We start from the raw sequence: 54,590 nt of genomic DNA, 5'->3' as shown, positions 1-54,590 counted from the left end.
GTGATGTACTCCGGCTACTCCCTCGGCATCCTGGCCGCGGCGCTCGTGGCGATCGTCCTGCTGCCCACGCTGGGCTGGCGCTGGGTGGTCGGCGTCGGGTTCCTGCCCGTGGTCCTGCTGCCGCTGGTGGCCAGGCTGCTGCCCGAGTCCCTCGAGTACCTCATGGGCAAGGGCCGCCGCGAGGAGGCCGCCCGCCTGGCGGAGCGGCTGCACGTGGCCCCGTTCGTCGAGGGCGACTGGACGCCGGTGCGCTCCGAGGAGGCGAAGGCGCGGTCCGTGGGCTGGAAGCAGTCCTTGGCGGCGATGTTCTCCGGCGGCTACCTGACCGCCACGGTGTTCTTCTGGGTCTCCCTGTTCTGCGGCATGGTCCTGGTCTACGGCCTCAACACGTGGCTGCCCTCGATCATGCGCTCGGCCGGCTACGAGCTCGGCCCGGCCCTGACGTTCCTGGTGGTCTTCAGCCTCGCCTCCGCCGCCGGCGGCATCGCCCTGGGCCGCGCCGCGGACGCCTACGGTAAGAAGCTGATCCTGGTGGTCTTCTACCTGCTGGGCGGGGCGGGGATCCTGCTGCTGATGTTCCCCAACAGCATCGTGGTCAACTACGTGTTCGTGGCCCTGGCGGGCATCGGCTCGATCTCCACCTCGCTGGTGCTCACCGGCTGGGTGGCCGAGTACTACCCCGCCCACTCCCGCGCCACCGCCACCGGATGGGCCCTGTCCTTCGCCCGCATCGGCGCGATCTCGGGCCCGCTCATCGGCGGCTGGATCGGCTCGATGGCCCTGCCGTTCCAGTGGAACTTCATCGTCTTCGCCGCCGTGGCCCTGGTCGCCGCCGGGTCCGTGGCGCTGATCCCGCAGTTCCCGGGCCCGGCCGGTCCGGCCGCGCGGCGCGGGCGGTCGGGGCGCGCCGAGACGGCGCCGGCGGCACCGGGCGCCTGAGCCGAGCGGCCCGCCGCCCGGGCACCCCGGCCCCGGCCCCGGCCGCACCTCACCCGGCCGGGTCGGGTCCGTCCCGGCCGGGTGCCGGGCGGTCGGCCGGCGCCCGCACCCTCCGATCCTCGGCAGGCTCGTCCGCGTGCAGGTGGGCGCGCTCGCCGTCGTGGTCGAGCACGGTGAGGATCTCCACCGGCCCGCCCTGCGCCACGATGGCGTGCGGGACCATCGTGGAGAACTGCGCCGCCTGACCGGCCTCGACCACCACGACCCGCTCGCCCAGGTGCAGGCGGGCGGTCCCGGAGAGCACGGTGAACCAGTCCCGGCCCGGGTGCACCGCCAGCCGGTCCGGTGCGGGGGGCGGGCCCGGCAGGATGCGCATCTTGGCCACGGTCATCCCGTGCAGGGCCCGCTCGGAGGACAGCAGCCACATGGTCAGCCCCGGCGTGCTGCTGGGCTGCGGGCGAATCACCACGTCCTCGTCCTCGGGGGACTCGACGAGCTGGTCGAGCGAGGTGTCGAGGGCCCGGGCGATGGGCACCAGCTGGTCGAGAGCGATTCTGCGGTGCCCGGTCTCGAGCCGGCTCAGCGTGGACGGGCTGAGGTGGCACCGGGCCGCGAGCGCGTCCAGGGACCAGCCGCGCGCCAGCCGGAGACCGCGGATGCGGCGACGGATCACGGCGTCCAGGTCGAGTTCTTGCGTCATGAGCAAGAGTGTATGCCTCAAAGGCATTTTGCGCCTACCGTGGAGGCATGACACCGCACGACTCCCCGCACCCGACGGCGGGGCACCACACCCACCCCGAGCAGCACGACGACGACGGACTGGCCGAGCTGCTCGAGCTGGACGCCGAGATCCTGGACCCGCTGCTGGAGGAGGTGCTCGACTGGGTCGGCCAGCACGTCCGCGGCACGCCGGACACGGTCGCGGACATCGGCGCGGGGACCGGCGCCGGCAGCCGGCTCCTGGCCCGCCGCTTCCCGTCGGCGCAGATCGTCGCGATCGACCGGTCGGCACCGAGGCTCGAGCGGCTCCGCGCCGCGGCCGGCGCACCGGGCCCGTCCGACCGGATCCGCACGGTGCAGGCCGATCTGGACACCGCCTGGCCCGGGGTCGGGGCGGTCGACCTCGCCTGGGCGGCCTCCTCGCTGCACGAGCTCGCCGCGCCGGACCGGCTGCTGCGCGAGCTCCATGCCGGGATGCGCCCCGGCGGTCTCCTGGCGGTCGTGGAGATGGACGCGCTGCCGCGGTTCCTGCCCGAGGACATCGGGATCGGCCGCCCGGGCCTGGAGCGCCGCTGCCACGAGGTCCTCGCCCGGGCGCGCTGGAACGCCGTGCCCGACTGGGGACCCCGCCTGGAGGAGGCCGGCTTCCGGCCGGCGGGGCAGCGCCGGTTCGGCGTCGAGGCGCGGCCGGCCCCGCCCGGCACGGGGCGCTGGGCGGACCACTCGTTCCGCCGCGCCCTCCCGGTCCTCGCCGGCCGGCTGGACGCCGACGACCTGCTCGCCCTCGAGCACCTGCTCACCGAGGACTCCCCCGGCGCGGTCCTGCACCGGGAGGACCTGGTGCTGCGCGCCGGACGCCTCGTCTGGGCGGCGCACCGGCCATGAACCACCAGCACGAGAGGAAGCAGACCATGAACAGCATTTCCGCGTACGACGTCGTCGTCGTCGGAGGCGGTGCGGCCGGCCTGAGCGCCGCCGTCGCCCTGGCGCGATCCCTGCGATCGGTGGTCGTGGTGGACGCGGGCGAACCCCGCAACGCCCCGGCCGGCGGCGCGCACAACCTCCTCGGCCGGGAGGGGATCCCGCCGCTCGAGCTGCTGGCCGCCGGCCGGCGGGAGGCGGAGCAGTACGGGGCGGAGATCCTCCGGGACCGCGCCGTCACCGCCCGGGCGGAGGAGGAGGGGTTCACGGTCGGTCTCGCCGGCGGCGGCGTGCTGCGCGCGCGGCGGCTGCTGCTCGCCACCGGACTGGTCGACGAGCTGCCCGACGTGCCCGGCGTGGCCGAGCTGTGGGGGCGGAGCGTGCTGCACTGCCCCTACTGCCACGGGTGGGAGGTCCGCGGACGGCGCATCGGCGTGCTCGGCGCGGGACCCATGAGCATCCACCAGACGCTGCTGTTCCGGCAGCTCAGCGAGGACGTCACCTTCTTCCCGCACCGGATGCCCGATCCCGGCCCCGAGGCCTGGGAGCAGCTCTCCGCCCTCGGGGTCCGGGTGGTCGAGGGGCCCGTGCAGCGGCTGCGCACCGACGGGGACGCGCTGCGCGCCGTGGTCCTCGACGACGGGCAGGAGGTCCCGGTGGACGCCCTGGTCGTGGCGCCCCGGTTCGCGGCCCGGGCCGAGCTGTACGAGCAGCTCGGCGGCACCCTGACCGACCACCCCGCGGGGGCGCTCATCGCCACGGGCCCGATGGGCAGCACCGAGGTCCCCGGCGTGTGGGCGGCCGGCAACGCCGGCGACCTCTCGGCCATGGTCTCCTCCGCGGCGGGGGCGGGGGTCGGCGCGGCCGCCGCGATCAACGCGGACCTCGTGGCCGAGGAGGCGGCCGCCGCCGTGCGGGCCCGTGCGCAGGGCGCCGCAACCGGGACGCCCCGCCGCGGCTGAGGGTTTCGGGGGCGGTCAGGGCTCCACGGACCCCTGGACGTGCTCGAACACTAGGCTGGTCTGCGTGGCCGCCACCGCCTGGTTGGAGGACAGGTGCTCGCGGACGAACTGGCGGATGTGGTCGGTGTCCCGCGCCGTGACGTGGATCAGGAAGTCGTCCGAGCCCGCCAGGAAGAAGAACTGGGACACCTCCGGCACCGACTTCAGTCCCTCGCCGAACGCGGACATCAGGTGCCGGGCCCCCGGCCGCAGGCGCACGCTGATGAGGGCCTCGATGGTGCTCCCGAGCGCCCGGGGGTCCACCTCGACCGTGAAGCGGCGGATCACGCCCGAGCGCTGCAGACCCTTCATCCGCGCCAGACAGGTGGACGGGGCCACGCCGAGGGCCTCGCTGAGCGCCTGGTTGGTCGCCCGGGAGTTCTCCCGCAGCAGCGCGAGCAGGCGCCGGTCGAGCTCGTCCAGCTCGTCCCGGGGCCGCCGATCCTGCGGAGCGGCCCGCGTGGGCGGGGTCACCTTCTCCATGGTTCGTCCAGTTCTGCACCGATTGCCGAAGGATCGTCGACTTCTGCCCCGGCAACGGTGTCGGATCGTAGTTTTGGGAGACCCATTCTACGTTTTCTGCGGAAGGCCCTCGATGATCATCTCCGTTCCCACCGAAGTGAAGACGAACGAGCATCGGGTGGCCATCACGGTCTCCGGCGTGCACGAGCTGCGTCGCCGCGGCCACCGGGTGCTCGTGCAGGCCGGTGCCGGAGTCGGCTCGGGCTTCGCGGACGAGGACTTCGCCGCCGCGGGCGCGGAGGTCGTGGCGGACCCGGACGAGCTGTGGGCCCGGGCGGACCTGGTGCTGAAGGTCAAGGAGCCGGTCGCCTCCGAGTACCACCGGTTCCGGGAGGGCCTGGTCCTGTTCACCTATCTGCACCTGGCCGCGGAGCCGGAGCTCACCCGCGCCCTGCTGGCCGCCGGGGTCACGGCCGTCGCCTACGAGACCGTGCAGACCGCGGACCGCCGACTGCCGCTGCTGGCGCCGATGAGCGAGGTGGCCGGCCGGCTCTCGGTGCAGGCCGGGGCCTCGGCCCTGACCGCCACCGGCGGCGGCAAGGGCGTCCTGCTCGGCGGCGTGCCCGGGGTCCGCCCCGCGCAGGTGACCGTGATCGGCGCGGGCGTGGCCGGCACCAACGCGGCCGCCATGGCCGTGGGCCTGGGCGCCGAGGTCACGATCCTGGACATCGACGTGGACCGGCTGCGCGCCCTGGACGACCGGTACGCCGGGCGGCTGCGGACCGTCGCCTCCAACGCCTACGAGGTGGAGCGCTCGGTGACCGAGGCGGACCTCGTCGTGGGCTCCGTGCTGATCCCCGGCGCCAAGGCCCCGAAGCTGGTCACCCACGAGATGGTCGGGCGGATGAAGCCGGGCAGCGTCCTGGTGGACATCGCCGTGGACCAGGGCGGGTGCTTCGAGGACAGCCGCCCCACCACCCACCAGGACCCGGTCTTCCCGGTGCACGACACCGTCTTCTACTGCGTGGCGAACATGCCCGGCGCGGTGCCGAACACCTCGACCTACGCGCTGACCAACGTCACGCTGCGCTACGCCGTGGCCCTGGCCGACCAGGGTGTCACCGCGGCGCTGGCGGCCGACCCCGCCCTGGCCGCCGGGCTCAACACGATGGCCGGCCACGTGACGCACCGCTCGGTCGGCGAGGCCCACGGCCTGGACGTCGTCGACCGGGCGGAGCTGCTGCCCGCCGCCTGAGCCGCGCCCCCGCGCGGGGAGCGTGGGCGCGCAGGTCCTAGCATGGGCACAGCGCAGCAGATCAGCATCCCGGCACGAGGAGCCCCATGCACCGCATCCCCGAAGAGGTCGACACCCCGGACGTCCTGATCGACCGGGACGTGCTCGAGCGCAACATCGCGCGGATGGCCGCGGCCGTGCGTGAGCGGGGCCTGCTGCTGCGCCCGCACGCCAAGACGCACAAGGTCCCGGAGATCGCGGCGCTGCAGCTCGCCGCCGGCGCGGCCGGGCTGACCGTGGCCACGCTCGGGGAGGCCGAGGTCTTCGCCGCGCACGGGGCCGAGGACCTCTTCGTCGCGTACCCGCTGTGGGTCGGCCCGCGCCAGGCGGAGCGCCTGCGCCGGCTGAGCGCCGCGGCCCGGATCAGCGTGGGAGTGGACTCCGCCGAGGCCGCCGCCGTCATGGGCGAGCAGCTGGGGGACGCGGCGGGGGACGTGGCCGTGGTCGTGGAGATCGACAGCGGCCACCACCGCAGCGGGGTCCGCCCGGAGGACGCCGCGGACGTCGCCCGGGCGGCGGCCCGGGCGGGGCTGCGCGTGGAGGGCGTCTTCACCTTCCCGGGCCACAGCTACGCCCCGGGCATGCCGGTCGAGGCGGCCGCGCAGGAGCAGCAGGCCCTGGACCGGGCGGCCGGGCAGCTGGCGGCCGCGGGCTTCGAGGTGCGGCGCCGCAGCGGCGGCTCCACGCCCAGCGCGCTGCTGACCGACAGCGCCACGGCCACGGAGGTGCGGCCGGGGGTCTACGTCTTCGGCGACGCCCAGCAGCTGGAGCTCGGCCGGTGCGCCCTCGAGGACATCGCCCTCACCGTGGCTGCGACCGTGGTCAGCCGGCACGAGGGCGGCAACGGGGTGCCGCGGCGGACCGTCCTGGACGCCGGCAGCAAGGTCCTCGGCAGCGACCGGCCCGCCTGGGCCACCGGCTGCGGGCGGCTGATGGACCACCCGGACGCCCGGATCACGGCCCTGTCCGAGCACCACGCCACCGTCGTCTGGCCCGAGGACGCCCCGCTGCCCGCCCTCGGCGAGCGCCTGCGCGTCATCCCCAACCACGTGTGCCTGACCATGAACCTCGTCGACGACGTGGCCGTGGTGCGCGAGGGCGCCCTGCTGGAGCGCTGGACCGTGGCCGCGCGGGGCCGCAACTCCTGACCCCGCAGCCCGCCGGGCGCCCGCCGAACGATCCCGGGCACGGCGGATCGGCGCGAGGCTGCGGCGGAGCCGGCCCGGCGGCTCAGCGCGGGGGCGGCGGCGGAGCGGGCGCGCCCTTCGGCGGCGCGATCTTGGGGAACGAGCGGGCGGCCCCCGGGGTCGCCGCGTCCTCGGTCTCCGGGGCGCCCGCGGTCCCGGGCCAGGCGCGGCCGGCGGCCGGATCCCAGTGGGTGTCGACCACCTTGCGCTGCACCGCGATCGCCAGCACCAGCACCCCGAGCCCGATCAGGGAGATGACCACGATGCCGCCGACGGACCCGATCTTGGCGGCGGAGCCCACGGCGATCCCGAACCAGCCGAAGTCGGCGTCGCCGAAGGTGGTGTTCTCCTCCCCGAAGGCGCCGAGGACGGAGAGCAGGAACGCGGGCAGGAACGTGATGATCAGGCCGTTGACGAAGCCGCCGGCGAGGGCCCCGCGACGCCCTCCGGTCGCGTTGCCGTAGACTCCGGCCGCGCCGCCGGTGAAGAAGTGGGGCACCAGCCCCGGCAGGATCAGGGCGAGGCCGATGGCGGGGTTGAGCCAGACGGAGAGGATGAGCAGCCCGATCAGGCCGCCCACGAAGCTGGAGATGAAGCCGAGCAGCACGGCGTTCTGCGCGTACGGGAAGACGATGGGGGCGTCGAGGGCCGGGATGGCGCCGGGGACGACTTTGGCGGCGATGCCCTGGAAGGCCGGGACGAGCTCGCCCAGGATGGTGCGCACGCCGAAGAGGATGACCGCCACGGCCACGCCGAACTGCAGGCCCTGGGTGATCGACATCATGATGTAGTTGCCCACCCCGGTGGCGCCGCCCTCGAACGCGGTGAAGGCCTCCTCGGTCCCGGCCCGGGCGAGGAAGAGCACGGCGAGGACCACGTACATCAGGGCCATGGACAGGGCAGTGGCCACCATGGAGTCGCGGAGGAAGCGCAGCCCCTCCGGCAGCTTCGTGTCCTCGGTGGACCGGCTCCGCTTCCCCACGACCTGCCCCACGGCGCCGGCGGCGATGTAGCCGGCGGTGCCGAAGTGCCCGATGGCCACGCTGTCGTCGCCGGTGATCCTGCGGGTCCACGGGTGGGCGAGCGCCGGGAGGGAGACCATGAGGATGCCGAGGAGCGCGGCGCCGAGCAGCACGGTCACCCAGCTGCCGTACCCGGCGGTGGCGAGGATGATGGTCAGCATCGTGGCCATGAACAGGACGTGGTGGCCGGTGAGGAAGACGTAGCGCAGCGGGGTGAAGCGGGCGAGCAGCAGGCTCACGGCGAAGCCGAGGATCATCAGCCACGCGACCTGGGCCCCGTACTCGGCCTGGGCGATCCCGGCGATGGCCTCGTTGGTGGGGATCACGCCCTGGGCGCCGGTGGCGCCCAGGATCATGGCCCCCAGGGGTTCCAGGGAGGCGACGACGAGGGTGGCGCCGGCGCCGATCAGCAGGAAGCCGAGGGTCGCCTTGATGGCGCCGCCGATGATCTGGCCGGTGCTCTTGCGCAGGGCGGCCAGGCCCACGGCGGTGATGATGCCGATGAGGAACGCCGGGACGGCGAGGATCTCGCTGACCAGGAACTCGGGGATGCTGACGAGCCAGTTCACGGGAACACCTGCTTCTAGACGTCGTAGAGCTCGCGCAGGGCGGCGTCGAGCTCGGTGGTGCTGGTGAAGTTCTCGATCACCTTCACGGGGACGCCGACGTCCCCGAGGGTGCGGGCGATCTCCCCGGAGGTGAGGATCAGGTCGGCCTCCTTGGCCTTGCCGCGGGCCGAGATGGTGTCGGTCGCCTCGACCGTGAGGTACTTGCCCCACCCCCAGTGGTCGAGCACCTGCTCCAGGGTGTTCTTGAGGAACAGGCTGGTGCCGAGCCCGTTGCCGTAGACGGTGAGGATCTTGTTGCGGCTGTCCGCGGCCGCCTCCGCCGCTCTGGTCGCCGCCGGTTCCGCCGCCGGTTCCGCGGCCGGCGCCTCGTCCGTCGTCGACGGTCGCCGGGACGGCGCCTCCTCCGTCAGCACGGCGAGCACCTCCTCCGGGGTCCTCGCCTCGTCCAGGGCGGTCCGGGTCCTCGGCGAGCCCAGCAGCGTGGCCAGCGTCCGCATGGCCTGGAGGTGCTCCTTCTGGTCCTTCGCGGAGAGGGCGACGACGAGGGTCACGGGGTCGTTCGCCGCGTGCCCGAACTCCACCGGCCGGGCCAGCCGGACCCAGGACATCGCGGTGCGGTGGACCGCCTCCGAGGGCCGGGCGTGGGCGAAGGCGAAGCCCGGCGCCACCACGATGTACGGGCCGTTCTCCTCGACGCTGGTGATCATGGCCTGCGTGTACTCGCTGCTGATGGCGCCCTGGCGCTCGAGCAGCTCACCGGCGAGCGCGATGGCGGCCCGCCAGTCCTCCGCCGGTTCGTCCAGGCAGATCGATCCGAGGTCCAGCAGCCGGCTGAGGTGAGACATACCTGACATGGTATCTCATTTCGGCTCGCTCGTGTGATCCACATCACATTCATTTAGGCCGATCCGGCCGGGAACGGGACGGCCCGTCCCGGGGCCGGGCGCGGATCTGGCAGGCTGGCAGGAGCACCTGCCCCGCCGGCAGGAGATCACTGCACCGTCGGGGAGGACCGAGATGAGCCAGCGTTCCGTGCCCGCGCACGCCCTGCCGTGGGTGGTCGTCGGCATCGTGCTCGTCGCACTGAGCCTGCGCGGGCCGATCATCGCCCCGACGCCGGTGATCACCCAGATCCAGTCCGACCTCGGCCTGTCGGCGGCGACCGCGGGCCTGCTCACCGGTCTGCCGGTGCTGCTCTTCGCACTGGTTACCCCGCTGGCCTCGAAGCTGATCGGACGCTTCGGGCCCGAGGCGGCCGTCCTGGTGTGCCTGAGCGGCGTGCTGGCCGGGACCGTGCTCCGCTCGGCCGGACCCGCCCCGGTGGTCTTGGCCGGCACCGTGGTCATCGGCGCCGCGATCGCCGTCGGCAACATCGTGGTCCCGGTGATCATCCGCCGCGACGTCCCCTGGCGCCGGATCCCCGTGGTGACCGCCGCCTACACCGCCGCCCTCAACCTCGGGTCGATGATCACCGCCCTGGGCACCGCCCCGCTCGCCGCGCTGATCGGCTGGCGGGCAGCACTGACCTCCTGGGGCGCGCTGACACTGGTGGCCCTGGTGTTCTGGCTGGTCGTGGCCCGCCGCCGGGCCGGCACACCGCACACGCCCCCCGCCCCCGCCGAGCCAGACACCGCCACCGGGGCGCTGCGCCAGGCCCGGGGCACCACCCAGATCCGGCGCATCGGCTGGTGGCTGACGCTGGCCTTCTGCGGGCAGGCCATCTCCTACTACTCCGTCACCGCATGGCTGCCCACCCTGCTGGCCGACACCCGCGGACTGAGCCTGGCGGCCTCCGGGGCCGGGGCCTCCCTGTTCCAGGTCGCCGCCATCGCCGGCGCCCTCGGGGTGCCGCTGCTGGCCGCCCGCGCCCCGGCGTGGGTGCCGGTGGCCGTCATCGGGGCACTGTGGATCACCCTCCCGGTCGGGCTGCTGATCGCCCCCGAGGGCTACCTCGTGTGGTCCGCCGTCGGCGGCGTCGCCCAGGGCGGGGGCTTCACCACGATCTTCTCGATCGTCGCGCGCATCGTGCGCACGGACGCCGAGGCCGCGGCGACCTCCGCCCGCATCCAGGGCAGCGGCTACCTCGCCGCGACGGCCGGCCCGCCGCTGATCGGGGCCCTCAACGCCGGCACCGGGGGGTGGACCGTCCCGCTGCTGGTCGTCCTGGGCGCCACCGTGCTGTTCCTGGTCGGGGGACTCCTGGCGGTCGCGGAGACCCGCCGCCGCCGATAGGGGCACCTCCCCCAGGAACAGCCCGCAACTAGGCACCGGGGACCGCGGGACGGCCGCGCCACCGAGCACGCACCCGGGTGGCCGAATTAGGGCAGAGAAGTGTCCGCTAATCCGTGGACGGACTGCTACAGTCGAGCCACGAACCACTGAGGGTACCCTTACCCCGTCCGCTCGACCGAAGGCTCCGCCCATGTTCCGTGGCACGACGCCCCCCGCCGGCACACCCGTTCTCCTGCCCCGGGACGAGGCAGGGATCGGTGCACGGGGCCTCGAGGGCGACTTCGCGTTCGCGAGCCGTCACGGGATCCTCCTCGCCCGCCGGGACCGGGAGCTGCCCGCCGGACGGATCACGGAAGGCGGCGTGGATCCGGTCCTGGCCGGGCTGGACGAGGTCACGCGCTCGGTGGCCGGCACCCAGCCCGGCGGGGGGACCCGGCCGGTGCTGTGCGGCACCATCCCCTTCGACCCGGACGAGCCGGCCGACCTGTTCCTCGCCGAGCGGCCCGTGTGGGCTCCCCGCCCGGCGCCCACGGCCCCGGTGCCCCTGGCGCGGCAGCTCGTGCCCGCCGCCCCGGCCCCGGACCCCGACCACCACGAGGCGCTCGCCGAGGCCCTGGACCGCATCGGCCGCGGCGCCGCCCCGCACCTGGTGCTGGCCCGCGCCCTGGACCTGGAGCTCCCCGCACCCGCGGACCTGGACCGGCTGTGGGACGAGCTGGTGGCCCGCGCCCCCGGAGGCCACGCCTTCCTGGTGCGCCCCCGGGACGGCGGCACGGTCCTCGGTGCGGGCCCGGAGCTGACGGCCGAGGTGCGCCCGACTGGCTTCGCCTCCCACCCCCACACCGGCAGCGCCGCACGCCACCCCACGGTCTCCGGCGACGCCGCCGCCCAGCAGTCCCTGCTGCGTTCCCCCGCCGCCCGGCGGCGGCACCAGCACGTCGTCGAGCACCTGACCCGCCGCCTGGCACCGCTCGCCGCGTCCCTGCACGTGCCCGGGCAGCCCAGCGTGCCGGGCACCGACGCCGCCTGGCACCTGGCGACCCGTCTCACCGGCAGGCTGCACCGGGGCACCAGCGCGCTGCACGCCGCGGTGGCGCTGCACCGTGCGGCCGCCGGCGCCCCGGACCGGGAGACCCTGTCCCTGATCCGTGAGCTGGAGCCGCGGCCCCGCGGGGTCTTCGCGGGCCTGGTGGGCTGGACCGACGCCGCCGGGCACGGCCAGTGGGTGCCGGTCCTGCGCAGCGTCCACCTGTACGGCACGCGCGCCCGGCTGCACGCCGCCGCGGAGCTGGACGCCACCTCCACCGTGGACGGTGCGCTGGCGGAGACGGCGGCGAACTTCGGCACGGTCCGGGCGGTGCTCGAGGCCGCCGGCGCGCCGGCGCGGACCGGCGCGGTCCCGCACGCCGCCTGACCCGTCACGCCCGGGGAGCGGCACTGGCCCCCGTCACCGAGGGGCCGGCGGTCAGTCGAGCTCCACCACGGTGACCGGCAGGGGCAGGGACTCGGCGGTGAAGGTGGTCTGCTCGGAGAAGGGCACCCCCGCCTCGTCCCGGCCGAAGCACAGGGCGAGCACCTCCCCCGGCTCGGTGCCGGCCATGAGGGTCCAGTGCTGGCCGACCGCGTCCACGGCGTGGGCCTGGTGGTCGAGGTCCGCCTCGCCCTCGACGTCGGCGAAGCGGGCCCGGTAGGCCTCCAGCTCCTCGGGGGTCTGGAGCACCCCGGCGGAGACGACCGCCTCCTCGTCGCCGGTGACGGCCGGGGCCACCGGATAGGCGATGCGGAACGGCGGCTCGAGGACCTCCAGCAGCTCCCGGGCGGGCGTGGCGTCGTCGCCGCGCAGCCACAGCCGGCCCGTGCCGTCGACGAAGCCCGTGTACTCCTCGTCGTTGGGGTAGAAGCAGAGGAACCCCGAGCCCGGGATGCGCGCGGCCAGCCCGGTGAGGTCCGCGGCGTGCTCCACGGTCAGGAAGCGGGTGAGGGGCTCCAGCAGCAGGGGTTCCACGGGTGATGTCTCCTAGCGGGGCGGCGGGGCGGTGGGACGACGACGGGGCGGTCGCGCCCGGACGCTCTACGCTACGCCGCCGCCGCCCGGTCGTGGGACGGTCCCGTCCTCCTCACCGGCCCGTGGGCCTGTCGGCGGCGAGTTCCCGGGGCAGGACCCGCCGCAGGACGTCGGAGAGGGTGATCACTCCCACGAAGCGGCCCTCGTGCACGACAGCCGCGAACTGCTCCCCGGCCGCGCGGATCCGGGCCAGGGCCTCGTAGACCGGGGTGTCGGCGTCGAGCACGAACGCGGGGCGGGCCAGGTCCCGGACGGGCCGGTCCGGGGGCTCGAGCAGCGTGTCGCGCACGTGGACCACTCCGGGCGTGCCGGCGCCGGGGTCCTCCACGAGGATCCGCAGGTGCCCCGAGCGGGCGGCGGCCGCCTGCACGTCGGCCGCGGTGGCCCGGACCGGCACGGTGGTCGGCGTCGCGCCCGGTGCGACCAGCGCTTCGACGGTGAGCTGCTCGAGCTCGAGCACGCCGGAGAGCTGGGTGCGGAAGGACGGGTCGAGCGCGCCCACGGAGGCCGAGTGCTCGACGAGGTGCCGGATCGTGTCGACGTCCTGGCCGCCGACGGCCGCCCGGTCCACCGGGGTGACGCCGCTGGCCGCGACCAGCCGGTTGGCGATCGCGTTGACCCACACCAGCAGCGGCCGCACGACCCAGATGAAGCCGCGCGAGGGCACGCCGATGAGCTTGGCCGAGGTCTCCGGGTACGCGATCGCCCACGACTTGGGCGCCATCTCCCCCACCACGAGGTGGAGGAACGTCACGAACAGCAGGGAGAGACCGAAGGCGGCGCCGTCGGCCAGCCCCTCGGGCGCGCCCCAGGAAACGAACACGGGGCTGAGCCACGCGTCGACCGCCGGCTTGGTGACGGCGCCGAGGGCGAACGTGCACGCGGTGATGCCCAGCTGGGCGCCGGCGAGCATGATGGTCAGCTCGTTGATGCCGCGCAGGGCGGCGCGGGCGGCGCGGTTGGTCGCCGCCTCGGCCTCGAGCCGGTGGCGGCGCGCGCCCAGCAGGGCGAACTCGACGATGACGAAGAACGCGCTGAGCACGATGAGCAGCACGGTCACGGCGGTGACGACCAGGGGATCGCTCATCGGTCCTCCTCCTTCTCGGCGCCGGTCCGGGCGGTGGTGTTCTCCGCGGGGTCGGCGCCCTCGGCGGTGGTCTCGACGAGCCGCACGAGCAGCTCGCTGGGCACGTGCCGGGAGAGCTCGAGCACCTCGACGTCGAGCACCCGGTGGACGGGCCGGTCGAGGACGAGATCGCGGGGGTCGTCGGGCAGCTCGACCCGCACCACCTCCCCGGAGACCGGGAGCTCACCGCGCTGGGCGATGAGCAGGCCCGATATGGTCTCGTAGTCGCCCTCGGGCAGCTCGTGGCCGACCGCGCGCTCGACCTCGTCGACGTGGATGTCGCCGGTCATCCGCCAGGTGTCCCCGTGCTCGGGCGTGATGGTGGCGGGCGGCTCGTCGTCGTGCTCGTCGGTGATCTCCCCGACCAGCTCCTCGGCCAGGTCCTCGACGGTCAGGATGCCGGCGAAGCCGCCGTACTCGTCGATCACGCAGGCGAGCTCGTTGCGCGACTCCGTCAGCTGCGCCAGTGCGTCCGGCAGCGACATGAGCGTGGGCAGCACCAGCGGGGGCGCCATCATGGTCGAGACCGCGGCGTCATCGGGCACGCCGCCGCGCAGCAGATCGGCGAGCTGGACGACGCCGAGGGGCTCCTCGGTCGCGGAGATCACCGGGTAGCGGGTGTGCTCCTGCGCCATGAGGACGCGCAGCTCGCCCACGGTGGTGTCCGGGGAGACCGTGCCGACCTGCGACCGCGGGATCATGGCGTGCTCCACGTCCTGGTCGGGGAAGTCGATGATGCGGTCGATGAGCACCGACAGCTCCTCGGGCAGGTCCCCGCTCTCGCGGGAGTCGGCGACGATGCGCTCGAGGTCCTCCACGGTCGCGGTCGTGTCGACGTCGTGCACCGGCTCGATCCGGAACAGCCGGAGCAGCGCGTTGGCGGCGTGGTCGAACACGGTGATCAGCCACCCGAAGAGGCCGAGGTAGATCGTGGTGGAGCGGGCCAGTCCGCGGGCGAGCGGTTCGGCGTTGGCGATCGCCAGGTTCTTCGGGTACAGCTCCCCGAAGATCATCTGCACGACGGCGGCCACGACCAGCGCGCCCACCGTCCCCACCGAGATGCTCAGCGCGGCCGGCACCCCGGCGGCGCCGAGCAGCACGCCCACGGACTCCCCCACCATGGGCTCGGCCACGTAGCCGATGAGCAGACCGGTGACGGTGATGCCCAGCTGGGCGCCCGAGAGCATGAAGGAGGTGCGGCGCGTGACCTTCAGGGCGCGCTGGGCGGCCTTGTCGCCGGCCTCGGCGCGCGCGCCGAGCTTGACGCGGTCGACCGACATGTAGGCGAACTCCTGGGCCACGAAGTACCCGTTGGCGGCGATGATCGCCAGGATCACGACGATGCCGAGGAGCAGGGTGAGAATCGCTCCGATCATCGGGGGCTCACTCCTGGATCGGGAGAGCCGGGCCGGAGCCTGCGGCGGGGGTCAGCTGTTGCGGGAAAAGGACAACTGTCGCCCGGGTCGTCGGACGACCCGGGTCTCGCAGGCGATGGGCCCATCGGGCTGGTTCACGCTCTCCATGATCGGGGGTCTGGAACGCCTCACAGTCTATTTGCCGTCGGACGCCCCCACGTGACGACGCCCCACATTCCGGGCTGACGCACAGGTTCGGCGGTGCACCGGGGCATCGGGCCGGGGCCTACTGGAACACCGGCATCAGCAGTCCCAGGAGCACCAGGCCCGCCCCGCAGACCGCCAGCGCCCAGACCGGGCGGTGCGGGGTGCTCAGTCTCCACTGCTCGGGGTGCCGGGAGTGGAACCAGACGACGACCTCGGCCCCGGAGTCGGGAGCGGGCACCGGCGGGTGGTGCCAGGGCTCCTCGTGGATCTCGTAGCGCGTGGTGTGCCAGCGCAGGCAGTGCGCCCCGTCCCGGAGGACGTGGATCGCCTCGGTCCGGTGCCACCGGACGTGCAGGCAGCGGATGATCACGGCCGCCGCCACCAGGGCCAGACCGGCGTTGGTCGCGGCGGCGCTGAGCACCTCGAGCAGGGCCGCTCCACTGAGTCCGGTCACGGCCCGAGCCTACTGGCGGGCTGCGCCGGTTCTCATCCGCCTTTCATCTTTCTCAGCCTTCTCCCGGCTGGGATTGCTAGATTTCCTGGTTCCTGCGGCCTGATGCTGGGCCGCCCTGTGCACGAGTGAGATACGGAGATCATGAGCGCCCACTGCGACGCGCCCTGTGACAGACCCCGGCCTTCGGGCCGTGCAGATGTGACGAGGTGGTGGGGCTGATGGAAGTCCTGTCGATCCTCCTCGGGGTGGCCCTGATCGCCGCCTGCGGGGCCTTCGTGGCCGCCGAGTTCTCGTTGATCACCGTCAACCGCAACGACGTCGAGGCCGCCGCGGCCACGGGTGACCGCCGTTCGGGCGGGGTGCTGCGGGCGATGAAGACCCTGTCCACGCAGCTCTCCGGGGCGCAGCTGGGCATCACCGTGACGAACCTGGGCATCGGCTTCCTGGCCGAGCCGGCCATCGCCGCCCTGATCGTGGGCCCGCTCACCGACGCCGGGCTGTCCCCGGTGGCGGCCCGCTCCGCCTCCGTCGTGCTGGCGCTGGTGCTGGCGACCGGCCTGACCATGATCTTCGGGGAGCTGGTGCCCAAGAACCTGGCCATCTCCAAGCCGCTGGCCACCGCGCGTGCGGTGAGCGGGTTCCAGCGCGGTTTCACCAGAGCCCTGGCCTGGCCGATCCGGCTGTTCAACGGCAACGCCAACCGCATCGTGCGCGCCCTCGGGGTGGAGCCGCAGGAGGAGCTGGCCTCGACCCGCTCCCCCGAGGAGCTCGCCGGGCTGGTGCGCCACTCCGCCGAGCGGGGGGCGCTGGCCGCGGCCACCGCCGAGCTGGTCGAGCGCTCCTTCGCCTTCGGCGACCGCCGCGCCCACGACGTGATGACCCCCCGGGGTCAGATGACCACCCTGGCCCCGGACGTGTCCGTGCACGAGCTGCTGGCCGCGGCCAAGGCCTCGGGGCACTCCCGCTTCCCCGTCCTCGACGCGGACGAGGGCGCGGTCCTGGGCCAGGTGCACGTGCGCCACGGCCTGGCCGTGCCCTACCGCGAGCGGAACGCCGTCACCGTGGGAGCGGTCATGGACGAGGTGACCTTCGTCCCGGACACGGTGGAGCTGGACGAGCTGATGGACACCCTGCGCGCCGGGGGCCTGCAGATGGCGGTGCTGATCGACGAGTTCGGCGACACCGCCGGGCTGGTCACCCTGGAGGACCTGGTCGAGGAGCTCGTCGGAGAGGTGCGCGACGAGCACGACCCCGAGCCGGAGCCCGTCACGGTGGAGCCGGACGGGTCCTGGGACCTCTCCGCGGCGCTGCGCCCGGACGAGGCGGCCGAACACCTCGGCGCGGCGGTCCCCGAGCACGAGGACTACGAGACCCTCGCCGGGCTCGTGACCCTGCACCTGGGCCGGCTGGCCGAGGTCGGGGACCGGGTCACGGTGGCGGCCGCCCCCGCGCCCGGTGCACCGGAGGCCACGATCACCTTCGAGGTCACCGCGCTGGAGGCGCACCGCATCACCGCGGTGCACGCCCGCGTCCACCGCCCCGGTGACGGGACGGCACCCGAGGACGGCGCGGAGGACCGCGCCGTGGAAGTGCCCGCCCACCAGAAGGAGTCCGTCCGATGAGCGAGGTCACCGGCCTGATCCTGACCGTGGTGCTCCTGGGCGCCAACGCGTTCTTCGTCGGCGCGGAGTTCGCCCTGATCTCCGCCCGCCGCACCATCATCGAGCCCAGGGCGCTGTCCGGGTCCTGGGCCGCGAGGGTGACCCTGGGGGCCATGGAGAACGTCTCGCTGATGATGGCCGGCGCGCAGCTGGGCATCACCATCTGCTCCCTGGCCCTGGGCTACATCAGCGAACCGGCCATCGCCCACCTGCTGGAGGTGCCCTTCGCCGCGATCGGCGTCCCGGAGGCCTTCGTGCACCCGATCGCCTTCGCGATCGCGCTGTCGCTGGTGACCTACCTGCACGTGGTGTTCGGGGAGATGGTGCCCAAGAACATCGCCCTGGCCGGCCCGGAGCGCATGGCCGTGGTCCTGGCCCCCGTCCTGGTGGGCATCGTCACCGCCCTGCGCCCGCTGCTGTGGCTGCTCAACGGCGTCGCCAACGTGATCCTGCGGCTGCTGAAGGTGGAGCCCAAGGACGAGGTCACCTCGGTGTTCACCCGTGACGAGGTCGCGGCCCTAGTCGAGGAGTCCCGCCACGGCGGTCTGCTGGAGGCCAACGACGAGCGGCTGCTGCTGGGGGCCCTGACCTTCGAGCAGCGCAGCGTGACCGGGATCGTGATCCCGCTGGACGGGGTCACCACCCTGCCCGCCGGGGTCACCCCCGCCCAGGCCGAGACGGTGGCCGCCGGAGGGTTCTCCCGGTTCCCCATCTTCGACGTCTTCGGGGAACTCGCCGGGTACGTGCACATCAAGGACCTGATCGAGATCGACGAGGCCGCCCGGGACACCCCGATCGACCCGTCCCTGATCCGCGCGCTGCCCACGATCGACCGGGACATGCCCCTGCGCCGGGCCCTGGCCCTGATGCAGAACTCCGGGGCCCACCTCGGCCTCGTGCTCGACGAGCGCGGCAGGACCGAGGGCATCGTCACCCTGGAGGACATGCTGGAGGAGCTCGTCGGGCAGATCCGCGACGACAGCCGCACGCTCAGGACCGTCTGAGGCTGCGGACGGAGGCACCAGCCCCACGCGCGGTCCCCGAGAGGCCGGCGGCGGACCCGGAGGTCGCCGGCGTCCGGCGGGCTCAGCCGGCGGGGCGACGGCGGGGCAGGTGGATCCGGAAGCTGGCGCCGCGGCCGGGACCGTCACTGGTGGCCTCCAGCGTTCCGCCCTGGGCCTCGACCAGGGCCCTGCTGATCGCCAGGCCCAGCCCCGAGCCTCCGCGGTGGGCCTCCCGGCCGGTGTTCGCGCGGTAGAAGCGCTCGAAGACGTGCGGGAGGCTCTCCGCGCTGATGCCCTCCCCGGTGTCGGTGACGGTGTAGGTGACCGCCTCGGCGGTGTGGTCGGTGCGCAGGGCGATGGCGCCCCCGGCCGGGGTGTGGCGCAGGGCGTTCTCCAGCAGGTTGCTCAGCACCTGGCCCATCCGCTCCGGGTCCAGCGGCACCGGGGCGGTCTCCGGGCCGGTGCTCAGCGCGGTGATGGACACGCCCTTGCCGGCGGCGTCGGGCTCGATGGCCGCGACCGCCTGGCCCGCCAGGTGCTGAGGGTCCTGGAGCGTGAGCTGCGGCCGGGTCATGCCCTCTTCGGCAGCCGTGAGCTGGCGGATGTCGTGGGCCAGGCGCTCCAGGCGGGTGATCTGGGCGTTGAGGATCCCGGTGGTGTGCTCGTCCAGGGCGACCACCCCGTCCTCGACGCCTTCCAGATGGCCCTTGAGGCTGGCCAGCGGGGTGCGCATCTCGTGGGCCAGGTCGGCGAGCATCTGGCGCCGCGTGGTGTCCACCGCACTGAGCTTGGCGGCCATTCCGTTGAAGGAGCCGGCCAGGGCGTCGAACTCCGGCCCCAGCGCGGCGGAGGTCACGCGCACGTCGTAGTTGCCCGCGGCCACCTCTTCGGCCGCGGTGCTGAAGGACGCCAGGGACCGCCCGATGATGCGGTAGAGGTAGAAGCTGAGCAGCCCGGCGATGCAGAGGGCAGTGAGCCCGCCGATGGCCAGGGCCATCAGACTCACCGAGCGGAAGGCGTCCTCCAGGTGATCCAGTCCGTCGGCCTCGTCGTAGTGACCGGCGTCGATGAGCTCTTCGTGGAACATGTCCGGCCCGACCAGGACCGCGGTGATCATCACGATCACCAGCCCGCTGAGCAGCACCGAGGTCTGTGCCAGCATCAACCGCACGGTCAGCGATCTCCATGACCGGGTCCGGGACGGGGCACTGGTGCTCACCGTCCGGCCCCCATCCGGTAACCGACGCCGCGGATGGTCTGAATGAACTTCGGGCCGGCGGCCTCGTCGCCGAGCTTCTTGCGGATCCGCCCGATGTGCACGTCCACCAGGTGTGCGTCACCGGTCCAGGCGGCGTCCCAGACCATCTCCACCAGCTGCCGGCGCGAGAGCACCACCTGCGGGTGGGCCGCCAGGGCGGCCAGCAGGTCGAACTCGATCCGGGTCAGCGCCACCGGCTCCCCGCCCACGCGGACCTCCCGGGCGGCCTCGTCCACCACCAGGTCCCCGACCACGAGCTCCCGGTCCGGCCGCGCCGGGGCGGGTGCGGGGCCGGTGCGGGCCCGGCGCAGCATGGCCTGGACCCGGGCCACGAGCTCGCGCGGGCTGAACGGCTTGGTCACGTAGTCGTCGGCTCCCACCGACAGGCCCACGATCTTGTCGATCTCGTCGTCGCGGGCGGTGAGCATCAGCACGTGGCAGTCGGAGAAGGTCCGCACCTGACGGCATACCTCGACCCCGTCGATTCCCGGCAGCCCCAGATCCAGCACGAGGACCTGTGGCGCGAAGTCCCGCACCGCGGCCACCGCGTCGGTGCCGTCGTGCCGTACTGCGACGTCGAGTCCGGCCTTGCGCAGATAGCCCGCGACCAGCTGCGCGAGGTCGGCCTCGTCGTCGACCACCAGCACACGACCCGCGGGAGGTGAGGACATCGTGGCTCCTTCGTCGGCGGCGCCCGCTCAGGAGCGGGCGGGGCCCGGGTCCACCGCGTCATGGTGCGGAGAGGCTGCGCCCACGGTGGTCCCCGTCGTCCTGTTCACGGTTCCCATTCTCCCCCACCGCGCCCGTGCGCGGTGGGGGACCGCCGGATCCGTCTCGGGACGGTCCGTCACCTCGCGGGCGTCCCCGGGCCCCGTGAAGGCGGCTGTGCAGCCCTAGGCACAGTCCAGCGCGGTGCGCAGCGCCTCGAGGTTGTTGCGCATGACCTGCTGGTAGTCGGCGCTCTCGTCGGACTGGTTCTCCACCGGGTCCAGGACCGCCGTCTCGATCCCGTGCTCGGCCGCCAGGGTCTCGGCGACCTTCGGGTTGACCAGGGACTCCGAGAACACCGTGGTGACGCCCTCGGCCTCGACCACCTTGCCGATCTCGGCCAGCCGGGCCGGGGAGGGCTCGGTGTCGGGGTCGAGCCCGGCGATGGCCACCTGCTCGAGGTCGTACTTGTCCGCCAGGTATCCGTAGGCGTCGTGGGACACCACGATGGTGTCCCGCTCACAGGTGGCCAGCCCCGCGGCGAACTCCTCGTCCAGGGCGGCCAGCTCCGTGGCCAGCTCCTCGGCGTTGGACTCGTAGGTCTCGGCGTTGTCCGGGTCGACCTCGGCCAGCTCGTGGGCGACCTCCGTGGCCACCGCGGCGAGCCGGTCGGGCTCCAGCCAGAAGTGCGGGTCCTCCCCGCCGTGGCCGTGGCCGTCGTCACCGGCGGGCGCCTCCTCGCTGTGCGCCTCTCCGCCGTGGGACTCCTCCGCGGCCCCGTGCTCCTCGGCGGAGTGGGCCTCCTCGCCCTCCACCCCGGCGTGCACCGCGTCGAGGGCGTGCTCGGGGGCGGCCTGGGCCACGGCGTCGTCGACCGCCGGCTGGAACCCGGAGAGGTACACCACGGCGTCCGCGGTGCGCAGTCCGTCGACGGCGGCCGGGGAGAGCTCCAGGTCGTGCGGCTCGGCCCCGGCGGGGGTGAGCGACTCCACCTGCACGAGGTCCCCGCCGACGCGTTCGGTGACGTACTGCAGCGGGTAGAAGGAGGCCTGCACGCTCAGCGTCTCCGCGGCGTCACCGGCGGTGGCGGCCGAGGGATCACCCGAGCCGGCGGCGCAGGAGGACAGGGCGAGAGCGGCGGTCAGGGACAGCGGGACGGCGAGAGCACGCGACAGGGTCATGAGAACAATTCTCAGTCAATCTGAGAATCATTGTCAAAACAGCCGCGGCGGGCCGATCCTCAGGCGTCCTGCCGGCAGGTCTCGCAGGTCCCGTGCAGCTCGATGGCGTGGGAGACCTCGGTGAACCCGTGCCGGCGGGCGGTCTGGGCGGCCCACCGCTCGACGGCGGTCTCGGCCACCTCCACGGTGCGGCCGCAGCGGCGGCACACCAGGTGGTGGTGGTGCTCGGTGCGCCGGCACCGGCGGTACCGGGTCTCCCCGCCGGGGGCGGCGAGGGCGTCGACCTCCCCGGCCTCGGCCAGGGCGCCGAGGTTGCGGTAGACGGTGGCGAGGGAGACCGACTCCCCCTGTTCCCCCAGCATGGCGTGGAGCTGCTGGGCGGAGCGGAACTCCGGGGTCCGTTCGAGCAGCTCGGCCAGGGCGGAGCGCTGCCGGGTGGTCCGGGACACGGTCACGCCCCTCGCAGCTGGAGGTCGTCCTCGACGTCGTGGAGGCGATCCGGCGCGCCGTGGCGCCGGGCGCGCCCCAGGAGGGGGCGGAGGAGCAGCGCCAGCACGTAGCAGGCGATGGCCAGCACCACGATCGTGGCCCCGGGGGACAGCGGGTGGAAGTAGGTGATGGACAGGCCGGTGACGCAGACCCCGACCCCGACGGCCATGGCCGTCCCCATGGTCCCGGCGAAGGAGCGGGTGACCAGCTGGGCCACGGCCACCGGGACGATCATCACGGCGGAGACCAGGAGGACGCCGACCACGCGCATCGACACGGAGACGGTCAGGGCGGCCATGACGGCCACCATGATGTTCAGCGCCCGCACCGGCAGACCGGTGGCGAGGGCGAACTCCTCGTCGTGGCACAGGGAGAACAGCGCCGGGCGCAGTCCGAGCCCGAGGCCGAGGACCACCGCGGCCAGCCCGGCGGTGAGCCAGACGTCCAGTGGGGTGACGGTGGCGATGGACCCGAAGAGGTAGCCGGTGAGGTTCGCCGACGTGCCGCCGGCCAGCCCGATCAGCAGCACGCCGCCGGCGATGCCGCCGTAGAACAGCAGGGCCAGCGCCACGTCGCCGCTGGTGCGCCCCTTGGTGCGCATCACCTCGATGAGCACTGCGCCGATGACCGCGGCGACCACCGCCCCGGGCACGGCGAGGGCGTCGTGCGGGGTGAGTCCGGCCGCCGAGCCGGCCAGCCAGCCCATGGCCACCCCGGTCAGCGCGACGTGGCCGATGCCGTCGCCGAGCAGCGCCAGGCGCCGCTGGACCAGGTAGGTGCCGATGACCGGCGCGGAGACGCCCACGAGGGCGGCGATCAGCAGGCCGCGCTGCATCAGCGGACTGGCCAGCATGGCGGCGAGGGTCTCGATCATGGTCACTGGGGCTTTCCGTGGAGATCGGGGGCGGTCGGGACGGCGGAGTGCTCGTCCCCGTGGGGGTGCAGGTGCTCGTGATCGGGGGCGTCGTGCCCGGGGGCCGGCAGCGGAGGGCTGCCGTCGTGGACGATGCGCCCGTGGCGCAGCACCACGGCGCGGTCCAGCAACGGGGCCAGCTCGCCCAGCTCGTGGAGCACCACCAGGAGCGTGGTGCCGTCGGCCTGCAGCTGCGCCAGGATGCGGGCCATGGCCTCCTTGGAGACCTGGTCCACCCCGGACAGGGGCTCGTCCAGCAGCAGCAGCCGGGGCCGCCGCACCAGCGCCCGGGCGATCAGCACCCGCTGCTGCTGGCCGCCGGAGAAGATCGCCACACTCTCGCGCGCCCGGTCGGCCAGTCCCACCTGCTCCAGGGCGTCGAGGCACGCGCGCCGGGCCCCGGGGCCGGGGCGGAGGCGCCGGTGTCCCGTCAGTCCCGAGGCCACGACCTCGAGCGCGGTGGCCGGCACCCCGGCGCCGACGCCGACGCGCTGGGGGACGTAGCCGATGCGCGACCACGGCACGGCCCGGCGCGCGCCGGTGACGTCGGCGCCGAACAGCCGGGCCTCGCCGGAGTCGACGGGCACGATCCCGAGCAGGGACTTGATGAGGGTCGACTTCCCGGAGCCGTTGCCGCCCATCAGGGCCACGGCCTCGCCCTCGGCCACAGCGAGGTCGACCCCGCGCAGCACCGGAGTGGCGCCGAGGACCACGGTGAGGTCCTCCGTGCGGATCGCCGAGCGGTCCGCGGGGGCCGGAGCCTCCGGCGTGGATCGAAGTTTCATGAGAGCCATTCTCAAGAAAATGAGAACGATGGTCAATTCGGCACGGTTCCGCGGCGGACCGGTGCCGCCTGGATCAGCGCCGCGCCGGCTGCGCGGCGGACCGCACGGCGTCCTCCCCCCGGCGCGGAACGGACCGCGCGGCAGGAGGCGCTGTAGCGGCAGGTCCCGTCTCGGCAGGTCCCGTCTCGGCAGGTCCCGCCTCGGCAGGCCCCCGCCCAGGACGGGCCGTCCGCCTCGCGACGTCGGCGTTGGAGAGTGAGACTGCCAGGACGGAGGCGAGCACCAGGGCACCCGCGGGCCCGAGCACGGTCCAGGGGGCGCGCTCGACGTAGCCGATGCCCTCGGCCAGCAGCAGCCCCCACTCCGGGGCCGGCGGCTGCTGCCCCAGGCCCAGGAAGCCGAGGCCGGCAATGGCCAGGGCGGTGCCGGGCAGGCGCAGGACCGCGTGCCGGGTCACCTCCGGCAGCAGGGTGGGCAGGACGGTCCCGGCCAGGATGCGGGTTCGGCCCACGCCGAGCAGGGGCAGCACCCGGACGTAGGGCCGGGCCGAGACCTCGGCCACGAGGGCGGCGGTGTGGGCGGCCAGCGGTGCCCAGCTCACCAGGGTGACGGCCAGGGCGGCCCCGGCCGGGGAGGGGCCGGCCACCGCCACGACGAGGATGCCGGCGATGATCGGCGGTGCCGCGTTGGTGACCTCGACCGGCCCGGTGGACCACGTCCCGGTCATCCCGACGGCCAGACCGATGACCAGGCAGGCGGCGACCACGACCAGGGCCAGGCCCAGGGTGTCCAGGGCGCCGTGGCCCACACGGGCCAGGACGTCGCGGCCGGACGCGTCGGCCCCGAGCGGGAGCGCCCAGGAGGGCGCTTCGAGCCGGCCGTGGGCGGAGGCGTAGGGGTCCCGGAGCAGCCCGGCGACGACGAGCCCCAGTAGCAGGGCCCCCGAGACGGCCGGCACCGTCCACCACGCCCGGCGCCGCCCCGAGGGTGGCCCGGGGACGGGCAGGTCCCCGGAGCGGGCGGCCGGCCCCAGCAGCGCCCGGCGGGCCAGGGCGGCCAGGGCGCCGCACAGCGCGGCGAGCACGAGCAGGAGCAGGATCCTCGCCTGCAGGGCGGGGATGTCCTGGGCCGCCGCGGCCCCGAGCAGGGTCCGGCCCAGGCCGGGGATCGCGAAGATCTCCTCGACCGGCACCGCCCCGCCGGTGAGTCCGACGACGACGAGGGCGATCTGCCCGATCACCCCGGGCAGGGCCCGGTGCAGCGCCGCGAGCGCGATCCGCGGCCGGGAGTGCCCGGCCACGGCCCAGGTGTGCACCCAGCGCTCGGTGAAGGCGCCGGCCAGGGCGGTCGAGAGCAGCCGGCCGATCAGCCCGCCCCCGGGCAGGCCGAGCGCCAGGGCCGGGAGCACCACGTGCTCGGGTCCCTGCCATCCGTAGGGCGGGAGCCAGCCCGCCCAGACGGCCACGACGATCAGCAGCACCGCCGCCAGCAGGAACTCCGGCAGCGCGGTCAGCGCGGCGGCCGCCGCCCCGGCCCCGCGGGCGGGGCGCCCGGCGAGCCCACTGCGGACGGTGGGCACACAGGTCAGGGCGGCCACGAGCAGGGCGACGAGCAGGGCCGCGCCCATCAGCGTCAGGGACACCCCCATGGCCTCCAGGACGCCGGGCAGGACCGGGCGCCCGCTGATCCAGGACGTGCCGAGGTCCCCGGCGAGGACGCCGGACGCCCAGTCGGCGAAGACGGCCACCGGGCCGCCGTCCAGACCCAGCTCGGTCCGGATCTGGGCCAGCACCTCCGGGGTGGCCGGCCGGTCCGCGTAGCGGGCGCGCAGGACCGTGTACTCCGGGCTGTTGCCCGAGAGCCACGGCAGGGCCCCGATCAGCACGACGACGGCGGCGAAGGTCGCGGCGCGGGAGGTCAGGGCCGCCGCCCCTCCGCGTCCCCTTGCCCGGCCCTTCACTCGGCCCCTCACTCGGAGACGGCGGTCTCGGCCGTGATCAGCTCGCGCTCGCGCGGATCGCGGACCGCGCCCTCCACGCCGTCCTGCTCACCCTGGATGACGCGCTCGTGGAGCATCGGGATCGCCGCGTCCTCGGCCAGGATCGCCGCTTCGGCGGCCATGATCGCCTCCTGGCGCTCCTCGCCGGGAGCGGCCTGCTCCGCGGCGGTCAGGGCGTCGTCGACGGCCCCGGAGCAGAACTGGGAGAGGTTGAACGAACCCTCGCAGCCGAAGTCGCTGACCATGTAGGCCACGGGGTCACCCGAGTCGAGCACCGTGGCGCGGGAGAGGATGAAGGCGTCGAAGTCGCCCTCCAGGGCGTCGGCCTCGATGTACTGGTACTCGCGCACCTCGAGCTCGACCTCGAAGCCGGCGGCCTCGAGCTGCTGCTGGAGCTGGACGGCGACCTCGGGCAGCTCGGCCCGGTCGGTGAAGGTGCCGATGGTGATCTTTCGCCCGGCCGGGTCCCCGGCCTCGGCACGGTCGGCGAGCGCCTCGCGGTAGGCGTCGGCGTCCCGCCCCTCCGCGGCGTAGGGGATCGCCGGGCCCAGCAGTCCGGCGGCCACGTCGGCCCGGCCCTCGTAGACCCCGTCCACGATGCGCTGCGGGTCCAGGGCCTCCCGGGCGGCGGCCCGCAGGGCGGGGTCGGCGAACGGCCCGTCCTCGGTGTTGAGGTAGAGCGTGTTGGTGCGCGGCATCGGCACCTCCTCGAGGAGGTCCTCCTCGACCTGGGCGGCCTGGCCCACGGGCACCGCCTCGACGACGTCGGCCTCGCCGGTGCGCAGCGCTGCGGCCCGGGCGGTGCCGTCGGGCACGAAGGACACGTCGATGCCCGCCGCGGCCGCGGCGCCGGCCCAGTGGTCGTCGTAGCGCTCCAGGGTGGCCCCGGAGGTGCCGTCCACGGCGGTGAGCTCGAACGGGCCCGTGCCGTGGCCCACCGGGGTCACCGCGGGGCCCTCGTAGGCGGCCGGGGCCAGGACCGACAGCTGCGGGCTGGACAGCCGCTGGGGCACGAGCGGGTCGGTCTCGGCGGTGGTGACCCGCACGGTGTCGCCCTCGGCCTCCACGCTCATCTCCACCCCGTCGAGGATGCGCGGGGCCGGCTCCGCCTCCACCGCGTGGGCGAGTGAGGCGGCGGCGTTCTCCGCGGTGAGCTCGGTGCCGTCGTGGAAGGTGACGCCGTCCCGGATCGTGAAGGACCAGGTGGTGTCGTCGAGCTGCTCCCACTCGGTGGCCAGCATCGGCTGGGCGTCCCCGGCCTCGTCCAGCCGGACCAGGGTCTCGGCGGTGGACCAGCGGGAGAGCTTGAAGGCGTCGTCGCTCAGCGGGGACAGCCCCGAGCGCGGCGGCTGCAGCATGGCGAGCTCGATCCGGGCGTCGGCCGAGCCGCCGGCTCCCCCGGCGGAGGAGGTGCCGGAGCCCTCGGCGAAGCAGCCGGTGAGCAGCAACAGACTGACCGCGGCGAGGCCGAGGCCGGTGCGGCGCTGAGCGGGACGGGGAGCGGAGGGGCGGGGTGGCATCAGGAGGCCCTTTCGGTGGGGGTGAGCGGTGGTGGGTGACAGGAGTGGTGCGGCCGACGGCTCAGGGAGCCAGGTGCGGAACCGCATCCACCAGCTCCTGCGTCGTCGGGTGGCGGGGCGTCTCGAGCAGCCGGTCGACGGGGCCCTCCTCCACCACCTGCCCGTGGTCGAGCACCAGAGCGCGGCGGCACAGGAAGCGGACCGCGGTGAGATCGTGGGAGACGAACAGCAGCCCCAGGCCCTCCCGGACGTGCTGCTCCCGGAGCAGGTCCAGCACCTGGTGGCGCAGCGGCAGGTCGAGGCCGCTGACCGCCTCGTCGGCCAGGAGGATCCGCGGCCGGGTCACCAGGGCCCGGGCTATCGCCACGCGCTGGGCCTGACCGCCGGAGAGCTCGTGGGGGCGCCGGCCCAGGTGCTCGGTGCCGAGGCCGACCCGCTCCAGGGCGTCCCGGACCAGCCGGGCGTGGTCGCCCACGATGCGGAAGCGGCGCAGCGGTTCCCGCAGCTGGCGTTCGACGCTGCGCCGCGGGTCCAGGCTGGACGCGGGGTCCTGCGGGACGTACTGCACGGCCTGCCTGACCCTCCGGATCTGCTGCCGGCCGGTCAGGGGGACGCCGTCGAAGCGGATCTCGCCCCGGTCCGGGCGCTCGACGCCCAGCAGCAGGGACAGCAGCGTGGACTTGCCCGATCCGGAGGGGCCGACCAGGCCCAGCGACTCCCCCTCGCGCACCGCGAGGTCGACGCCGCGCACCGCGGCCACGGCGCCGGAGCGCGTGCCGTAGCTCCTGGTGAGCCCGAGACCGTGCAGTGCGGCGGGTTCCGCCGCCCGGCTCACGAGGCCACGCCCAGCGGGGCGGCGGCCGGCGGAGCCGCAGCGGAACGGAGACCGGTGCGGGCGGCCTCGACCAGGGCCGCCGTGAAGGGCGCCTGCGGCGATCCGACCACCTGCTGGATCGGACCGGACTCGACGACCCGTCCCCGGTCCAGGACGACGACGTCGTCGCACAGGTCGGCGGCGACCGCCAGGTCGTGGGTGACGAACAGCAGCCCGCCGCGGCCTGCGCCGGTGCACCGGCGCAGGGCCTCGACCACGTGGCGCTGGCTGATCATGTCCAGCGCCGTGGTCGGCTCGTCGGCCACCAGCAGGTCCGGTGCGGCGGCCATGGCGAGCGCCAGGCACACCCGCTGCCGCTGCCCGCCCGACAGCTGGGAGGGGTGGGCCCGCAGGATCCGCGCCGGGTCCTCGAAGCCGACCTCGCGGAGCAGATCCGCCACGACCCGGCCGGCGGCCGCCGCACCGAGCCGGCGCCGGCGGGCCACGGCGGGCAGCAGCTGCCGGTCCAGGCGCACCACGGGGTTCAGCGCGGCCTGGGAGTCCTGGAAGACCGCGGCCATTCCCGGACGCCGCCCGGGAGCCTGCCGCCACGGCAGCTCACGGCCGGCGGCGCGCAGGGAGCCCTGCACGCCGAAGTGGTGTCCGAGCAGACCCAGCAGGGCCAGGACCGTCAGGGACTTCCCCGAGCCCGAGGCGCCGAGCAGGGCCACCCGCCGACCCGGGGGCACCTGGAAGCCCACACCCTGCAGCAGCGGCCGTCCGGCCAGGGCCACCTCGAGCCCCCGCACGTCCACTCCGGTCGCACCGCGCATGCTTCCCCCTTGCCAAACCGCTCTCAACAGGCTCTCATGGTAATGAGTTTCATTCTCAACAAACAAACCGGCGGCGCCTGGTGCAGGAGCCGCCGGCCGGCGACCTCGTCGATCGACCCAGGAGGCCATTCCATGACCCGCAAGAGCGCTCCGCGCGAGACCACCACCGACGCCAGCGGTCCGCTGGTCGCGGTCTGCCAGGGCCACCGGTGCGCCGGCCTGCGCCGGATGACCGGGACCGCCGAGCAGGCGGAGGACCTCCGGAAGGTGGTCAGGGGCACGGCCGGGGCCGTCCTGATCGCGTCCCCGTGCCTGGGACGGTGCGAGATGGCCGCGCTGGTCGCCGTCGCACGGCGGGACGGGCCCAGCGGGCACGTGGGCCCCACCGTGTGGCTGAGCGGGCTCGAGGACGCGCAGCGGGCGGAGGCGCTGAACCGCTGGGTCGCCTCCGGCGGGCCCCAGCGGATCCACCAGCCCGAGCACGGCGCGCCGCCGCCCCTGCGGGACGCCGTGAGCGGCTTCGGTCCGCCGCCCGCGGTGTCCCGCCGCACTCGCTGACCCGGGAGCCGGCGCGGAGGCGGGGCCCGCGGCTCAGCGAGGCCGGAACGCGGCCGCGGCGCGACCGCCAGTGGCGGCCGACGCCGACCGGTTCGTCCGTCCACCCTCCCTGGCCAGGGTTTCTTCACGGAATCTTCAACGCCCGGGGCTTCACTCCGCCGGATCGGCAGTTTACTGTCGGTTGCACGGCGGCCCGGTTCCGACCGGTCCGCACCGCGGCAGTACGGACGAAGGAGCGAGCCCATGACCCACGTGACCTCGATGCTCGAGACCTACCCGAAGGGCCTGGGGGACGTCGACCGGCAGAAGCTGGCCGAGTGCATCGCGGCGTGCTTCGAGTGCGCCCAGACCTGCACCGCCTGCGCCGACGCCTGCCTGGCCGAGGACATGGTCGCCGAGCTGACCACGTGCATCCGCAAGAACCTCGACTGTGCCGACGTCTGCGTGAGCACCGGCCGCGTGCTCACCCGCCGGACCGGTGACAACGCCCAGGTCGTCCGCGCGGCGCTCGAGGCGTGCCGTACCGCGTGCAAGGCCTGCGGGGACGAATGCGCCGAGCACGCCGAGATGCACGAGCACTGCAAGGTCTGCGCCGAGGCCTGCCGCCGCTGCGAGCAGGCCTGCGCCGACCTCCTCGCCTCGCTGGGCTGAGCCCGGCGGAGGGCCGGGCCCGCTCGGTGCACGGGGCTCCCCTGCTTCCGCCGGCCCTCAGCGGGCCTCGAGGGTGCCCATCATCCCGAGGTCCTCGTGGTCGAGGATGTGGCAGTGGTAGACGGTGCGGCCGGCGAAGTCGTCGAAGGCCACCCGGACCGTCACCTCCCCGAAGGCCGGGACGTTGACCACGTCCTGCCACCGGGGTCCGGAGACCTCGCGGCCCGCCTCGGCCACGACCTGCATCGGCCACACGTGCAGGTGCACCGGGTGGTCCATGGGGCTGGAGTTGGCCAGGGTCCACTCCTCCACGGTGCCCACCCGGACCCGCTGGTCGGTGCGCCCGGCGTCGAACTGCCGGCCGTCGATCGTGAAGGACATCATCTGCCCGGGGCCGCGCATGCCGCCCATCATCCCGCCCATGCCCATGCCCATGCCCATGGCGAAGTCCAGGGTGCGCCGGGCCTCGACCGGCTCCTCGCGCAGGTCCCGCGGCGCCGGCCCCGCGGGCACGGGCCCGGCCTGCTCGACCGGGTCCCCGGCGACCTCCAGGGTGAGCAGCTCGACCGGACCGCCGGAGCCGGGACGGTCCCCGCCCGGGCCCGTCATGCCGTTCATCATTCCGTCCATGCTGCCGCGGTCCACCGGGGTGGCCACCAGGACGGAGGTGCCAGCCCGGGCGTCCACCAGCAGCTCCACCCGGTTGCCCGGCGCCAGCGTCACGTCGGTGACCTCGAGCGCCTCGGGCAGCCGGCCGACGTCACGGCCGGAGAGCCGCAGGTCCTGCCCGTCCAGGCTCAGGCGCAGGAACCGGGCCGGGCAGGCGTTGACGACCCGCCACAGTTCCCGCTCCCCGGGCGCGGCGGTGGCCCCGGGACGGACCTGACCGTTGACCAGCACGCTCTGCCCCTCCCGGCCCATCATCCGCTCGGGCGGGGACACCTCGGCCGGCTCTCCGGAGGCGTCCAGGGTGAGGTCGGAGATCACCAGCACCCGCTCCCGGGCCACCGGGACGGGGTCGGGGTCCTCGACCACGATGGCCCCGTAGAGCCCGGCGGCGAGCTGGTCGGCCACGTGCCCGTGGTGGTGCGGGTGGTACCAGTAGGTGCCTGGCGGGTGGTCGTCCGGAAGGGCGAACTCGTAGTCGAAGGAGTCTCCGGGGGCGATGCTCACGAAGGGGTTGTCCCCGTTGCCCGCCGGGGAGACGTGCAGGCCGTGCACGTGCAGGTTCGTCGGGTCGTCCAGGCCGTTGGTCATCGCCACCCGGAGCGTGTCCCCGGGGCGGACCCGCAGGGTGGGCCCGGGCAGGGAGCCGTTGAACGCCTGCACGTGCGCGGTCCGCGCCCCGATCCGCACCCGGGCGGGGGCCGCCGCCAGGGCCAGGTCCAGGGCCCCGTCCCGGCTGGACAGCACCTCGGGCTGCAGCAGCTCCCGGCCGCCGCCGATGGCCTCACCCCCGCCGCCGGTCCACCACAGCCCGGCCCCGCCCACGGCCGCGGCGCCGGCGCCGGCCGCGCCCAGGGCCAGCAGCTGCCGGCGGGTCAGCGGGCTCACCGGTCGCCCTCCTCCAGGGTCCGCAGCCGCTCCCGGAACTCCTCGGTGCTGATCTCCCCGCGCGCGTAGCGCTCCTCGAGGATCTCCCGGGACCGGCGCGGGCCGGCACCCGTCGGCGGCGCGGAACCGCCCTGCCGGGTCCCGCCGCCCGAGTTCCCGGTGAGCAGCTTCACGAGCACGACGACCAGTACGACCGTGCCCACGACGAGCAGGAGCCAGAAGATCCACATCCAGCCCATGCCCCCTCCCATGCCGTCGCCCCACATCATCGCGGTCCTCCTTCGATCGGTCGGTCGGCTTTTGCCGGCGGCCGCCCGTGGGCGACGACGCCGGTCACCGGGGCGGTCAGGAACCGTCCGGCAGCTCCTGGAGCATCTGCTCCATCTCGGCGATCTCCGCCTCCTGGTCTGCGACCACCTGGCGGGCGAGCTCGACGGCCTGCGGGTTCTGCCCCTGCTCGATCTGCTCCTGGGCCATCTCGACCGCGCCCTCGTGGTGGACGGTCATCTGCTCCAGGTACAGCTGGGCGGCCCCGGTGCCCTGGGCGTCCTCGAGGGCGGACATGTCCTCCTCGCTCATCATCCCGCTCATGCCCGCCCCGGAGCCGTGGTCCATGCCGTCCATGTCCTCGGCGTCGGCCAGGGGCTCGGCCTCCCAGGCGGTGAGCATGTCGTTCATGCGCTCGATCTCCGGGCCCTGGGCGTCGATGACTCTCTGGGCGAACTCGGCGACCTCGGCCGGGACGTCGTCCTTGGCCAGCAACATCTCGCTCATCTCCACGGCCTGCTCGTGGTGCGGGAGCATCATCTGGGCGAACATCACGTCCGCGTCGTTGTGCTCGGCGGCGATCGGCTCGCCGGAGGCCGCACCGGTGCTGGTGGCCGCAGGGGCGGAGGCCGCGGGGGCAGCGGTCTCCGCGTCCGTGCCGGCGCCCTCCTGGGCGCCGCTGGTGCCGCAGCCGGCCAGGGCGAGGGCCGAGGCCAGGGCGAGGGTGGTGAGGGTGGTGGAACGCTTCACGGTGGGTGTCCTTCTCTTCGGTTCGGGGGTTCGGGGGTTCGGTCTCGGGGGGTCGGGGTGGTTCAGCGGGCGGGGACGGTGCCGGCCTGCTCGGGGGCCCGGCGGTCCTCGGTGCCGACGGAGGCCAGATGGGCCGGGGCGAGGTCGAGGCGGCGCAGCAGCTGGGCGTTGAGCGCCACCACGATGGTGGACGCCGACATCAGCACCGCGCCCACGGCCGGGGACAGCACGATCCCGATCGGGGCGAGCACCCCGGCGGCCAGTGGCACGGCGACGACGTTGTAGCCGGCGGCCCAGACCAGGTTCTGGATCATCTTCCGGTAGCTGGCCCGCGACAGCTCGATCATCGACAGCACGGACCGGGGGTCGTTGCCGGCCAGGACCACCCCGGCCGACTCCATGGCCACGTCGGTGCCGGTGCCGATGGCGATGCCGACCTCGGCCCGGGCCAGGGCTGGGGCGTCGTTGACGCCGTCGCCGACCATCGCCACGGTCATCCCCCGGGACTGGAGCTCGACGACCTTGGTGTCCTTGTCCTGCGGGAGGACCTCGGCGAAGACCTCGTCGATGCCGAGCTCGGCGCCCACGGCCTCGGCGACCTGGCGGGCGTCGCCGGTGATCATCGCCACCCGCACCCCCCTGTCCTGCAGAGCGGCCACGGCGGCGCGGGACTCGGGGCGGACCTTGTCCTCCAGGGCCAGGGCGCCGATGACCGCTCCGTCCCGGAGGACGTGGAGCACCCCGGCGCCGCGCGCCACCCACTCACGGGTGGTCCCGGTGATCGTCGCGGGCGTGGACAGGCCGAGCTCGCGCAGCATGTTGGGTCCGCCGACCGTGATCTCGGCGCCGTCGACCGTGGCGCGGACGCCGCGGCCGGTGGCCGACCGGAGGTCGGTGCCGCGCAGGCCCAGCCGCTGCGCCTCGGGGTCCTGGGCGGCCGCCGTGACGATGGCGCGGGCCACGGGGTGCTCGCTGTCGGCCTCGGCCGCCGCCGCGAGCGCCAGGAGCTCTCCCTTCGAGGTGCCGGGGACCGGGACCGCGCCGGTGACCGCGTGCGCGCCCTCGGTGAGGGTGCCGGTCTTGTCGAAGAGCACCACGTCGATGGTGCGCATCCGCTCCAGGGCCAGCCGGTCCTTGATCAGCACCCCGGCCTTCGCCGCGCGCTCGGTGGAGATCGCGATGACCAGCGGGATCGCCAGGCCCAGGGCGTGGGGGCAGGCGATGACCAGCACGGTCACGGTCCGGATCACCGCGTCGTCCGGACTGCCCAGCAGCGTCCAGGCGACGGCGGTGAGGATGCCGGCGGCCAGGGCGAACCAGAACAGCAGCGCGGCGGCGCGGTCGGCCAGGGCCTGGGCCCGGGAGGAGGACTCCTGGGCGGCCGCGACCATCCGCTGGATCCCGGCCAGAGCGGTGTCGGCGCCGACGGCCTCCACCCGCACGCGCACGGTGGTGTCGGTGGCCACGGTCCCGGCGACCACCGTGTCGCCGGGTGCCCGGCTGACGGCCTTGGACTCGCCGGTGATCATGGACTCGTCGAACTCGGCCGTCCCCGCGACGATCTCCCCGTCGGCCGGGACCCGGGCGCCGGGACGGATGAGCACGACGTCGCCCACGGCCAGCTCGGCGACGGGCACGGTGACGGTGTCGCCGTCGACGACCTTCTCGGCCTCGTCGGGCAGCAGCGCGGCCAGGGCGTCCAGGGCGGAGGACGCCGCGCCGAGGGCGCGCATCTCCATCCAGTGGCCCAGCAGCATGATGACCACCAGCAGGGCCAGCTCCCACCAGAAGTCGAGGTCGAACCCGCCGATCCCCAGGGTGGTGACCCAGGAGGCGACGAAGGCGACGGTGATGGCCATGGCGATCAGCAGCATCATCCCCGGCTGCCGGCTCCTCAGCTCGGTGAGTCCGCCCTTCAGGAACGGCGCCCCGCCGTAGACGAAGATGACAGTGCCCAGCACGGGAGGGATCCAGGTGGAGCCCGGGAACCCGGGGACGGAGTAGCCCAGCAGGTGCCCGACCATCGGGCTGAAGACCACCACGGGGACCGCCAGCACGAGACTGAGCCAGAACTTGTTCCTGAACATCGCCGTGGAGTGCCCGGCGTGCTCGCCGTGGGTGTGGACCTGGTGGTCCTCGTCCACCGCCGAGTGGGCGTGCTCGTGCGGCATGGCCTGTCCGTGGGTGCCGGCATCGGCGTGCTGCTCGTGGCCGTGGGCGTCCGCGGGCTGCTCCGGGGCGGCGGGGCGGCCGTGGTCCTGGTGCGGGGAGCGCATGATCTTCCTCCTGCGAGAACTGGTGTCCGCTCGGTGGGGACCGAGGTGGGCCTGCTCCTCCTAGGTATATACCCCTAGGGGGTATAAGGCAAGGTGTGTCATCGGGTGATCCCGGCCGGCTCCGGCCCCGCCCGCTGACGGGAGGGCAGCTCCACGGTGAAGGCCGTCCCGGCCCCGGGCCCGGGGGACGTGACGGTCAGCGTCCCGCCGTGGGCCTCGACCAGGGCCCGGGAGATGGTCAGGCCGATCCCGGAGCCGCCGTGGTCGCGGTCCCGGGCGCTGTCCCCGCGCCAGAAGCGCTCGAACACCCGGGACAGGTGCTCGGCGGCGATGCCGTCGCCGGTGTCGGCAACGGTGACGGCCACCTGCCCCGGACCCCGCCGGACGACGCCGAGGGAGACCTGCCCGCCGGGCGGTGTGTGGCGCAGGGCGTTGGTGAGCAGGTTGCCCAGCACCTGCCCCATCCGCTGCCGGTCCACGTCCACCACCCCGGCGTCGTCGTCGACGTCCAGGACGAGCCGCACGCCCTTGGCGGCGTACGCCTCCCGGTGGGCCTCCGCGGCAGAGCGGGCCAGGTCGCCGGCCGGCTGCGAGGCGCGGTCCAGGTCGATCCGGCCCTCCTCGGCCCGGGAGACGTCGTGGATGTCCTCGACCAGCCGGGTGAGGCGTCCGAGCTGGTCGGTCACGAGCTCGCCGGTGGCCTCGTCCCACTGCGCCACCCCGTCCTGCAGCGCCTCGCAGTAGACGGTGAGCACCGAGATCGGGGTGCGCATCTCGTGGGCGAGGTCCGAGAGCATCCGCCGCCGGAGCTCCTCGGTGCGCTCCAGCCGCTCGGCCATGGTGTTGAACGAGGCCGCCACGGCGTCCACCTCGACGCCGGCGCCGAGGGCCGGGACCCGGGTGTCGTAGCGGCCGCGGGACACGCCCCGCGCCGCCTCGGTGAGCGCGGCGAGGGGCCGCCGGAGGCGGCGGGTGAACAGCCAGGTCACCGCCGCGGCGCAGATCACGGCGGTGCCCAGGGCCACGCCCAGGACGATGAGACCGGCGTCCCGGTAGGCCCGCTCCACGTGGAGCAGCTCGGGGGAGTTCTCGGCGTGCCCGGCCATGATCAGGTGCTCGTGGAAGATCGCGGGTCCGGCCAGGGAGGCGACCGCCACGGCGGCGAGGATGCTGGCGGCCACCACGATGGCCTGGGCCAGGAAGAACCGGGAGGCCAGGCCGCGGGGGTGTCGTCGGCGGGTCATCGCGCCACCATCCGGTAGCCGACCCCGCGCACGGTGTCGACGAAGGCGGCCTGGTCCTCCCCGAGCTTCCGGCGCAGGTGCCCGATGTGCACGTCCACGATCCGCTCGTCACCCACCCATGAGGGCCCCCACACGGTGTCGATGAGCCGGCGGCGGGTCAGCGCCTCGTGCGGCCGGGCCGTCAGGGCGGCCAGCAGCTCGAACTCGGTGCGGGTCAGCGCCACCGCCTCCCCGCCCACGCGTGCCTCGTGGGCCGCGAGGTCGACGGTCAGCTCGCCGAACTCCCGGGCGGGCTCGACCGGGGCCACCGTGGTGCGGGGCCGGCGCAGCACCGCGGCCACCCGGGCGACGAGCTCGCGGACGCTGAAGGGCTTCGTGATGTAGTCGTCGGCCCCGGCCGCCAGTCCGGCCAGCTTGTCCTCCTCGTCCCCGCGGGCCGTGAGCATCAGCACGTAGCACTCGGAGAAGCCCCGGATCCTGCGGCACACCTCGATGCCGTCCATCCCCGGCAGCCCCAGGTCCAGCACCACCACGTCCGGGCTCCGGTCGCGGGCGGCCTCCACGGCGTCGGGGCCGGTGTGGACGGTGGCGACCTCGTAGCCGCCGCGGGTCAGGTAGGTGGCGACCATCTGCGCCAGGGGCTTCTCGTCGTCCACCACCAGCACCCGCCCGGCCGCCGCGTCAGTGCCAGGATTCATGACTTCAGTGTCCTCCCCCGCCGCGGGGCGGCGGCGCCCGGGGGCGGTCAGCGCGGGAATCTTCGCCAAACCTTCACGGAGCACGCCGCGGGACGGTGCGCCCCGGCCGGCTGCCGCCCGTCCGGGGAACCGGTGACCGATTCCGTCACCTGCCCGGCGGCCCTGTCTCCCCCGGCGCCGGATTCCTAGAGTCGTGCCATGGGGACACGACGGAGCGCGGCGGCGGGCGCCCGGGGGGCCAGCGCGACCTGGGTGTGGTGGGACGCCCGCCGGGCCCACCGGAAGGGTCCGGCGGCGCTGCGCCGGCGGCAGCGGGAGCGGCTGGCCGAGCTCGTGGCCTTCGCGCGGGAGCACTCCGCCTACTACCGGCGGCTCTACCAGGGGCTGCCGGAGCGGGTCGAGGACGTCACCTCCCTGCCGGTGACGGACAAGCGGCAGCTGATGGCCCACTTCGACGAGGTCGCCACGGACCCGGCCGTGACCCTGGCGGCGGTCCAGGAGTTCGTGGCGGACCCGGCCCGGATCGGGGAGCGGTTCGCCGGGAGGTACCTGGTGGCCACCACCGCCGGCACCACCGGCACCCGGGGTCTCTTCGTGCTCGACGACCGGTACCGGGCGGTGACCTCGGGGATGATGGCCCGGCTGTCCGCGGGCTGGCTGTCCGGGCGGGACCTGGTGCGGCTCACGGTGCGCGGGGGCCGGTTCGCCGCGGTCGTGGCCACCGGCGGGCACTTCCTGGCCGTGGCCACCAGCACCCGGGAGATGCGGGAGCGACCGCGGCGCCACCGCCGGCTCAGGATCCTCTCGATCCACCGGCCGCTGCCCGAGCTGGTGGCCGAGCTCAACGCCTTCGGCCCGCTCATGCTCGGCGCCTACGCCAGTGTGCTGCGCCTGCTGGCCTCCGAGCAGGAGGCCGGGCGGCTGCGCCTGCGCCCGGTGCTGGTGCTCAGCACCGCCGAGGGTCTGCCGCCGGACGAGCGCACCCGGATCGAGCGGGCCTTCGGGGCGCCCGTGCGGGAGGTCTACGGGTGCACCGAGATCGGCTACGCGGCCTCGAGCTGCGCCCGGGGCTGGCTGCACCTGGTCGAGGACTGGGTCGTTCTCGAACCCGTCGACGCCGAGCACCGTCCCGTCCCGCCCGGGACCGTCTCGCACACGGTGCTGATGACGAACCTGGCCAACCGGGTCCAGCCGATCATCCGCTACGACGTCGGCGACCGGGTCCTGATGAAGCCGGAACCGTGCGGCTGCGGGAACCCGGCCCCGGCCCTGCGCGTGCAGGGCCGGGCCTCGGACGTCCTCGCCTTCCCCGACGACGACGGGCGGGGCCTGGTCGCGGTGCCCCCGCTCGCGCTGGGGACCGTCATCGACCGCGTCCCGGGCGTGGAGCTGTTCCAGGTCGTGCAGACCGCCCCTGCCGGCCTGCGGGTGCGGCTGCTCCCGGCGGCCGGCGAGGACCCCGAGCAGGTGTGGGCCGCCGCGCTGAGCGCCGTCACCGATCTGCTCGGCGACCTGGGCCTGGGGCACGTCGCCGTCGACCGGGCCCCGGAGGCACCGCAGCAGAGCACCGGCGGCAAGTACCGCACCGTCGTCCCGCTCCCCGCACCATGACGGGTCCGCCGGACGGTCGCCTGGCGGGCCTCGCCGGACGGACGGGGATCGAGCTGCCCGGTGCTCGTCCTCGTGGCCCGCGTGCGCCTGATCAGGCCCGCGGGCTGCCGGCCCCCTCGGGGTGCGGGGCCGGCGTGGTGCGGGAGGACCGCGCCCCGGACCGGCCGCTCAGGGCGGGCAGCACCGCGAGGATCCCGAGCGCACCGGCCACGGCGAAGGCCAGGACCGGGGCGGCGGGATCGAACAGGACGCCCAGGAGGACCGAGCCGGCCGCCTGACCGACGGCGAGGGCGATGAACAGCACGGCGGTGCCCTCGGACACGCGATCGGGAATCACCCGCGCGGCCCAGACGATGAGGACACCGGACAGGGCGGTGTAGCCGGCCCCGAACACGGCCGCGGAGACGAACGCGGCGAGCGGCGCCCCCGGCGCCGCGCCCAGGACCACGGTCGCGCCGGCCATGGCCACCGCGGTCGAGACCCACGCCGTCCGCAGGCTCCAGACCTGGACGATCTTCCCGGCGGCGGCGCCCAGCACGCCGAACGCCCCCAGGACCATCCAGGCCGCAATGGAATAGGACTCCTCGCCCGTGCCGGACTCGGCCATGGCCGTGCGCCCGAAGGTCCAGATCGCGGCGCTCGAGGCACCGGCGAGCGCCGCCGCGGCGATGGGCAGGGCCAGCGGCACCAGATCACGGACCCGCACCCGCGCGGGCCGCTCCGCGGCCGGAGCCCGGTGCGCGGACCGGTCCGCCCGGAGGGTGGCCACGGTGGCCGCTGCCACCAGGACGGCGATGGCCGCCCACCCCAGGCGCCACTGGCCGATCGTGAGGAGCATGAGGACGCCCGCGACGACGATGCCCGCCCCGGTGCCGGCGTTGACGACCGTCTGGGCACTCTCCTGGCGCTCCGGAGCGAGGTTGCGCTCGATGAGCGTGACCAGGCCCGGGGTGGCGAACCCGGCGCCGGCCCCGGCCAGCACCACGCTCACCGCGAGGACGACCGCGGTGGGCGAGGCCGCCACGCCTGCCGTGCCCAGCGTGGCCGTCGCCCCCGCGCACACCACGACCAGGCGCGGGCGGGCGGCCAGGCGCGAGGCGAGCACCGCGGCGAGGCAGAAGGAGAGGAAGCTCCCGGCCTGGATGAGCCCGGAGACGGCCGAGCCCATCTGGAAGGTCTCGGTGAACCGGGGCAGGAAGAGGCCGTAGCCGAAGCGCGCCAGCCCGTAGGTCGCCGCGATCAGTGCCATCCCGCTGATCACCAGAGCTCGCATGGAACTCCCTCTCGCACGTCGCTTACCAGAACGATCGTAACGCTACACCAAAACGCTCGTTCTGGAACGAGGGATCGATACAGTGGTGGGGTGACCACCGTCCCGCGACTCCCCGCGCGCACCCGGCTGCTGCAGGCGGCTGACCGCGTGCTGTTCGACCGCGGCATCCGGGCCACGCCCGTCGACGAGCTGCTGCGCGAGGCGGAGGTCTCGGCAGCCACCCTGTACACGCACTTCGGCAGCAAGGACGCCCTGGTGGCCGAGGCGCTGCGGGTCCGGCTGGCGGACTGGCGGTCGGTCTGGGACCAGCACGTGGTCGCGGCCGCCGACGACACGGCGCGGCTGCTCGCGGTGTTCGATGCCCTGGCCTCCTACCGGCGGGACCAGCCCCACCCGGCGCGCTGGTGCGCCTTCCTGGCCGCGGCCACCGAGCTTCCCGAGGCCGCGGACGAGATCGGCGCCGTCCTGGCCGCGGACACCGCCCTCCTCACCGAGCGACTCCTGCACCTCTCCCGGCCCCTCGCCGGGGGACGCGCCCAGGACCTGGCCGACGAGGTCCTCCTGGCCTACGGCGGGACCCTGGCCGCCTTCCTCCGCGGCACCCCGCGCTCACCGATCGAGGTCGGCCGCCGCCTGGCCTCCGCCGCGGTCCGAGCCCACCGCCGCGCCTGACCCTTCACCAGCGACGGGCGGCTCCGGACCCCGACGCCGGGGCCACCTCGGTGCGGGCGTGCAGAGCGGGGCCTGGCGTCAGCGGTGGAGGCGGACGCTCAGCCGGGGCAGCAGGACCTGGACCAGCGGGCCGATGGCCAGGGCGTAGAGCACCGTGCCCAGCCCCACGGTGCCGCCGAGCACCCACCCGGCGAGCACCACGACCACCTCGATCGAGGTGCGGACCACGCGCACCGATCCCCCGGTGCGCCGGACCAGGCCGGTCATCAGCCCGTCCCGCGGGCCGGCGCCCAGGTGCACCCCGATGTAGGCGGCGGTCGCCACGGCGTTGAGGAGCACGCCGGCGAGCACGAGCAGCACCCGCAGCGGCAAGGACTCGACCGGAGGCAGCACCGCCAGGGTCGCGTCGAGCACCAGCCCGACCACCACGGCGTTGCTGAGGGTGCCCAGCCCGGGCCGCTCGCGCAGCGGGATCCAGAGAAGCAGCAGCAGCACGCTGACCACGATGACCACCGTGCCCATGCTCAGCCCGAACTGCCGGGACAGCCCCTGGTGCAGCACGTCCCACGGGATGACACCGAGCTCCGCCCGCACGAGCATCCCCATGGTGATGCCGTAGAGCACCAGCCCGGCGAAGAGCTGCACGAGCCGCCGGGGCAGCCGGCGCGACCCCGGCCCGTCGATCGAGCGGGCGAGGGCGCGCGGACTCCAGTTCATGCGGATCATCTTCGCACCGGCGGGGCCCTCCCTGCGCACGGGCCGGAATCGCCGGCGAGGCCGCCGCCCGCCCGGCACGTCGTCGGCCCTCCGCGCGGCCGAGGACCGGCCGGCTTCAGATCCGCCGGGTGCTGGTGATGCCGCCGTCCACGTGGATCTCGGCGCCGTGGAGGTAGGCGGCGTCGTCGGAGACGATCCAGGCGACGGCGGCGGCGATCTCCTCCGGGGTCCCGGGACGCCCGGCGGGAGTGGCGGCCGTGATCCGGGCGATCACGTCGTCGGCCGGGGCGTTGACCGGGGACCGCGTCGCTCCGGGAGAGACGGTGTTGACCCGCACACCGTGCGACCCGAACTCCGCCGCCCAACTGCGCGCGAGCTGGATCTGCGCCGCCTTCGTCGCCGAGTACAGCCCCACGACAGGGCTGCCGACGTGGGCCATCCACGAGCCGATGACGACGATTGCCCCGCTGCCGTTCTCGACCATCCCCGGCGCCAGGGCGGCCGTGAGCACGTGCGGGGCACGCACGTTGACGGCGAGCGCGGCCTCGAGATCCGCGTCGGTGAGGGAGAGGGTGTCCACGGCGGGGCACACGGCGGCGTTGTGGACCAGCGTGTCGACGTGACCGCCCAGGGTCTGCGCGGCCGCGCGGGCGAAGGCCCGGAGGTCGTCCGCGGGGGCGGTGAGCTCGGAGGCGATGAAGTCCGCCCGCCCTCCGCGGTCGCGGATCCCGGCCACCACGCCGTCCCCGCGGGCGCGGTCACGGCCCGTGACGCCGACATACCACCCTCGAGCCGCCAGTGTCCGTGCGGTGGCGGCACCGATGCCGCTGGTGGAGCCGGTGACCAGAGCGGTGCGGGTTCGTCCCAGTGGTGTCATGACCCCATGCTCGCCGGGGCGAGCCCGGATGGCCACAGCCGGCTCGAGCAGGACGGGCAGCACGCCGTTCCCGACGACGTCGTCGTGGCGCTGCGGCGCCCGCTGCACCCGGGCAGGATCGAAGCAACCCCTCTGCACGACCCGGCCGCTCCTCCGCGCCGCGCCCGCCCGGGATCCGTCCGCCCGGCTCAGGCCTTCCTGACGGTGAGGGTGACGTTGGGGCAGGAGGCGGCGATCCGGGTCAGGGCGGCCTTCTCCGTGCTGTCGACCTTGAGACCCCAGCGGATCTTCACCGCCACCCACTCCCCGACGTAGCCGCAGCGGTTCCGCGGCGGCATCCAGGCCTCGGGGCCCCGGGCCTGCTTGGCCGAGTTCAGCGCGGAGGTCTGGGCGCTGAGCGTGCGGTGGTCGCCGAGGTCGTTGTAGAACGCCACGCGCTTGGCCTTCGTCCAGTACCGCGCCCCGGAGCCCCAGGCCTCGTGGACGGGCACCGTGTGGTCGATCTGCACCGTGGTGGCCGAGGTGTGCACCCTCCCGTCCCAGGTGGTGATCCAGCGCCCGCCCTTGACGGTGCAGCGCTTGCTGGTGGTGAAGCTGATGCTCGCCCTGGACTCGTTCTGCAGCACCTCGGCGCGGGTGTTCTGGCAGTCGCGGTTGGCGTCGTTCCAGTCGCCGAACTGCCTGGCCCGGTCATAGCCGACGTTGTTCTCCCCGGCCACGGGCAGGGACTTCACTGCGGTGCGCAACGAGGCGCTGTAGGTCGTCGCCGCCTCGACGGGCATAGCACCACCGACGAGGACCAGACCGGCCACGACCACCGATGCCGCGGCAGTCCGGAGCGGGCCGCCGACAGTGGGCGAGCCGTCGCCGGAAGGGCGGGCACGGAAGAGCATGCTGAGGAACATCGGGGGCCTCCAGGAAGGGGGATGAGGCGCCGGCGCGGGCGTCACTCCATCCTGGCATCGCTATTGCAAATACATGCAACGTGTTGTGGTCACACTTTTGGGGACGACTCCCGGGACAGGGGGGACCTCTGAGAGCTGCGTCAGGCCTCGACAGGGGAGAGCATCGGCCGGTGCTCGTAGAAGGTTTGCAGCACCACGGTGGTGCGGGTGTTCACGGAGGCCACGTGGCGCACCTCGTTGACGAGGGCCTCGAGCGCCTTCGGCGAAGCCACCCGGACGAACAGCATGTAGGCGGAGTCCCCGGCCACCGAGTGGCAGGCCTCGATCGCCGTGATCGACTGCAGGAGCTCGGGGGCGTTGTCGGGCTGGCGGGGATCGAGGGGCGTGATCTCGATGAAGGCCGCGAGCGGCTTGCCGATGGCCTCGGGGTCGAGGATCGCTTGGTACCCGGCGATCACCCCGCTGCTCTCGAGCTTGCGCAGGCGCGCCTGCACGGCCGAGACCGAGAGGCCGACCCGCTCGGACAACTGGGCGAGGGTGGCGCGCGGGTCGTGGGACACCTCGGTTGCCAGTCGCACATCCATGGGGTCGTCCATGGGCCGAACGCTACCAGCTGATCCCGCCGAGAGGGTTGACAGCCTCACGACCACATGTGAATGTTCCTGTATGTGATCATCATCACCGGAAAATTTCCGCTGATCTACGACAGGAGGGTTTCAATGTCCACGTCTCTGCAGGCGGTGCAGGCCATCATCGGCGAACCTGAGGTCGTGGAGGATGCCCGCACCGTGGAGTCGAGCCCGGCCTGGCTCCGGCTCCGGTCGGCGGCCACCGCCCTGCAGGCCCTGCAGGTCAAGGACGGGTCGATCCCCGAGCTCGCCGACCACCCGACGGCGCGCGAGCACGTCGAGGTGATCGTGGCGTCGATCGCCGAGCTCGCCCCGCTCTTCCCGCACGACGCGGCGTACCTGGCGGCCCTGCCCCGCGACTTCGCACGCTGGGCGGACGGCGGCTTCGGGGAGCCGGACTTCCTCGACTCCCTCGTCGAGTTCCAGCCGCAGCAGCACCGCGTGGACGGCATCCGGCATCTCGTCGTGTTCCCCATGCACACCCAGAACGGCTCGGCGAACCGGCACGTCGAGGCCCTGATCGTCGAGGCGATCTGGCCGGAGTTCATCGCCGAGCTCGAGGCCGGGCACTACGGCAACAAGCTGTTCGTGTCCCTGCGGCTGATCGACTTCACCCCGGGCTACGACTCGAACTCCGCGGTCCTGTTCCCCGAGACGGTCGCCGTGCGGGAGATCCCGACGTTCACCTGGGGCGCCATCTTCCAGGACCGTGAGGCGGCACGCTACCGCCGCGTGGTCACCGCAGCCGCCGGCATCACGAAGCTGGACCTGCCCGAGGACGCCGCGGCGCTGCTCGCCGATCAGGATCTCGCCGAGAAGACCTTCGTGATGTGGGACATCATCCACGACCGCACGCACATGCGCGGCGACCTGCCGTTCGACCCGTTCATGATCAAGCAGCGGATGCCGTTCTTCCTGTACTCCCTGGAGGAGCTGCGCTGCGACCTGACGGCGTTCCGGGAGTCGGTGACGATCGAGCGTGCGCTCACGGCGCGGCGAGCGGCCGGCGAGGAGCTCACCGAGATCGAGGAGCAGACCCGCCGGCACGGGAAGCTCGTGCAGTACGCGGTGATCTTCGACCGGATCTTCCGTTTCGCGATCACCGGTTCGCGGGTGCGCAACTACGACGGGCTGGGCGGGCAGCTGCTGTTCGCCTGGCTCCACCGGAAGCACGTCCTGCAGTGGCGTGACGTCGAGCTCAGCTTCGACTGGGACCGGGTCGCGGACGCGGTCGTCGAGCTCGGCGAGGCCATCGACCAGCTGTACTGGGAGTCGATCGACCGGCCGAAGACGGTGCACTGGATGAAGGCGTACGAGCTCATCGCCTCCGTGGTCCCTCCGAACCCCGCATCGGTGTGGGCGGAGGGGCTCCCCCGCGAGGTGCTGGCCGGGCCGCCGCGAGGCTACACGGACCTGGTGCTGGACGACGAGTTCCCGCTGTCGATGTTCTTCGAGGCGCTCGACAAGAAGATGAAGGGCGTCATCGCGTCGACGGCCGGCATCCGCGCCACGGACGCCTGAGCGATGACCGACCTGACCGGGCGCACCGTCCTGATCGCCGGCGCCACCAGTGCGTCCGGTCTGGCGGCGGCGCGGACCCTGACCTCGGCCGGGGCCCGCGTCGTCGCCACGGGGCGCCACGCGGAGAAGCTCGTCCCCCTCGCAGCACTGGGGGCGCACACGGAGACGGCGGACCTCGCCGACGAGCGCGCCGTGCTCGACCTCTCTCGCCGGCTGCACGACCGCGGCTGGCCGGTCGACGGGATCCTCCACCTCGTCGGAGGATGGCGCGGCGGCGGTGGGCTCGCCGGGCAGACGGAGGAGGACTACCGCATGCTGGAGACCTCCTTCACCGCCCTGCGCCACCTGAGCCGCGCCTTCGACGACGACCTCCGGGCCTCGCCGGCGGGCCGGCTGGCGATCGTATCCGCGACCGCGGTGAACCGTCCGCTGGCGGGCGGTGCCAACTACGCCGCGGTGAAGGCCGCGAGCGAGGCGTGGACCCGGGCGGTGGCGCAGGGATATGCGAAGTCCGCCCGCGAGGCCGGCGAGCCGCTGCGCGCCGCGGCCGTGATCTTCCGGGTGAAGGCCCTGGCCGGTCTGGAGGACCGGCTCGCGAACGCCTACGCCGGGCTCTGGGAGGCCGAGGCCCCGGAACTGAACGACTCCACCATCGAACTCCAGGAGAAAGGATGAGGCACCGCATGAAGAGGTCCCACGACGCCGAGCTGAGGGGTTTCGCCTCGGACAACTACTCCGGGGTCCACCCGGAGGTGCTGGACGCCCTGGTCGAGGCCAACGGCGGTCACCAGATCGCCTACGGCGAGGACGAGTACACGGCACGGCTGCAGGACGTGATCGTGCAGCACTTCGGCGAGGGCGCCTCGGTGTGGCCGATGTTCAACGGCACCGGCGCCAACGTCGTCGGACTCCAGTCGATGCTCCCGCGCTGGGGCGCGGTGATCTGCGCGGACACCGCGCACATCCACGTCGACGAGGGCGGCGCGCCCGAGAAGTCCGCCGGCATCAAGCTCCTTCCCGTCCCCACGGGGGACGGCAAGCTCACGCCCGAGCTGATCGCCGCGGAGGCCTGGGGCTGGGGGGACGAGCACCGCGCCCAGCCGCTCGTCGTCTACCTCACCCAGTCCACCGAGCTCGGCACCCTGTACACACCGGACGAGATCCGGGCCGTCTCGGACTACGCGCACGCCCACGGCATGTCCGTCTACCTGGACGGGGCCCGGCTCGCGAACGCGGCGGCCGCCCTGGGACTGCCCCTGCGCGCCTTCACCACCGACGTCGGCGTCGACGTGCTCGCCCTCGGCGGCACCAAGAACGGGGCCCTCGGCGCCGAGGCGCTGGTGGTCCTGAACGAGGCCGCGTCCCAGGGCCTGGTCTACCTGCGGAAGAACCAGATGCAGCTGGCCTCGAAGATGCGGTTCGTCTCGGCCCAGCTGCTCGCGCTCCTGGACGGCGACCTGTACCTGCGCAACGCGGGCCGCGCGAACGCGATGGCCCGGCGGCTCCGCGACGGCATCGAGGCGGGCATCGCCGACGGGTCGATGCCCGGCGTGGCCTTCACCCAGGAGACCCAGGTGAACGCCGTCTTCGCGACCCTGCCCGCGGGCATCGCGGACCGCCTGCGCCGGCGGTTCCGGTTCTACGACTGGGACGCCGCGAAGGGCGAGGTCCGCTGGGTATGCAGCTTCGACACCACCGAGGAGGACGTCGACGCGTTCCTGACCGCCCTGCGGTCGGAGCTCGTCCCGGTCGGCTGATCCCGCCGGCCCGTGCCCGCCGCCCGGGGCGGGTGACGGGGACTGCTGCCAGGTCAGGCGGCTCCGCCGGCGGCCGCCGGGGCCCCGGAGTCGTGGCCGTGCCCGCCGTCGCCCACGTGCTCCCGGGCCACGAAGTTCTCCAGGTCGAAGAGGTTCTCGGCCCGGCGGGCCACGTTCACCAGGGTGGTCATCGAGGCGACCTCCTCGACCTGCTCCTTCAGGAACCAGAGCATGAACTGCTCCCCCAGCGCGTCCCCCTCGGCCCGGGCGGCGGCGAACAGCGCCTTGATCTGCTCGGTGACCTCCTGCTCCTGGGACAGCGCCAGGGCCAGGGGTTCACGGACGTCGGTGAAGTCGTTGCGCACCTCCCCCACCCCGGGAATGGTCAGCGGCAGGTCCCGGTCCAGGATGTACTGGACGATCATCATGGCGTGGTTGCGCTCCTCCAGCGACTGCCGGTAGAAGTGCCGGGCCAGCTGCGGGAGGTCCTGGCTGTCGAACCAGACCGCCACGGCGATGTACTGGTGGGAGGCGGCGAACTCGTGGCCCACCTGGCGGGTGAGCAGCTCGTCGAAGGTCTCGGGGGCCATCAGGATCTCCTGACATCAGTGGGTCCCCAGGGCGGACGACGCCCCGGCCGCTCCACCGGTGCGAGCCCGGGGCGGGGCCGGCAGGAATCGTCGCTCGGGTCTGGAGTTCGAGCGTAGCGCGGTGGGACGGCCGGGTGTAGGCCGGTCACCGGAAACTTTCCCCCGACACGATGCTCCGGGTCGTCCCGTCCTTCAGACGACGCGCACCGCGGTGAGCTCGTAGACCCTGGCCGTGCTCGTGGCCGGTCCGTGGCAGGTCAGCTGATGCGGCGGGGCGGTGTGGGACCGCAGTTCGACGTCGACGAGGCCCGGCCGGGGCGGGCGGCCGGCGAGACGGATCCGCCAGCGGTCGCCGTCGCGAGCCGACTCGGTGACCGTCCAGTCGTGGCGGCCGGCCGGGCCGAAGCGTTCGAGCGCGGCCGCGACAGCGGCCTGCTGCGGTGGGAAGAGATCGGTGTACCCGCGCAGGTGCTCCGCGTGCACCCGGCCGGCGAGGTGCTCCTCGACCGTGGTGACGGAGGACTCCGCGTCGAGCCCTCCGTAGTAGACGCCGTCGGGGACGACGACGACATTGGCGGCGAACCGGTCACCGCCGACATGCGAGCACTCCCAGACCAAATCCGGCCAGCGCTCGCTCAGGGCACGTCCCACGGGCCGTCCGCGCACCGCGCAGCAGGGATCGTGCTGACCGTGGGCGCAGACCAGGAGGACCGGTGGGTGGCCGGTTTCACCCGGCACGCCGAGGGCCGTGGCGATTCCCGCGAGGTCCTCGTCGCGGCTCCACGTGCCCCAGTGCTGACGGCCGTCGCCGGAGTCGTCGTGGCGCAGCACGGCCCACCGGCGGGGGCCCTCAAGGCTACGGCGGCCGTGTCGCCGGACCAGAAGGATTCGGGCCTTCGCCGCCTGCGCGGCGGAGAAAACGAGGGCCTTGGTCTCCGGCTCGAGCTCGAGACCGTCGAACCCGTTGACCGGCCATCCGCCGCGGTGCTCGATGAGGACCCAGACGAGCCCGCGCGGCGCGGTGCCCGCCATCGGGTCGCCGCGCCCCCGGGCTCCGTCGGCGCACCAGAAGCGGCACGAGGCATTCACGGCGGCGGGGTCACTGGTCACAGGGAACAAGAACCCCCGCCCGCAGCAGTCGTTCGGCGAGCTCGATCCCGAGCTCGCCGGCGGTGTGGACCTCGCCGTCGAGCAGGCACGAGACGGACGGCAGATCGGTCTCCGGGAAGTCGAGCCACCCCACACGTGTGCTCAGCCGCGGGCCCTCCAGCCGTGCCTCCAGGGCACCGCGCAGCCGCACGGGGGACCCGGGGCCCAGGTCCTGGACGGCCGAGAGCTGGGCCAGCGGCCCCAGCGGGGCCGGGCGCCCCTGCCCTCGCCGGGTGCGCTGGAACCGCGGTGTGGGATCGGCCGCGGCCAGTGCGGCGACCAGGCGCTCCCGGACGGTGTCGAGCTCCCCGCCCGGTCCGTCGACGCCCAGGGGCAGGGACCCGCGCATCTGCGGGTCCTCGGCCAGCAGCGCCAGCGCCTCCTGGACGAGCTGCTCGGCCAGGCCGTGGCGGGTCCAGGTGTGGATCCCGAGCGTGAGGTGGATGGAGACCGCCCCCTGCGCCTGGGCCGCGTGCAGCCAGCCGCGCGGCAGGTAGAGGGCGTCGCCGGGTTCGAGCACCACGTCGAGATGCGCTTCGCCCTTCGCCGCCTCGGCCACGGCGGAGCGGCGGTCGGTCCAGGGCTGGTCCCGCAGCGGGTCCGGGTGCACCGGCTCGTGCAGCACCCAGCGCTTGGTCCCCTCGATCTGCAGGACGAAGACGTCGTGGACGTCGTAGTGGTCGTCGAACCCGCGGTTCTGCGGCGGGGTGATGTAGGCGTTGGCCTGCACCGGGTGCCCGAGCTCGCCGCTCAGCGCGGCGCTGAAGTCCGCGACCGGCTCCCAGGTGCGGTGCAGCGCCTGCAGCACCAGCGTGGCGCCGTCGGCGAACTGCCGCCACAGCGCGGTGTCGTCGAGCTGGTCCGCAATGGTGGCGCCGACCCCGGCGGGGGATGTGAAGGTGGAGTCGGGGAACGTCGACCCGTCCTTGGCGACGCGCAGGAAGGGCGTGCGCAGCCCGCGGCGCGAGATCAGCTCGTCGACGGCGTCGGCGGAGAACAGGTCGGCGAAGCCGCCCGCCCGGCGCGTGAGCAGCGGTGCCCGGCCCCAGACGTCACGGGCGAACCGCTCCCGGCCGATGTCGATCAGGCGGGTCTCCAGGACCCCGGCGCCGCTCCGGGCGCCGGGGTCCTGCCCGTCAGTGCGGACGACGTCCACGCTCAGAGGCCTCGTGCTCCGGCTCCTCCGTCGGCGCCGCCATCGGCACCGCCGTCCGCGCCGCCGTCGTGCACCCCCGGAGTGCCGGTCGCTCCACCGTCAGCGGGGCCCTTGGCGCCGCCGTCCGCGCCGCCGTCGTGGACACCCGGAGTGCCGGCGGCTCCACCGTCGGCCGGGCCCTCGGCGCCGTTGTCAGCACCGCCGTCGGCACCGCCGTCCGCGCCACCGTCGTGCACGCCCGGGGTGCCGGCCGCTCCTCCGTCGGCCGGGCCCTCGGCGCCGTTGTCAGCGCCGCCGTCGGCGCCGCCATCGGCACCGCCGTCCTGAACACCCGGAGCACCGAAGGCTCCGCCGTCGGCGGGCCCTTCCGTCTGGTTCGGATCCTGCTGTGCATCAGTCATGTTGACCTCCCAGTTTCGAGTGACCGGGCCGTCAACGGCACCGGGTCACCAGGACAGGCGATGCGTGAGCAGCACCGCCCATGTCGAGGCTATCCGGGCAGCGCGGGCGAGGGAACAGCCCTCACGTCCGCCGCCGTCAGGGAAGCCGGACGAGGAGCGGCGCGACGTGCGCCGTCTTCGCCGGGGGCACGATCTCCGGGCGGCCTCCGGAGGTGGAACAATTCACCCATCCCCTGCTCGCGACCGGGAGGTGCTGCATGACCGGCCTGGAGCTCGCCGTCGTCGCGCTCGTGGTGAGCATCGCGTCCTGTCTGCAGGGCGCGATCGGCTTCGGTGTGGCCCTGCTCTCCGCTCCCGTGATCGCCCTGTTCGACCCCACCCTGCTGCCCGGTTCCCTCCTCCTGGTGGTCACCGGGCTCACCGCGCTCGGCATGCTGCGGGACCGCGCCGCCGTGGACGTCAAGGACGCGGGCTGGGCAGTGGCGGGGCAGGTCCCCGGCACCGTGGCGGGAGCGCTGCTGGTGGCGGCCCTGTCCGCCCGGACGCTGGCCCTCGTCCTGGCGAGCACCGTGCTGCTGGCCGTGCTGCTCAGCGTGTGCGGTTGGCGGCCGCGGCCCCGGCCCGCGGCCGTCGTCGTCGCGGGGGCGGCCTCCGGTCTGCTGGGGACGGCCACGTCCATCGGCGGTCCGCCCATGGCGCTCGTGTGGCACGGGTCCTCGCGGGCCCGGATGCGCGGCACGATGAGCGCCTTCTTCCTGGTCGGCGCCGTGATGGCCCTCGTGGCGCTGACCGTGGTGGGGTCGATCGACCGCCGGACGGTGCTCTTCGCGGCCGCTCTCCTGCCGGCCATGGTCCTGGGCTTCGCGGTGTCCGGAGCGGTCAACGCGCGGATCAATCGGCGCATCGTCCGCCAGGTGGGCCTCGTCGCCTCCGCGCTGGGCGCCGTGCTGGTCCTGCTGCAGGCGCTCTGAAGCACGTCCTGCCGGGCGTCTCCGGCCGGCCTCAGAGCTGGTCGATCCGCCGGTACCGGGACGGCGTGGTGCCGGTGGTGGCCCGGAAGTGCCGGTTGAAGTTGGAGAGGTTGGTGAAGCCCACCCGGTAGCAGATGTCCGAGACGGGCAGATCGGTGCCCCGCAGCAGCCGGCAGGCCTCGGTGAGCCGCATCCGGGTGACCGTGCGGTTGAAGCCCACTCCGGTGGCCTTGGCGAACAGCCTTGAGAACGCGTCCCGGCTCAGGCCCACGGCCTCGGCCACCTCCGGCACGAGCATCCGGCCGTCCAGGTGCTCGGTGATGTAGCCCAGCGCCCGATTGAAGACCTCGGCCTCGGCCGCGTCCAGGCGGTAGGAGCCGCCGCGGCTGTCCAGGTAGCGGCGCTCGCTCTCCGGGGACTCGGCGAGGACGGCCAGCAGCTCGGCCACGGCGGCCAGCCGCCGGAGGCCGAACGTGCCGTTCACCGCCTCCATCGCCGCCGCGCCCTGGACGGCGGTGCGGCCGGTGAACTCGATGCCCCGGGCCGCGGCCTCCAGCAGCGGGCGCAGGGCCTCGAGCTCGGGCAGCGTCCCGGCGGCGGCGAAGAACCGCTCCTGGTCGAACTGGAGCACGGCGTCCCGGTTGCGGACCACGGCGTCGTCGTCGCGGTGGGAGATCCAGTTGTGCGGCAGGAAGGAGCCCATGAGGCTCAGGTGGCCGGGGCCGAAGGGCCCGGCCCAGTCTCCGGCCATCACCGTGCCGGAGGACTCCCGGATCAGGTGCACCTCCACCTCGGGGTGATAGTGCCAGCGGGCCAGGGGGTGGGGCCAGTCGTGCTCGTGCCACCGCACGGAGCTCGACGGGTCCGGGATCACCAGCTCCCGGACCGGGGAGGTGGCGTCCTCCGGCGTCGTGCTCCGTGCGGCGGCACCCACGGTCAGGCTCCGGCCACGCGGATCTGGATCTTCGTGTCGGTGGGCCGGCCCTCGGCGCCGCGCTCGAACGCGGCCACGGCGTCCTCGAACGGATAGGTGGCGCTGATCAGGGCGCCCAGGTCCACGGCCGGGGACGCGGCGAGCTCGATGGCCCGCTGGTAGGAGTTGGCGTAGCGGAACACGGTCTCGATCCGCAGCTCCCGGGCCTGGGCGGCGGCGACGTCCAGCGGCACCGGGTCCACGGGGATGCCGACCAGGACCACGGTGCCGCCGGGCGCGGGGATCTCCCACAGGTTCCCGAAGACGTGCGGGCTGCCGCTGGCCTCGAAGACCACGTCCGCGCCCCAGCCGCCGGTGGCCTCCCGCACCGCCTCGCCGAGGTCCTGGCGAGAGACGTCCACGGCGTGGATGGTCGGATAGGCCTCGATTTTGGCGAACTTCTCCGGTGCCACGTCAGAGATGTACACCCGGGACGCCCCGCTCGCGGCGGCCGCGATGGCGGTGAGCACCCCGATGGTGCCGGCACCCACCACCACCACGACGTCGCCCGGCGCCAGGCCTGCCTTGGTCACCGCGTGCACCGCCACGGCGAAGGGCTCGATCAGGGCGCCCTCCTCCAGCGAGAGCTGCTCGGGGAGCTTGTAGGTGAAGTCGGCGGGATGGATGATCTCGGGCTGCAGGCAGCCGTCCACCGGGGGCGTGGCCCAGAACTGCACGTCCGGGTCCACGTTGTACATGCCCAGACGCGCGGCCCGGGAGCGCGGGTTGGGGATGCCCGGCTCCATGCAGACCCGGTCCCCCACGGCCAGGTGGTCGACGCCCTCCCCCACCTCCAGCACCGTGCCGGAGGCCTCGTGGCCGAGGACCATGGGGTTCTCGACGACGTAGGGGCCGATCCGCCCGTGCGTGAAGTAGTGGACGTCGCTGCCGCAGATGCCCACGGTGTGCACGCCGATGCGCACCTCGCCGGGGCCCACCGGGCGCAGCCCCGGGACGGGCCGGACCTGGATCTCGTGCTGGCGTTCGAGGACGACGGCGTCCATGGTGCTCTCCTGGGTGCTCGGGGGCTTCGCGGCGGTGGTCGTGGGGTTCGGGGTGGTGAGCGTGGTGGGGTTCATGATCTCAGGTCCTCTCAGGCGGCCATGGCGAGGCGGTCGCGGCGCGGGAGCATCCGGCCGTCCTCGGTGGTGAGGCCGGGCTGGGGCGGGTGGATGAAGAAGGTGGTGAGGGTGCCGAGGAGCATCAGGGCCGCGAAGACCCAGCACACCCCGATCGGGCCGAGGACGGGCAGCAGCAGGGTGGCGATGCCGGGGCCGAGGAACGTGGTCAGCCCGGAGGCGAGGTTGTGGGCGGAGATCGCCGCGCCGCGGTGCTCGGGGGCCAGGGCCGGGAAGATCGCGCCCATCGGGACGAATGCGGTGACGGAGAGGGCGAAGAGCACGGCGGCCCCGACCATCGCCGGGAAGCTGGGACCGAACCACACCGGGACGTAGGCGAAGGCGAGGACCGCGAGGGCCATGCCGCCGAAGCCGAACCAGCGCATCTGGCGCATCCAGCCGTAGCGGTCCCCGAGCCGGCCCCAGACGATGTTGGCGCCGATGGTGATGGTGTTCATGATCGCCCAGAGCATCATCCACTCGGGCAGGGTGAACCAAGACTCGCCGCCGATCTCGCCGGTGGTCAGGTACAGCGGCATCATCATGGGGAACGCATAGAGGGTGAGGTTGCACAGCACCCGGATGACCACGGAGAGGGCGATCTGCCGGTTCTCCACCAGGATGGTCACCCCGCGCAGCAGCTCGCGGGTGCGCTCGGCGCCGTGCAGCTTCTGGGAGAGGTCCGTCTCGGGCGGGGCGCCGGGGACCAGGAAGGCGCACATCAGGGTGCCGGCCGCCACGAAGGGCAGGGACGCCCAGAGGGTGGCGTACTCGCCGATGACGGGGACCAGGAGGCTGGGCACGTAGGCGCCCATCACCCCGATGCCCAGCGAGAAGGACGCCCAGAACCACCCCATGGCCGAGGCCAGGCGGCTGGGGTGCACCGACTGTGCGATGAGCACGACGAAGGAGTACATGAACAGCGGGTAGGCGACCCCGCGCAGGGCGTAGATCAGGATCGTGCCGACCACGCTCTCCAGCCCCACGGTGAGGAACAGGACGTGCAGCACCATCCAGAGGACGCCGCCGAGGACCATGAGGCGCTTGGCGCCCACAACCTCGGCGAGCACGCCGGTGGTCCAGGCCGAGATGGCGACCACCAGGCCGTAGACGGTGAAGACGAGGCCGGCCTGGGTGGGCGTGAAGCCGTTCTCGACGAGGAAGCGGGACAGGAACGTGAGCTCAAAACCATCACCGGTCATGAAGATGGCGAGGGCGAGATAGCCGAAGAGCAGGCGGCGGGGCATGCCGAACATGCGGGTACTCCTTCGTGGACACCAAGCGGGAGGCACCTGGCGAGCTGAAGAGCGGTCGGCCGGTGCACGATGTCCTCAACGCTACGGAGGTGTGACGCGGGCCACTAGTCGATTAATCCGGCGTACGCTGATACTTCTGTGCACATGTGGGCGCCGTTCCGTAGGACTCAAACGCCCTGCCCTGCCCTGCCAAAGCTCCAAGCCACGCAACCTGGCAGGTCGACGCAACTTTCGGCGCGACGCGTCACGTCTACAGATGCGGCGCTCATCATTCCATGACGTCGGCGACCTTAGGCT

Annotated in this window: 53 protein-coding genes (1 of these 53 running past the window's edge); 17 read left to right on the top strand and 36 right to left on the bottom strand. The window is 73.9% G+C overall.

The features are described from left to right. Positions 1 to 939, top strand: the 3' portion of a protein-coding gene (locus E7Z53_RS03635) for an MFS transporter (RefSeq protein ID WP_035930331.1). The gene continues 441 nt to the left of window position 1, outside the view; the window shows 939 of its 1,380 coding nt (coding positions 442-1,380); its start codon lies off the left edge, out of view; it ends in the stop codon at positions 937 to 939. A 49-nt stretch (positions 940 to 988) separates the two neighbouring features. Here the strand turns inward: E7Z53_RS03635 and E7Z53_RS03630 are convergent, their stop codons facing one another. Then, positions 989 to 1,639: a helix-turn-helix domain-containing protein gene (locus tag E7Z53_RS03630; protein WP_035930334.1), complete on the bottom strand. Its 651-nt coding sequence runs from the start codon at positions 1,637 to 1,639 to the stop codon at positions 989 to 991. 47 nt (positions 1,640 to 1,686) lie between these two features. Here E7Z53_RS03630 and E7Z53_RS03625 point away from each other — a divergent pair, with 47 nt between their 5' ends. Beyond that, positions 1,687 to 2,544 carry a class I SAM-dependent methyltransferase gene (locus tag E7Z53_RS03625; RefSeq protein WP_176337178.1) on the top strand — a complete coding sequence of 286 codons (858 nt, stop codon included), beginning with the start codon at positions 1,687 to 1,689 and terminating at the stop codon, positions 2,542 to 2,544. 26 nt (positions 2,545 to 2,570) lie between these two features. Further along, positions 2,571 to 3,542: an NAD(P)/FAD-dependent oxidoreductase gene (locus tag E7Z53_RS03620; RefSeq protein WP_035930341.1), complete on the top strand. Its 972-nt coding sequence runs from the start codon at positions 2,571 to 2,573 to the stop codon at positions 3,540 to 3,542. Between the two features lie 15 nt (positions 3,543 to 3,557). Here the strand turns inward: E7Z53_RS03620 and E7Z53_RS03615 are convergent, their stop codons facing one another. Then, entirely contained in the window at positions 3,558 to 4,064 is a 507-nt protein-coding gene (locus E7Z53_RS03615; RefSeq protein WP_035930346.1) for an Lrp/AsnC family transcriptional regulator, read from the bottom strand. Between the two features lie 112 nt (positions 4,065 to 4,176). Here E7Z53_RS03615 and ald point away from each other — a divergent pair, with 112 nt between their 5' ends. Both ald and E7Z53_RS03605 read left to right on the top strand, forming a co-directional pair. Then, positions 4,177 to 5,298 carry an alanine dehydrogenase gene (gene ald, locus E7Z53_RS03610; protein WP_176337177.1) on the top strand — a complete coding sequence of 374 codons (1,122 nt, stop codon included), beginning with the start codon at positions 4,177 to 4,179 and terminating at the stop codon, positions 5,296 to 5,298. 86 nt (positions 5,299 to 5,384) lie between these two features. Next, positions 5,385 to 6,485 carry an alanine racemase gene (locus E7Z53_RS03605; RefSeq protein ID WP_176337176.1) on the top strand — a complete coding sequence of 367 codons (1,101 nt, stop codon included), beginning with the start codon at positions 5,385 to 5,387 and terminating at the stop codon, positions 6,483 to 6,485. Between the two features lie 82 nt (positions 6,486 to 6,567). Here E7Z53_RS03605 and E7Z53_RS03600 read toward each other — a convergent pair whose 3' ends face one another. Both E7Z53_RS03600 and E7Z53_RS03595 read right to left on the bottom strand, forming a co-directional pair. Further along, positions 6,568 to 8,115 carry a PTS ascorbate transporter subunit IIC gene (locus E7Z53_RS03600; RefSeq protein ID WP_176337175.1) on the bottom strand — a complete coding sequence of 516 codons (1,548 nt, stop codon included), beginning with the start codon at positions 8,113 to 8,115 and terminating at the stop codon, positions 6,568 to 6,570. Between the two features lie 14 nt (positions 8,116 to 8,129). Continuing rightward, positions 8,130 to 8,960: a PTS sugar transporter subunit IIA gene (locus E7Z53_RS03595; RefSeq protein WP_176337174.1), complete on the bottom strand. Its 831-nt coding sequence runs from the start codon at positions 8,958 to 8,960 to the stop codon at positions 8,130 to 8,132. Between the two features lie 172 nt (positions 8,961 to 9,132). Between E7Z53_RS03595 and E7Z53_RS03590 the strand changes: the two genes are divergently transcribed. Both E7Z53_RS03590 and E7Z53_RS03585 read left to right on the top strand, forming a co-directional pair. Continuing rightward, entirely contained in the window at positions 9,133 to 10,347 is a 1,215-nt protein-coding gene (locus E7Z53_RS03590; RefSeq protein WP_176337173.1) for an MFS transporter, read from the top strand. Positions 10,348 to 10,537: 190 nt separating this feature from the next. Continuing rightward, positions 10,538 to 11,761, top strand: a complete 1,224-nt coding sequence (locus tag E7Z53_RS03585) for a chorismate-binding protein (protein ID WP_176337172.1) — start codon at positions 10,538 to 10,540, stop codon at positions 11,759 to 11,761. 51 nt (positions 11,762 to 11,812) lie between these two features. On the opposite strand, the gene E7Z53_RS03580 is transcribed toward E7Z53_RS03585, so the two are convergent. The 4 genes from E7Z53_RS03580 to E7Z53_RS03565 all read right to left on the bottom strand — a co-directional run bounded on the left by E7Z53_RS03580 (position 11,813) and on the right by E7Z53_RS03565 (position 15,554). Then, positions 11,813 to 12,352, bottom strand: coding sequence for a hypothetical protein (locus E7Z53_RS03580; protein ID WP_017831890.1), 540 nt, complete (start codon positions 12,350 to 12,352; stop codon positions 11,813 to 11,815). Between the two features lie 112 nt (positions 12,353 to 12,464). Beyond that, positions 12,465 to 13,499, bottom strand: a complete 1,035-nt coding sequence (locus E7Z53_RS03575) for a CNNM domain-containing protein (RefSeq protein WP_017831889.1) — start codon at positions 13,497 to 13,499, stop codon at positions 12,465 to 12,467. Next, on the bottom strand, positions 13,496 to 14,914 hold the full coding sequence (locus tag E7Z53_RS03570) for a hemolysin family protein (protein ID WP_017831888.1): 1,419 nt from the start codon (positions 14,912 to 14,914) through the stop codon (positions 13,496 to 13,498). Before E7Z53_RS03570 ends, E7Z53_RS03575 begins: the two co-directional genes overlap by 4 nt. A gap of 265 nt (positions 14,915 to 15,179) precedes the next feature. Continuing rightward, positions 15,180 to 15,554: a hypothetical protein gene (locus E7Z53_RS03565; RefSeq protein WP_017831887.1), complete on the bottom strand. Its 375-nt coding sequence runs from the start codon at positions 15,552 to 15,554 to the stop codon at positions 15,180 to 15,182. Positions 15,555 to 15,772: 218 nt separating this feature from the next. Between E7Z53_RS03565 and E7Z53_RS03560 the strand changes: the two genes are divergently transcribed. Further along, a complete protein-coding gene (locus E7Z53_RS03560; protein WP_217905347.1) occupies positions 15,773 to 17,176 on the top strand; it encodes a hemolysin family protein in 1,404 nt (467 codons plus the stop codon). Then, the gene (locus E7Z53_RS03555) at positions 17,173 to 18,219 is read left to right on the top strand and encodes a hemolysin family protein (protein ID WP_176337170.1); all 1,047 of its coding nucleotides are present in this window, start codon (positions 17,173 to 17,175) and stop codon (positions 18,217 to 18,219) included. The genes E7Z53_RS03560 and E7Z53_RS03555 overlap by 4 nt, the downstream gene beginning before the upstream one ends. Before the next feature lie 82 nt (positions 18,220 to 18,301). Here E7Z53_RS03555 and E7Z53_RS03550 read toward each other — a convergent pair whose 3' ends face one another. The 10 genes from E7Z53_RS03550 to E7Z53_RS03505 all read right to left on the bottom strand — a co-directional run bounded on the left by E7Z53_RS03550 (position 18,302) and on the right by E7Z53_RS03505 (position 28,719). After that, positions 18,302 to 19,381, bottom strand: a complete 1,080-nt coding sequence (locus tag E7Z53_RS03550) for a sensor histidine kinase (RefSeq protein WP_136341024.1) — start codon at positions 19,379 to 19,381, stop codon at positions 18,302 to 18,304. Positions 19,382 to 19,434: 53 nt separating this feature from the next. Continuing rightward, positions 19,435 to 20,148 (bottom strand): response regulator transcription factor, encoded by a 714-nt coding sequence (locus E7Z53_RS03545; RefSeq protein ID WP_035924143.1) that lies wholly within the window; start codon positions 20,146 to 20,148, stop codon positions 19,435 to 19,437. Positions 20,149 to 20,370: 222 nt separating this feature from the next. Continuing rightward, entirely contained in the window at positions 20,371 to 21,366 is a 996-nt protein-coding gene (locus E7Z53_RS03540) for a metal ABC transporter substrate-binding protein (protein WP_176337169.1), read from the bottom strand. Positions 21,367 to 21,425: 59 nt separating this feature from the next. Continuing rightward, entirely contained in the window at positions 21,426 to 21,821 is a 396-nt protein-coding gene (locus tag E7Z53_RS03535; protein ID WP_136341026.1) for a Fur family transcriptional regulator, read from the bottom strand. Further along, complete coding sequence (locus tag E7Z53_RS03530) at positions 21,818 to 22,729, bottom strand: metal ABC transporter permease (protein WP_035924571.1); 912 nt, start codon at positions 22,727 to 22,729, stop codon at positions 21,818 to 21,820. The genes E7Z53_RS03535 and E7Z53_RS03530 overlap by 4 nt, the downstream gene beginning before the upstream one ends. A gap of 2 nt (positions 22,730 to 22,731) precedes the next feature. Further along, positions 22,732 to 23,553: a metal ABC transporter ATP-binding protein gene (locus tag E7Z53_RS03525; protein WP_052132750.1), complete on the bottom strand. Its 822-nt coding sequence runs from the start codon at positions 23,551 to 23,553 to the stop codon at positions 22,732 to 22,734. 73 nt (positions 23,554 to 23,626) lie between these two features. Further along, the gene (locus tag E7Z53_RS03520) at positions 23,627 to 25,513 is read right to left on the bottom strand and encodes an ABC transporter permease subunit (protein WP_369597946.1); all 1,887 of its coding nucleotides are present in this window, start codon (positions 25,511 to 25,513) and stop codon (positions 23,627 to 23,629) included. 8 nt (positions 25,514 to 25,521) lie between these two features. Continuing rightward, the gene (locus E7Z53_RS03515) at positions 25,522 to 27,072 is read right to left on the bottom strand and encodes an ABC transporter substrate-binding protein (protein ID WP_176337168.1); all 1,551 of its coding nucleotides are present in this window, start codon (positions 27,070 to 27,072) and stop codon (positions 25,522 to 25,524) included. 61 nt (positions 27,073 to 27,133) lie between these two features. Then, on the bottom strand, positions 27,134 to 27,907 hold the full coding sequence (locus E7Z53_RS03510) for an ABC transporter ATP-binding protein (RefSeq protein ID WP_369597945.1): 774 nt from the start codon (positions 27,905 to 27,907) through the stop codon (positions 27,134 to 27,136). Continuing rightward, positions 27,904 to 28,719 (bottom strand): ATP-binding cassette domain-containing protein, encoded by an 816-nt coding sequence (locus E7Z53_RS03505; protein ID WP_176337167.1) that lies wholly within the window; start codon positions 28,717 to 28,719, stop codon positions 27,904 to 27,906. The genes E7Z53_RS03510 and E7Z53_RS03505 overlap by 4 nt, the downstream gene beginning before the upstream one ends. A 132-nt stretch (positions 28,720 to 28,851) precedes the next feature. Between E7Z53_RS03505 and E7Z53_RS03500 the strand changes: the two genes are divergently transcribed. Together E7Z53_RS03500 and E7Z53_RS03495 are read left to right on the top strand one after the other, a co-directional pair. Next, positions 28,852 to 29,277: a hypothetical protein gene (locus tag E7Z53_RS03500; RefSeq protein WP_176337166.1), complete on the top strand. Its 426-nt coding sequence runs from the start codon at positions 28,852 to 28,854 to the stop codon at positions 29,275 to 29,277. Positions 29,278 to 29,520: 243 nt separating this feature from the next. Next, the gene (locus E7Z53_RS03495; RefSeq protein ID WP_176337165.1) at positions 29,521 to 29,928 is read left to right on the top strand and encodes a four-helix bundle copper-binding protein; all 408 of its coding nucleotides are present in this window, start codon (positions 29,521 to 29,523) and stop codon (positions 29,926 to 29,928) included. Between the two features lie 57 nt (positions 29,929 to 29,985). Here E7Z53_RS03495 and E7Z53_RS03490 read toward each other — a convergent pair whose 3' ends face one another. From E7Z53_RS03490 to E7Z53_RS03465, 6 genes are all read right to left on the bottom strand, one after another. Continuing rightward, positions 29,986 to 31,482, bottom strand: coding sequence for a multicopper oxidase family protein (locus E7Z53_RS03490; protein WP_176337164.1), 1,497 nt, complete (start codon positions 31,480 to 31,482; stop codon positions 29,986 to 29,988). Continuing rightward, positions 31,479 to 31,751, bottom strand: a complete 273-nt coding sequence (locus E7Z53_RS03485) for an SHOCT domain-containing protein (RefSeq protein WP_017831871.1) — start codon at positions 31,749 to 31,751, stop codon at positions 31,479 to 31,481. Before E7Z53_RS03485 ends, E7Z53_RS03490 begins: the two co-directional genes overlap by 4 nt. Before the next feature lie 76 nt (positions 31,752 to 31,827). Further along, entirely contained in the window at positions 31,828 to 32,499 is a 672-nt protein-coding gene (locus E7Z53_RS03480) for a DUF305 domain-containing protein (RefSeq protein ID WP_176337163.1), read from the bottom strand. Positions 32,500 to 32,561: 62 nt separating this feature from the next. After that, on the bottom strand, positions 32,562 to 34,775 hold the full coding sequence (locus tag E7Z53_RS03475) for a copper-translocating P-type ATPase (protein ID WP_126349514.1): 2,214 nt from the start codon (positions 34,773 to 34,775) through the stop codon (positions 32,562 to 32,564). Between the two features lie 98 nt (positions 34,776 to 34,873). Further along, on the bottom strand, positions 34,874 to 36,019 hold the full coding sequence (locus E7Z53_RS03470; RefSeq protein WP_017831868.1) for a sensor histidine kinase: 1,146 nt from the start codon (positions 36,017 to 36,019) through the stop codon (positions 34,874 to 34,876). Beyond that, the gene (locus E7Z53_RS03465; RefSeq protein ID WP_035924157.1) at positions 36,016 to 36,717 is read right to left on the bottom strand and encodes a response regulator transcription factor; all 702 of its coding nucleotides are present in this window, start codon (positions 36,715 to 36,717) and stop codon (positions 36,016 to 36,018) included. Before E7Z53_RS03465 ends, E7Z53_RS03470 begins: the two co-directional genes overlap by 4 nt. Positions 36,718 to 36,915: 198 nt before the next feature. Between E7Z53_RS03465 and E7Z53_RS03460 the strand changes: the two genes are divergently transcribed. Then, positions 36,916 to 38,328, top strand: a complete 1,413-nt coding sequence (locus E7Z53_RS03460; protein WP_217905346.1) for a phenylacetate--CoA ligase family protein — start codon at positions 36,916 to 36,918, stop codon at positions 38,326 to 38,328. 91 nt (positions 38,329 to 38,419) lie between these two features. Here the strand turns inward: E7Z53_RS03460 and E7Z53_RS03455 are convergent, their stop codons facing one another. Next, complete coding sequence (locus E7Z53_RS03455; protein ID WP_217905345.1) at positions 38,420 to 39,601, bottom strand: MFS transporter; 1,182 nt, start codon at positions 39,599 to 39,601, stop codon at positions 38,420 to 38,422. A gap of 90 nt (positions 39,602 to 39,691) precedes the next feature. Here E7Z53_RS03455 and E7Z53_RS03450 point away from each other — a divergent pair, with 90 nt between their 5' ends. After that, positions 39,692 to 40,273 carry a TetR/AcrR family transcriptional regulator gene (locus E7Z53_RS03450; protein ID WP_017831864.1) on the top strand — a complete coding sequence of 194 codons (582 nt, stop codon included), beginning with the start codon at positions 39,692 to 39,694 and terminating at the stop codon, positions 40,271 to 40,273. A gap of 78 nt (positions 40,274 to 40,351) precedes the next feature. Here E7Z53_RS03450 and yczE read toward each other — a convergent pair whose 3' ends face one another. The 4 genes from yczE to E7Z53_RS03430 form a co-directional block, all read right to left on the bottom strand. After that, positions 40,352 to 40,990, bottom strand: a complete 639-nt coding sequence (yczE, locus tag E7Z53_RS03445) for a membrane protein YczE (RefSeq protein ID WP_422386539.1) — start codon at positions 40,988 to 40,990, stop codon at positions 40,352 to 40,354. Positions 40,991 to 41,105: 115 nt separating this feature from the next. After that, entirely contained in the window at positions 41,106 to 42,005 is a 900-nt protein-coding gene (locus E7Z53_RS03440) for an SDR family NAD(P)-dependent oxidoreductase (protein ID WP_017831862.1), read from the bottom strand. A gap of 50 nt (positions 42,006 to 42,055) precedes the next feature. After that, positions 42,056 to 42,760: an HNH endonuclease family protein gene (locus E7Z53_RS03435; RefSeq protein WP_244296623.1), complete on the bottom strand. Its 705-nt coding sequence runs from the start codon at positions 42,758 to 42,760 to the stop codon at positions 42,056 to 42,058. Positions 42,761 to 42,912: 152 nt separating this feature from the next. Continuing rightward, the gene (locus E7Z53_RS03430) at positions 42,913 to 43,368 is read right to left on the bottom strand and encodes an Lrp/AsnC family transcriptional regulator (protein WP_031282182.1); all 456 of its coding nucleotides are present in this window, start codon (positions 43,366 to 43,368) and stop codon (positions 42,913 to 42,915) included. A gap of 123 nt (positions 43,369 to 43,491) precedes the next feature. Between E7Z53_RS03430 and E7Z53_RS03425 the strand changes: the two genes are divergently transcribed. From E7Z53_RS03425 to E7Z53_RS03415, 3 genes are read left to right on the top strand one after another with little or no spacing between them, the layout of a single operon-like run. Beyond that, entirely contained in the window at positions 43,492 to 44,922 is a 1,431-nt protein-coding gene (locus E7Z53_RS03425) for a DUF6421 family protein (RefSeq protein WP_017831859.1), read from the top strand. 3 nt (positions 44,923 to 44,925) lie between these two features. After that, on the top strand, positions 44,926 to 45,597 hold the full coding sequence (locus E7Z53_RS03420) for an SDR family NAD(P)-dependent oxidoreductase (RefSeq protein ID WP_035924159.1): 672 nt from the start codon (positions 44,926 to 44,928) through the stop codon (positions 45,595 to 45,597). An 8-nt stretch (positions 45,598 to 45,605) separates the two neighbouring features. After that, complete coding sequence (locus E7Z53_RS03415) at positions 45,606 to 46,679, top strand: threonine aldolase family protein (protein ID WP_176337162.1); 1,074 nt, start codon at positions 45,606 to 45,608, stop codon at positions 46,677 to 46,679. Positions 46,680 to 46,732: 53 nt separating this feature from the next. Here the strand turns inward: E7Z53_RS03415 and E7Z53_RS03410 are convergent, their stop codons facing one another. The 4 genes from E7Z53_RS03410 to E7Z53_RS03395 all read right to left on the bottom strand — a co-directional run bounded on the left by E7Z53_RS03410 (position 46,733) and on the right by E7Z53_RS03395 (position 49,975). Beyond that, on the bottom strand, positions 46,733 to 47,269 hold the full coding sequence (locus tag E7Z53_RS03410; RefSeq protein WP_035924162.1) for a ferritin: 537 nt from the start codon (positions 47,267 to 47,269) through the stop codon (positions 46,733 to 46,735). Between the two features lie 192 nt (positions 47,270 to 47,461). Further along, a complete protein-coding gene (locus E7Z53_RS03405) occupies positions 47,462 to 48,301 on the bottom strand; it encodes a sucrase ferredoxin (protein ID WP_081994187.1) in 840 nt (279 codons plus the stop codon). 67 nt (positions 48,302 to 48,368) lie between these two features. After that, positions 48,369 to 49,574, bottom strand: coding sequence for a cupin domain-containing protein (locus tag E7Z53_RS03400; protein ID WP_035924163.1), 1,206 nt, complete (start codon positions 49,572 to 49,574; stop codon positions 48,369 to 48,371). Positions 49,575 to 49,576: 2 nt separating this feature from the next. Continuing rightward, positions 49,577 to 49,975, bottom strand: a complete 399-nt coding sequence (locus tag E7Z53_RS03395; protein WP_176337161.1) for a BatC protein — start codon at positions 49,973 to 49,975, stop codon at positions 49,577 to 49,579. Between the two features lie 257 nt (positions 49,976 to 50,232). Here E7Z53_RS03395 and E7Z53_RS03390 point away from each other — a divergent pair, with 257 nt between their 5' ends. Continuing rightward, positions 50,233 to 50,946, top strand: a complete 714-nt coding sequence (locus E7Z53_RS03390; protein WP_176337160.1) for a sulfite exporter TauE/SafE family protein — start codon at positions 50,233 to 50,235, stop codon at positions 50,944 to 50,946. Positions 50,947 to 50,977: 31 nt separating this feature from the next. On the opposite strand, the gene E7Z53_RS20695 is transcribed toward E7Z53_RS03390, so the two are convergent. The 3 genes from E7Z53_RS20695 to E7Z53_RS03375 are packed head-to-tail and all read right to left on the bottom strand — an operon-like array spanning position 50,978 to position 54,293. Continuing rightward, complete coding sequence (locus E7Z53_RS20695) at positions 50,978 to 51,880, bottom strand: AraC family transcriptional regulator (RefSeq protein WP_217905344.1); 903 nt, start codon at positions 51,878 to 51,880, stop codon at positions 50,978 to 50,980. A gap of 2 nt (positions 51,881 to 51,882) precedes the next feature. After that, a complete protein-coding gene (locus E7Z53_RS03380) occupies positions 51,883 to 52,998 on the bottom strand; it encodes an NAD(P)-dependent alcohol dehydrogenase (protein WP_255219371.1) in 1,116 nt (371 codons plus the stop codon). A gap of 14 nt (positions 52,999 to 53,012) precedes the next feature. Continuing rightward, positions 53,013 to 54,293, bottom strand: a complete 1,281-nt coding sequence (locus E7Z53_RS03375; protein ID WP_176337159.1) for an MFS transporter — start codon at positions 54,291 to 54,293, stop codon at positions 53,013 to 53,015. Between the last annotated feature and the right edge of the window lie 297 nt (positions 54,294 to 54,590).

The organism is Kocuria salina (assembly GCF_013368965.1).
Lineage (GTDB): Bacteria > Actinomycetota > Actinomycetes > Actinomycetales > Micrococcaceae > Kocuria > Kocuria rosea.
This window is presented reverse-complemented; position numbering and strand designations above follow the sequence as displayed.

What these genes read in the sequence shown, in the direction of transcription:
- E7Z53_RS03630 (WP_035930334.1), bottom strand. Translation starts at nt 1,639, where the DNA reads ATGACGCAAGAACTCGACCTGGACGCCGTGATCCGTCGCCGCATCCGC.
- E7Z53_RS03625 (WP_176337178.1), top strand. Translation starts at nt 1,687, where the DNA reads ATGACACCGCACGACTCCCCGCACCCGACGGCGGGGCACCACACCCAC.
- E7Z53_RS03620 (WP_035930341.1), top strand. Translation starts at nt 2,571, where the DNA reads ATGAACAGCATTTCCGCGTACGACGTCGTCGTCGTCGGAGGCGGTGCG.
- E7Z53_RS03615 (WP_035930346.1), bottom strand. Translation starts at nt 4,064, where the DNA reads ATGGAGAAGGTGACCCCGCCCACGCGGGCCGCTCCGCAGGATCGGCGG.
- ald (WP_176337177.1), top strand. Translation starts at nt 4,177, where the DNA reads ATGATCATCTCCGTTCCCACCGAAGTGAAGACGAACGAGCATCGGGTG.
- E7Z53_RS03605 (WP_176337176.1), top strand. Translation starts at nt 5,385, where the DNA reads ATGCACCGCATCCCCGAAGAGGTCGACACCCCGGACGTCCTGATCGAC.
- E7Z53_RS03595 (WP_176337174.1), bottom strand. Translation starts at nt 8,960, where the DNA reads ATGTCTCACCTCAGCCGGCTGCTGGACCTCGGATCGATCTGCCTGGAC.
- E7Z53_RS03590 (WP_176337173.1), top strand. Translation starts at nt 9,133, where the DNA reads ATGAGCCAGCGTTCCGTGCCCGCGCACGCCCTGCCGTGGGTGGTCGTC.
- E7Z53_RS03585 (WP_176337172.1), top strand. Translation starts at nt 10,538, where the DNA reads ATGTTCCGTGGCACGACGCCCCCCGCCGGCACACCCGTTCTCCTGCCC.
- E7Z53_RS03575 (WP_017831889.1), bottom strand. Translation starts at nt 13,499, where the DNA reads ATGAGCGATCCCCTGGTCGTCACCGCCGTGACCGTGCTGCTCATCGTG.
- E7Z53_RS03570 (WP_017831888.1), bottom strand. Translation starts at nt 14,914, where the DNA reads ATGATCGGAGCGATTCTCACCCTGCTCCTCGGCATCGTCGTGATCCTG.
- E7Z53_RS03560 (WP_217905347.1), top strand. Translation starts at nt 15,773, where the DNA reads ATGGAAGTCCTGTCGATCCTCCTCGGGGTGGCCCTGATCGCCGCCTGC.
- E7Z53_RS03555 (WP_176337170.1), top strand. Translation starts at nt 17,173, where the DNA reads ATGAGCGAGGTCACCGGCCTGATCCTGACCGTGGTGCTCCTGGGCGCC.
- E7Z53_RS03550 (WP_136341024.1), bottom strand. Translation starts at nt 19,381, where the DNA reads ATGCTGGCACAGACCTCGGTGCTGCTCAGCGGGCTGGTGATCGTGATG.
- E7Z53_RS03545 (WP_035924143.1), bottom strand. Translation starts at nt 20,148, where the DNA reads ATGTCCTCACCTCCCGCGGGTCGTGTGCTGGTGGTCGACGACGAGGCC.
- E7Z53_RS03540 (WP_176337169.1), bottom strand. Translation starts at nt 21,366, where the DNA reads ATGACCCTGTCGCGTGCTCTCGCCGTCCCGCTGTCCCTGACCGCCGCT.
- E7Z53_RS03530 (WP_035924571.1), bottom strand. Translation starts at nt 22,729, where the DNA reads ATGATCGAGACCCTCGCCGCCATGCTGGCCAGTCCGCTGATGCAGCGC.
- E7Z53_RS03525 (WP_052132750.1), bottom strand. Translation starts at nt 23,553, where the DNA reads ATGAAACTTCGATCCACGCCGGAGGCTCCGGCCCCCGCGGACCGCTCG.
- E7Z53_RS03515 (WP_176337168.1), bottom strand. Translation starts at nt 27,072, where the DNA reads ATGCCACCCCGCCCCTCCGCTCCCCGTCCCGCTCAGCGCCGCACCGGC.
- E7Z53_RS03505 (WP_176337167.1), bottom strand. Translation starts at nt 28,719, where the DNA reads ATGCGCGGTGCGACCGGAGTGGACGTGCGGGGGCTCGAGGTGGCCCTG.
- E7Z53_RS03500 (WP_176337166.1), top strand. Translation starts at nt 28,852, where the DNA reads ATGACCCGCAAGAGCGCTCCGCGCGAGACCACCACCGACGCCAGCGGT.
- E7Z53_RS03495 (WP_176337165.1), top strand. Translation starts at nt 29,521, where the DNA reads ATGACCCACGTGACCTCGATGCTCGAGACCTACCCGAAGGGCCTGGGG.
- E7Z53_RS03485 (WP_017831871.1), bottom strand. Translation starts at nt 31,751, where the DNA reads ATGATGTGGGGCGACGGCATGGGAGGGGGCATGGGCTGGATGTGGATC.
- E7Z53_RS03475 (WP_126349514.1), bottom strand. Translation starts at nt 34,775, where the DNA reads ATGCGCTCCCCGCACCAGGACCACGGCCGCCCCGCCGCCCCGGAGCAG.
- E7Z53_RS03470 (WP_017831868.1), bottom strand. Translation starts at nt 36,019, where the DNA reads ATGACCCGCCGACGACACCCCCGCGGCCTGGCCTCCCGGTTCTTCCTG.
- E7Z53_RS03465 (WP_035924157.1), bottom strand. Translation starts at nt 36,717, where the DNA reads ATGAATCCTGGCACTGACGCGGCGGCCGGGCGGGTGCTGGTGGTGGAC.
- E7Z53_RS03460 (WP_217905346.1), top strand. Translation starts at nt 36,916, where the DNA reads ATGGGGACACGACGGAGCGCGGCGGCGGGCGCCCGGGGGGCCAGCGCG.
- E7Z53_RS03455 (WP_217905345.1), bottom strand. Translation starts at nt 39,601, where the DNA reads ATGCGAGCTCTGGTGATCAGCGGGATGGCACTGATCGCGGCGACCTAC.
- yczE (WP_422386539.1), bottom strand. Translation starts at nt 40,990, where the DNA reads ATGAACTGGAGTCCGCGCGCCCTCGCCCGCTCGATCGACGGGCCGGGG.
- E7Z53_RS03435 (WP_244296623.1), bottom strand. Translation starts at nt 42,760, where the DNA reads ATGCTCTTCCGTGCCCGCCCTTCCGGCGACGGCTCGCCCACTGTCGGC.
- E7Z53_RS03430 (WP_031282182.1), bottom strand. Translation starts at nt 43,368, where the DNA reads ATGGACGACCCCATGGATGTGCGACTGGCAACCGAGGTGTCCCACGAC.
- E7Z53_RS03425 (WP_017831859.1), top strand. Translation starts at nt 43,492, where the DNA reads ATGTCCACGTCTCTGCAGGCGGTGCAGGCCATCATCGGCGAACCTGAG.
- E7Z53_RS03420 (WP_035924159.1), top strand. Translation starts at nt 44,926, where the DNA reads ATGACCGACCTGACCGGGCGCACCGTCCTGATCGCCGGCGCCACCAGT.
- E7Z53_RS03415 (WP_176337162.1), top strand. Translation starts at nt 45,606, where the DNA reads ATGAAGAGGTCCCACGACGCCGAGCTGAGGGGTTTCGCCTCGGACAAC.
- E7Z53_RS03410 (WP_035924162.1), bottom strand. Translation starts at nt 47,269, where the DNA reads ATGGCCCCCGAGACCTTCGACGAGCTGCTCACCCGCCAGGTGGGCCAC.
- E7Z53_RS03405 (WP_081994187.1), bottom strand. Translation starts at nt 48,301, where the DNA reads ATGGCGGGCACCGCGCCGCGCGGGCTCGTCTGGGTCCTCATCGAGCAC.
- E7Z53_RS03395 (WP_176337161.1), bottom strand. Translation starts at nt 49,975, where the DNA reads ATGACTGATGCACAGCAGGATCCGAACCAGACGGAAGGGCCCGCCGAC.
- E7Z53_RS03390 (WP_176337160.1), top strand. Translation starts at nt 50,233, where the DNA reads ATGACCGGCCTGGAGCTCGCCGTCGTCGCGCTCGTGGTGAGCATCGCG.
- E7Z53_RS03380 (WP_255219371.1), bottom strand. Translation starts at nt 52,998, where the DNA reads ATGAACCCCACCACGCTCACCACCCCGAACCCCACGACCACCGCCGCG.
- E7Z53_RS03375 (WP_176337159.1), bottom strand. Translation starts at nt 54,293, where the DNA reads ATGTTCGGCATGCCCCGCCGCCTGCTCTTCGGCTATCTCGCCCTCGCC.